This is a genomic window from Klebsiella sp. C283 (assembly GCF_048822555.1).
Lineage (GTDB): Bacteria > Pseudomonadota > Gammaproteobacteria > Enterobacterales > Enterobacteriaceae > Klebsiella > Klebsiella quasipneumoniae.
In genome coordinates this window covers 275,093-331,137 of the sequence record NZ_JBMEZS010000008.1, presented here as the reverse complement: position 1 = coordinate 331,137, position 56,045 = coordinate 275,093, and the positions used below count along the sequence as shown (strand labels likewise).

Sequence of the window (56,045 nt, the reverse complement as noted above, 5' to 3'; positions counted from 1 at the left end):
TTAGCGTGCTGATATGGCTCAGTTGGTAGAGCGCACCCTTGGTAAGGGTGAGGTCCCCAGTTCGACTCTGGGTATCAGCACCACTTTTTAGGTTAAAGTTCGGCACGTTGTAAAGAATTTGCCTGGCGACAATAGCGCGGCGGTCCCACCTGACCCCATGCCGAACTCAGAAGTGAAACGTCGTAGCGCCGATGGTAGTGTGGGGTCTCCCCATGTGAGAGTAGGGAATCGCCAGGCATCAAATAAAGCAGAAGGCCCAGTCGAAAGACTGGGCCTTCTGCTTTTGTGTTATCTGTTGATAAGCAGTCCTGCCGCCAGGGGGAAACCCGTCAAAGCCGATTTGCGCGTGATGCAGCAAGGGACAGTGAGTTTGTTTGTTCGGTTGTCATGTGGATGATGCGCAGAAGAGCAGATACAGGTTCGACGCTAGCCCCTGTATCTGCTGGTCGGGGGAGAATTAGCGGGTCAGCGCGACGATCCCTAACGTGAGGCCGGCTACCGCGGCGGCGCCCCCGGCGATCGCGCCTGCGGTGTCCCAGTTGTCTTCTGTTGTGCCTTTCATACAGGTATTGGTGTGGACTAAGCGGCCTTGCGAGTCATACACCGGTACGCAGGGAGAGTCATGGGCACAGCCTGCCAGCAGAGAGGCCAGCAGCGCCACGATTAAATACTTTTTCATGATATTACCTCTGGATAATCCGCAGGGTTGTACTGAGAGCCAGTGCAGAACGGAATGGCTTATTTTATCACCGCGGATTGTCCGGCCCGGATGCCGAAATCATCTCAATATATGAGCCACGTAAATATCGTGAAGATAAGCAGGGGAATATGCAGAAAAGATGGAGAGAACGATCGTATCCCATCGCTGCCGCGCGCGATAGCGGTTGTCAGATAGCGGTAAGCTGTAGTGGTTGCTCATATACCAGGCGAAAAAAAAGCGCCCGCAGGGGCGCCTTTAATACCAGGCCGGGTTATTCAGCGTGCCGGGTAAAACGTCGTCTGACGACCACAAAGAAGACCGGAACAAAGAAGATCGCCAGCAGTGTCGCGGTTAGCATCCCGCCCATGACGCCGGTACCCACCGCATTCTGCGCCCCGCTGCCGGCACCATGGCTAATCACCAGCGGCATGACCCCGAGAATAAAAGCCAGAGAGGTCATCAGAATGGGTCGCAGGCGCATCCGCGATGCCTCCAGGGTTGCTTCAATGATCCCTTTCCCTTCTTTCTCCATCAGATCCTTGGCGAATTCGACGATCAGGATCGCGTTCTTCGCCGACAAACCGATCGTGGTCAGAAGGCCTACCTGGAAGTAAACGTCATTATTCAGCCCACGCAGCGTGGCGGCTAACAGCGCGCCGATCACCCCCAGCGGAACCACTAGCATGACTGAGAACGGAATCGACCAGCTCTCATACAGCGCCGCCAGGCACAGGAAGACGACGATCAGCGAGATGGCATAGAGCGCGGGAGCCTGGTTGCCGGAAAGGCGTTCCTGGTAAGACATCCCGGTCCAGTCGTAACCAATACCGCTCGGCAGTTTACTGGCCAGCGCTTCCATCAGCGCCATGGCTTCCCCGGTACTCTTGCCCGGCGAAGCTTCACCGAGGATTTCCATGGAGGGTAAACCGTTGTAGCGTTCCAGACGCGGCGAGCCATAAATCCAGCGCGAAGTGACGAAGGCGGAGAACGGGACCATTTCGCCATTGGCGCTACGAACATACATATTGTTAATGTCGCTCGGCAGCATACGGAAATGGGCATCAGCCTGGACGTACACTTTCTTGACGCGACCACGGTCAATAAAGTCATTGACGTAGTACCCGCCCAGCGCAGCGGATATCGTTTCATTGATATCGGAGAGCGATACGCCCAGCGCCTGCGCTTTTTCCTGGTCGACATCCAGTTTGAACTGCGGCGTATCTTCCAGCCCATTAGGCCGTACCCGTACCAGCTGATCCGGATGCTGTTTCACCATGCCCAGCAGTTGATTGCGCGCCTGCGTCAGGGCAGTATGGCCTAGCCCGCCCTGGTCGATCAGCTCAAAGTCGAAGCCGGTGGCGGTACCCAGCTCAATAATGGCAGGCATGTTGAACGGGAAAACCATGGCGTCTTTGATCTGGCTGAAGGCCACGGTGGCTCGCTTGATGATGGACTCCACGCTGTTTTTATCACCGCTGCGTGCTTCCCATGGTTTCAGGCTGACAAACGCCATGCCGGAGTTTTGTCCCTGGCCGCTGAAGCTGAAGCCGTTAACGGTAAAGACGCTTTCGACGTTAGCCTTCTCGTTATGCAGATAGTAGTCGGTCACGGTATCCAGCACTTTCTGTGTCCGCTCCTGTGTAGCGCCGGAAGGCAGCTGGATCATGGTCAGGAAGACCCCCTGGTCTTCATCGGGTAGAAAGGATGTCGGAAGACGCATAAACAGCACGGCCATTCCCACGACGATCAGCAGATAGATCACCAGGTAACGGCCGGTTCCACGCAAAATACCGCTGACGCTGTTGGTGTAGTGGTTAACGCTCTGGTCAAAACGGGCGTTAAACCAGCCGAAAAATCCTTTTTTCTCATGGTGTTCAGCTGAGGCTGGCTTCAACAACGTGGCGCAGAGCGCTGGCGTCAGCACCAGGGCAACCAGCACGGAGAGCGCCATGGCGGAAACGATGGTGATCGAAAACTGGCGATAAATCGCGCCGGTGGAACCGCCGAAGAAGGCCATCGGCACGAAAACCGCAGAGAGCACCATGGCGATACCCACCAGCGCCCCCTGGATCTGCGACATCGACTTTTCCGTCGCTTCTTTTGGCGAGAGCTTCTCCTCAACCATCACACGTTCGACGTTTTCCACCACCACAATGGCGTCATCGACCAGCAGACCTATCGCCAGCACCATACCAAACATCGTCAGGGTGTTAATGGAGTAGCCAAACATCGACAGTACGGCGAAGGTGCCCAACAGCACGACGGGCACGGCAATGGTCGGAATGAGCGTTGCGCGCATGTTCTGCAGGAACAGATACATGACAAGGAAGACGAGAATAATCGCTTCAAAGAGCGTTTTGACCACTTCGTGAATAGAGATTTTAACGAAAGGGGTCGTATCGTACGGATAGACCACCTTCATTCCCTGGGGGAAGTAAGGCTGCAGTTCGGCTAGCTTCGCTTTAATCGCAGTGGCGGTATCCAGCGCGTTGGCGCCGGTCGCAAGCTTAATACCCAGACCAGAGGCGGGCTTACCGTTAATTCTGGCGACGACGTTGTAGTTCTCTCCGCCCAGCTCAATGCGGGCGACATCTTTCAGATGGACGACAGAGCCATCGGCATTGACCCGCAGCGTGACCTTGCCAAACTCCTGCGGATCTTTAAGCCGCGTCTGGGCAATGATCGACGCGTTCAACTGCTGGCCTTTTAGCGCTGGCGTACCGCCCAGCTGGCCGGCGGCGATCTGATCGTTCTGAACCTGCAGCGCATTAATGACATCCACTGGCGTCAGGTTGTATTTGTTCAGCAGGTTGCCATCCAGCCAGATACGCATGGCGTACTGTGCGCCAAACAGCTGGACATCGCCCACACCGTTGAGTCGGCTGATGGGATCTTTAACATTAGAGGCGACATAGTCGGAAATATCATCCTGGGTAGTGACCGGGTTATCAGAGATAAAGCCGGCCACCAGCAGGAAGCTGCTGCTGGACTTCTCTACGCTAATTCCCTGCTGCTGGACTTCCTGAGGCAGCAGCGGGGTGGCCAGCTGCAGTTTGTTTTGCACCTGCACCTGGGCGATATCCGGATCGGTGCCGGACTTAAAGGTAAGCGTGATGGTTACTGAGCCGGCGGAATCGCTGGTCGACGACATATACTTCAGGTTGTCGATACCGTTCATGTTCTGCTCAATAACCTGAGTGACCGTGTCCTGCACGGTCTGAGCATCCGCACCGGGATAGGTGGCGGAGATCGCCACCGCAGGGGGCGCAATCGTCGGATACTGCGCTATCGGCAGCTGGAGAATGGCCAGACCGCCGGCAATCATCATGATGATGGCCAGCACCCAGGCAAAGACCGGTCGATGGATAAAAAACTTAGACATGGCTGGGTATCCTTATTGCGCGACCGGTGCCGCACGCTCCACTTCTGCTTTAACGGTGACGCCCGGACGGACTTTCTGTAAGCCGCTGACAATCACCTTATCGCCCGGCTTCAGCCCGCTGGTGATAAGCCACTTATCGCCCACGGCCTGGGAAGCCACCACTGGACGGGTCTCAACCTGATTTTTGTCATTCACCAGCATGACGGAGGCATCGCCCCGCGGCGTTCGAGTCACCCCCTGCTGCGGCACCAGGATGGCCTGCGGATCGGTGCCTTCATCGATGCGGGCGCGGACGAACATCCCCGGCAGCAGGACATGCTGCGGGTTAGGGAAGATAGCGCGCAGGGTAATTGAACCTGTACTTTCATCGACTGTGACGTCGGAGAACTGCAGCGAACCCTTAAGCGGATAGGCCTGGCCGTTCTCCATCAGCAGTTCAACGCTTTTGGTGTCGCCGCCGCGTTGCAGGCTTTCCTGCTTAAGGCGCATGAAGTCATTGCTGGATTCCGTCACGTCGACGTAGATCGGATCGAGCTGCTGGACGGTGGCCAGGGCATCCGACTGACCGTTGGTAACCAATGCCCCCTCGGTGACGCTCGATTTACCGATGCGTCCGCTAATGGGAGAGGTCACTTTGGTGTAGGCCAGGTTGATGCGGGCGCTTTCCACGGAGGCTTTGGTTGCGATGACGTCGGCATCGGCCTGGCGGGCGGTGGCTACCGCCTGATCGTATTCCTGTTGACTGATATACTGGGTACCCAGCAGCGGAACGTAGCGTTTCACCGTCAAGTGGGCGATGGCGGCTGCGGCTTCGGCTTTTGCTTCATCGCCCTTGGCGCTGTTCCACGCCGCCTGGTAGGTTGCCGGATCGATCTGATAGAGCGACTGGCCTGCTTCGACATCGCTTCCTTCAACAAAGTTACGCTTCAGGATAATACCGCTTACCTGAGGGCGGACTTCCGCCACGCGAAAAGCTGAAGTTCGGCCTGGCAGTTCGGTGGTGACCGACAGCGGCGCGCTGTTCACGACATGGACCGTCACCTGCGGCGCCTGGGCATGGGGTTGCGGATTGTCCGAATTATCGCAGCCGGTAAGCAATAAGGCCGAGATAATTAAACCGGATAAAAGTGTCACTCTGGCGTGAGTAGTCATGGCGGTTCCTTATAGATTACGTGCCAAATTCGGCGGCGAATCTGTGAAAGAAAGAGGGAATTAAAAAGCAGTTTGCCATCCTACAAATAAACGCCGCTGGATGTAAGGGATAGTTATTTTGGGACAATCAGCAAGGCACGCAAAAACAAAAAAGCGCGCAGCCTTTTTATTCTGTTTACCTTAATTGTAAATCTTAATAAATAGACATCAATTCCGTGAATGAGTTATTTATTAATATTGATTTGGGTAATTTATTTGACGATGGCGTCAGAATTAACTTGTCTGCATTTTTGCTAAAAAATATTCCATGACAAATGTTAGGTTAAGCGATCTTCAGAAAATCCTAAATATCCTGTCCGGCGGGAAGGGGGCTTGTATGGCAAGAAAAACGAAAGAAGAGGCGCTACGCACGCGGCAGCTCCTGATTGAGTCCGCGATCCAGCAGTTCGCTCTGCGGGGGGTGACCAACACGACCCTGACGGATATTGCTGATGCGGCGGGAGTGACCCGCGGCGCCGTCTACTGGCATTTTGCCAGTAAGACCGAGCTGTTTAATGAAATGTGGCAGCAGCAGCCACCGCTCAGGGATTTGATTCAGCATAGCCTCGCAACAGAGAATGAACAGGAGCCTTTAAATGCATTGCGCGAGCGGTTTATTACCGGGCTCCGCTATATTGCTGCGAATCCTCGCCAGCGCGCGCTGATGCAAATTCTTTATCAGCGCTGCGAGTTTGCCAATGATATGCTTTCGGAAAATGAAATTCGCCAGCGCATTGGCTTTAATTATTCGCTCATCGGCGGCATGCTGCAGTGCTGTGTGCGTAACAATATATTGCCAGCCGAAACAAATATTGAAGTGATATTAATTGTTTTACACAGCGCCTTTTCCGGACTAATTAAAAACTGGCTGCTCGATCCGCAACGCGTCGATCTTTATCAGCAGGCGCCTGCGCTGGTGGATAATATTATGGCGGTAGTCTGTGCTGCTCGTGTATCGGAGACGCCGGTACTGCGGGCGGTGAATCAGTAATGTGTCCCGCTGCCGCAGGTAATAAAAAAGGCGCTTCCCCATGCCGAAGAGCGCCTTTTATATCAAGCAAGCAACTGACTAGTATCAGTTCATGCCGTATTTTTTCAGTTTTTTACGCAGCGTACCGCGGTTGATGCCCATCATCAGGGCAGCGCGGGTCTGGTTACCACGGGTGTATTGCATCACCATGTCCAACAGGGGCTGTTCAACTTCAGCCAGTACCAGCTCATACAGGTCATTCACATCCTGACCGTTCAGTTGAGCAAAATAGTTCTTCAGTGCCTGTTTAACCGAGTCACGCAGGGGCTTTTGAGTTACCTGATCCTGAGAGTTAACGGTAGAAACGGTCAGTACGTCAGAATTTACGCGTTGTTCGAACATAGTTCTGTCAGCTCTTTATTTCTATTACGCAAAATTTTCGAAGTATGCCTCCAACGCCTCCAGCTGTTCGCTGGCATCCTCAATGGCGTTGAATGTGCGCCGAAACTGGTCATCTGGAGCATGTTCCTGAAGATACCAGGAGACGTGTTTACGCGCGATTCGGTACCCTTTTGCCTGACCATAAAAGTCATGCAATTCCCGAACGTGCGCACAAAGCAAGCGCTTGACCTCTGCCAGCGGCAGCGGGGGCAGCAGCTCTCCAGTGTCCAGATAATGCTGGATTTCCCGAAAGATCCAGGGTCTTCCCTGAGCTGCACGGCCTATCATCAGGGCATCAGCCCCTGTATAGTCGAGCACAGCTCTGGCTTTAAGCGGGTCAGTAATGTCGCCATTCGCGATAATCGGAATGGAAACTTTCTGCTTAACTGCCCGAATACTGTCGTACTCAGCGTCTCCGTTAAACAAGCAGGCGCGGGTGCGTCCGTGAATAGTCAGAGCCTGAATGCCACACTCTTCGGCCAGTTGGGCAATCTCTACGCAGTTACGGTGTTCCGGTTCCCAACCGGTGCGAATCTTGAGAGTCACAGGAACGTCCACCGCATTCACGACCGCCGTCAGGATCGACTTCACCTGGTCGGGGTACTGCAAGAGGGCTGAACCTGCAAGCTTGCGATTCACCTTTTTCGCCGGGCATCCCATATTGATATCAATAATCTGGGCGCCGCTTTCCACGTTAATCCGCGCGGCGGCAGCCATCTCTTCCGGCACGCTACCGGCGATTTGCACGGTACGAATACCGGGCTCATCAATATGCACCATCCGTAAACGGGACTTGTCGCTCTCCCACACCTGTGGGTTAGAGGACATCATCTCGGAAACGGTTAAACCCGCTCCCATCTCGTAGCACAGCGTCCGGAATGGTCTGTCTGTAATGCCAGCCATGGGCGCTGCGATCAGGCGATTTCTGAGCTGGTGGTGTCCGATGCGCATGAGTTAAGAAATGACCATACTGTGACTGCAAGGCGGCGTATATTACGCATTTTTTGCACGAGATGAAAGGCCAAACTTTGAGCAATCCTCTGTTGCAGATCAATGAATCCGGGACTAACGTAAAAGGAATGAATAAATACTTATATTAATCATTGATTTAATGGCTGATGGATAATTTGTGTCCATTTATAAAATCATAAAACTTCTCGATTTTTCTTAGACAAACTCGCTACCAGGCGATATAAAACGCTGTTTTTATAGCCAAAAAAGTGCTCTGTAGTGCGATCTGCCTCTCATTTCCTGGCATTATTTGGTGGCTACTGGAAACAAAAATGCGGCCCACAGGCCGCATTGCGCTTAGTTTTTCCGGCCGGTGATCCGGCACCACTCCTCTTTCTCGACCACCGGGTCAAGGGTGAAGAGATCGGCGTAGGCTTCACAGACGCTCTCCGCCTGGCTGGCAAGGATGCCGGAAAGTCCCAGCAAACCGCCTGAAACGGGCAGGACGCTGATTAACGGCGCCAGCTCACGTAACGGGCCAGCCAGGATATTGGCGACCACGACGTCGGCTTTCATCGACTCCGGCTGGTCCTGAGGAAGATAGAGCTCCAGACGCTCAGAGACGCCGTTACGCTGCGCGTTATCGCGGCTGGCCTGAATAGCCTGCGGGTCGATATCAATGCCGATCGCTTTTGCGGCCCCCAGCTTCAGCGCGGCAATCGCCAGGATGCCGGAACCGCAGCCAAAATCAATGACCGTTTTTCCGTTGAGGTCGAGTCCATCGAGCCACTGCAGGCACAGGGATGTCGTCGGGTGCGTGCCGGTACCGAAGGCCAGACCCGGATCGAGCATCACGTTGACGGCATTTTCATCCGGAACGTCGCGCCAGCTCGGGCAGATCCACAGCCGCTCACCGAAACGCATCGGATGGAAGTTATCCATCCATTCCCGCTCCCAGTCTTTATCTTCCAGCTGCTCGATCTTATGCGCGAAGCCGGCGCCCAGCAGCGGGTGCTGCTCCAGTTGGGCAACGACCGCTTTCATATCGGTTTCGGCATCGAACAGGCCGATCACGTCGGTATCGCCCCACAGCCGGGTTTCCCCGGGCAACGGCTCAAATACCGGCGTATCGTGCGTATCCTGGAAGGTGATCGAGACCGATCCGGCCTCCATCAGCGCATCGCTAAGATCTTCAGCGTTCGCGCCGGTGGTATTTAGTTTCAGTTGGATCCATGGCATAGCAAAACTCTTTATTTATCAGTAGTCAAAATAGGTGGCTGTGGTGCGGGACGGCCGAAACGGTTCCCTGCCACAAACGCCAGTAAACTCAGCAGCAGCGCGGGAACGATCGGGTGGAAGCCGAGAAACTGCACTTTCAGCGTGGCAAGTACGGCATACAGCACGCCGCCCACGATCATCGCGCTCAGCGCGCCAGTCGCGTTAGCACGTTCCCAATACAGGCCCAGTACCAGCGGCCACAGGAAGACGGCTTCCAGGCCGCCGAAGGCCAGCAGATTCAGCCAGATAATCATCTCCGGCGGTCGCCAGGCCGCGAGCAGCAGCAGAACACCCAACAGGAGCGTGATGCCGGCGGACATGCGTTTTAGCCGCTTTTCGTTAGTCGCCTGATCCGGACGCCAGTTCAGATACAGATCTTTGATGATCGTAGCGGAACTTTGCAGAAGCTGGGCATTGATCGTCGACATAATCGCCGCCATCGGCGCGGCCAGAAAGATCCCTGCCGCAAAGGGCGGGAGCACTTTGACCATCAGCGTCGGGATCACCAGATCCGGTACGGTTAAGTCGGGGATCACCGCCCGCCCTAACGCGCCGGCCAGGTGCATGCCAAACATCAGGATCGCCACTACGATAGTGCCGATAATGATGCCGCGATGCACGGCTTTGCTGTCTTTGTAGGAGATACAGCGTACGGCGGTATGCGGCAGGCCAATGACGCCGAAGCAGACCAGCACCCAAAACGAGGCCATAAAGGTTGGCGAGAGGATATCTTCCGCCCCCTGCGGGGACACCAGCTTGACGTCGATCGACTGCAGGGTCTCTACCGCATGGCTAATCCCGCCGGCGGCGTGGATCACCCCCACCAGCAGCACGATCGTGCCGATCAGCATCACCATGCCCTGCATGGTGTCGTTGAGCACGCTGGCGCGAAAGCCGCCATAGGCGGTATACAGCGCGATGCTGATGCCGAAGATCAGCAGACCAGTATCGTAGGGAATACCCGCAGCCGTCTCCAGCAGGCGGGCGCCGCCAATAAACTGGACGGTCATGGCGCCAACGAAGGCTACCAGCAGGCTCAGGCTGGCCAGCCAGACCAGCAGACGGCTCTGGTAGCGCGCAAACAGCATGTCATTGAGGGTGACGGCATTGTAACGACGCGCAAGGATGGCGAATTTTTTTCCCAGTACGCCCAGCGACAGCCAGATGGCGGGGAGCTGGATCATCGCCAGCAGCACCCAGCCCAGGCCGTATTTATAGGCGGCGCCGGGTCCGCCTATAAATGAGCTGGCGCTGATATAGGTGGCGGTTAGCGTCATGGCCAGCACGAAGCCGCCCATCGAGCGGCTGCCGAGAAAGTACTCATTAAGAAAGCTTCCTGAGGCGCGTTTTCTCATGGCGTAAAGGGATAAGCCGAACACCACCACCAGATAGGCGATCAGGGGAATAATGACCTCAAACTGCATCATCGTCCTCCAGAGGAATGTCGCGGAAAACCAGTTTGACCATCGCCCAGCACAGCAGAATAAACAGCAGCGGAACCAGCAGGCAGGCCATTTCAAACCAGTGGGGCAGGCCGGTAAAACCGATAGCCACCCCCGGTAGATAGGCGGCGGCCAGCCAGGCGGCAAGATAGAGAAGGGTCAGCCACAGCGCCCAGCGCGCTTCTTTGTGGGCCTGAACAAAGCGTTTGTCCATTTTTTGTCCCTTGAGGATAAAGAAAGCGGGGATTGTACCGCATGGTATAGATGAGGAGAGAGAAAAAGAAAAAAGGCCGGAAAATCCGGCCTTTTGCTGAGAGAGCAGAATTATTTTTCCTGCAAGCCGAGTTTTTTCTCCAGATAGTGGATGTTGGTGCCACCATGCTGGAAGTTCTCGTCGCTCATAATGCGCATCTGCAGATCGACGTTGGTCTTGATGCCATCGATGATCAGCTCCTGCAGCGCATTCTTCATGCGGGCAATCGCCACGTCACGGCTTTCGCCGTAGCAGATCAGTTTGCCGATCATGGAGTCATAGTACGGCGGTACGGTGTAGCCGGCGTAAATATGGGACTCCCAGCGCACGCCAAAGCCGCCCGGCGCGTGGAAACGGGTAATTTTACCCGGGCTCGGCAGGAAGGTGTTCGGGTCTTCGGCGTTGATACGGCATTCCACCGCATGGCCGCGAACCACCACTTCATCCTGCTTGATGGACAGCGGCTGGCCGGCTGCGATACGCAGCTGCTCTTTGATCAGGTCAACGCCGGTGATCATTTCAGTTACCGGATGCTCTACCTGGATACGGGTGTTCATTTCAATGAAGTAGAACTCGCCGTTTTCGAACAGGAACTCAAAGGTACCCGCCCCGCGGTAGCCGATATCGACACAGGCTTTCGCGCAACGCTCGCCGATGTAGCGACGCAGTTCCGGAGTGATGCCCGGCGCCGGCGCTTCTTCGACCACTTTCTGGTGACGACGCTGCATGGAGCAGTCACGTTCAGCCAGATAGATAGCGTTGCCCTGACCGTCCGCCAGTACCTGAATTTCAATATGACGTGGGTTTTCCAGGTATTTCTCCATGTAGACCATATCGTTGTTGAAAGCCGCTTTGGCTTCCGCTTTGGTCATGGAGATGGACTGGGCCAGTTCAGCGTCGCTGCGCACAACGCGCATACCGCGACCGCCGCCGCCGCCGGAGGCCTTGATGATCACCGGATAGCCGATGCGTTTTGCATGGGCGCGGTTAGCGTCCATGTCGTCGGTCAGCGGGCCGTCAGAACCGGGTACGGTCGGGACGCCGGCTTTTTTCATGGCGGTGATCGCGGACACTTTGTCGCCCATCAGGCGGATAGTGTCGGCTTTCGGGCCGATGAAGATAAAGCCGGAGCGCTCAACCTGCTCAGCAAAGTTGGCGTTCTCGGAGAGGAAGCCATACCCCGGGTGAATCGCTACCGCGCCGGTGATCTCAGCGGCGCTGATGATAGCCGGGATGTTCAGATAGCTTTTTACGGACGGAGCCGGACCGATACAGACCGTCTCATCCGCTAACAATACGTGTTTTAGATCGCGATCCGCGGTGGAATGCACAGCAACGGTCTTGATGCCCAGTTCTTTACAGGCACGCAGGATGCGCAGTGCGATCTCGCCACGGTTAGCGATGACAATTTTATCCAGCATGTTCGCCTCGTTACTCGATAACTACCAGCGGCTCGTCGAATTCTACCGGTTGGCCGCTTTCGATCAGAATGGCTTTCACCACGCCGGCTTTGTCGGCTTCGATCTGGTTCATCATTTTCATCGCTTCGACGATGCACAGGGTGTCGCCCACGTTAACTTTCTGGCCAACTTCCACAAACGCTTTCGCGTCCGGGCTTGGCGTACGATAGAAAGTACCAACCATCGGGGAACGTACGATGTGACCACTGATTTCCGCTTTTGCCGGCGCTTCTGCTGCTGCAGCTGGCGCGGCAGCCGCGGCGGCAGGTGCCTGAGGCTGCATCATCGGCGCAGCATAAGCCTGCTGCATAACCGGATAGCTTGCGGCCGGTGCAGAGCGGCTGATGCGAACAGACTCTTCGCCTTCAGAAATTTCCAGTTCGGAGATACCTGATTCTTCAACCAGCTCGATCAGTTTTTTAATCTTACGAATATCCATGAGTGGGTTCCGTACTCTTTGTTTAGTGTGATTGTGACAGGCGTTTTACCGCCGTCTGTAAAGCGTATGAATAGCCGTCCGCCCCCAGTCCGCAGATGACGCCAGCGGCGACATCTGACAGATACGAATGCTGGCGGAAGGGTTCGCGTGCATGCACATTGCTCAGGTGAATCTCGATAAACGGGATGTTCACGGCAAGCAAAGCGTCACGGATTGCTACGCTGGTATGCGTGAACGCGGCCGGATTAATCAGGATATAGTCCACGTTGTCTTTAGCCTGATGAATTCGGTCGATTAACGCATGCTCCGCGTTGGACTGCAGGTGATCCAGGCTCACATTCAGCGCCGCCGCTTCAGATGTTAAATGGTTAACAATCTCCGCCAGCGTGAGCGGACCATACTTCTCAGGCTCGCGGGTACCGAGCATGTTAATGTTTGGACCATTCAAAAGCAAAATGTGAAACTTCTTTGCCATCGTGTGGCGATCTCCTGCCATTTTCGGGTAAAAAACAACATATACCTTCAATGCGCCCTTGTCACCTTTTCAGGGTCAGAAAACCCCGTCAGGAAAGCCAAAGTCGCACATTATAACGATTTCGTAGCAATTGGCAGCTAAATACTGGTCTTATCAGGGAAGATTATCAACCGCTATCTTAAAAAGAGTCGCGGTTGATAAAGGATCTGCGGGAAACTGCACATTACGGGATTCAGCGCCACCACTGGCGGAACTTCTTGTAACGCCATGCCAGCAGCGCCACTGCCAGCAGGGCATAAATGATGGGCTGCGGCGAGAGGATCTTCACTGACCACAGGTAGTGAATCGGCGCGAGGATCGCCACCAGATAGACGAAGTTGTGTAAAAGTTGCCAGCGGCGGCCCAGTTTTCGCTGCATCGCCTGCGTCGACGTCACCGCCAGCGCCAGCAGGATCGCCCAGCTGACCATGCCTAACGTCAGATAGGGGCGGTTGATAATCTCCGAGCCCAGCAGCGCCAGATTGTTAATGCCCAGCTCCAGCAGGGTATAGCTGGTCAGGTGCAGCGTCGCCCAGGCGAAACACCATAAACCTAACAGGCGACGAACGCGAATCAATAATGGTTGTTTCGCATAGCGCGCCAGCGGGGAGACCAGCAGCGTCGCCAGCAGAAACTTCAGCGCCATCCTGCCGGTAAAATGCTGGATATCCTTGGCCGGATCGGCGCTAAAGTAGCCCTGATGTCCGGCCCAGAATAGCCAGACCAGCGGCAAAAAACCCGCCAGATGAAGTAAAACCTTCAGCCAGGCGATCTGTTTGACGGTGAAACGCACTAGAAGTTCTCCCGCAGATTCATGCCGCGATACAACGACGCCACTTCGTCGGCATAGCCGTTAAACAGCAGGGTTGGCTGACGCTTGACATCGAGTACGCCGCCGGCGCCGATAAACCGCTCGCTGGCCTGCGACCAGCGGGGGTGATCGACGTGCGGATTGACGTTGGCGAAGAAGCCGTATTCGTCCGGTGCCGCCAGGTTCCAGGTGGTCGGCGGCCGCTCGCGGGTCAGTTCAATGCTGACGATGGATTTAATGCCTTTGAAACCGTACTTCCACGGCACAGTAAGGCGGACCGGCGCGCCATTTTGCGGCGGCAGCGCTTTGCCATACACCCCGACGGTGAGCAGCGTCAGCGGATGCATCGCTTCATCCAGCCGCAGCCCCTCCACGTAAGGGTAAGCCAGCCCCCCGCCGATAAACCGATCTTTCTGCCCGGGCATTTGATCCGGAGCATAGAGGGTTTTGAAGGCCACATAGCGCGCATTGCTGGTGGGCTCCACCAGCGCCAACAGCTTATGCAGCGGGAAGCCGACCCAGGGGACCACCATCGACCAGGCTTCCACGCAGCGCATACGATAAATACGCTCTTCCAGCGGGAAGCGTTTGGTCAGATCGTCATGGTCGAGAGTCAGCGGCTTCGCCACCTCACCGCCGATGGTCAATGTCCAGGGATCGGTGCGCAGGCTACCCGCGTTCGCCGCCGGATCGGCTTTATCGAGGCCGAATTCATAAAAGTTATTGTAGCCGGAGACTTTATCTTCCGGGGTAAGCGTCAGCTTAGCCTGCCATTCAGCGGGTTTAGCAAAGTCCAGGGCTTTGCCTGCCGGGGCTGGCGGACGGTCATGGCCTTTAAACCAGTCCAGCAGGTCGGCCTGCGCGGCGGCGGGAAGCGAAAGGGCGGTCGCGCTGATGCCCAGCATTTTCAGCACCTGGCGCCGCTGGAGCATAAAAACGGATTCGGCCGTGACGTCGGCTTCCGTCAATTTTTTTCTTTTCATGGTGTCCTCCGTCATGCGTTTCCTTAAGCATGACGGAGGCGGCGATGAATCGCGAATATGTCACGAAAAATTGCACATTAGGAGCATGAGCCGCCGCCGAAGCAGGGGCGCGGTCGTCCAGGAATCATCGGAAAGTGGCGCAAGACGTTTCCTTTACCGCGCCTGACCCGGCATCTTTAGCAGGGAAAAAAGCGGACGGGAGGCTGGCAGGACGGAAAATCGGCAATAATGTGCGCCGCTGGCGCGGGTTTGCCATCCAGCGTCTAAAATTAAAGCGCTTCTGGCGCAGGCCGCAGGCGGGCGGCGATTGGCAAATTTTTTCTGCCGACTATACTCGCTATCGGCATACTTTCGCCGATAATACGCATTCCATTGCCAGACTCGCCATCTTTGATAGTATGCGTCGCGCTTTAAAAGGTTAATGCTAGCGTCAAGGCGCGCGCCGGCACGGGAGCCTGATGGTTCATCGGGCAGTCATTCACTCGCGGAGTTAACACAGGGATGCGATTAACGACGAAGTTCTCAGCCTTTATCACGCTGCTAACTAGCCTGACCATCTTTGTCACGCTGATTGGCGCTTCGCTGAGTTTTTACAACGGCATTGAGAACAAGGTCGAAAACCGGGTTCAGGCGGTGGCGACCATGCTGGATAACCGGCTCATCACCACCTCTTTTGATAAGCTTGAGCCGCAGCTGGATGAGCTGATGACGCCGATAGAGATCGTGCATATCGATTTCATGCTTAACGGTAAACCGCTCTACAGCCACTCCCGAACCGACAGCTATCGCCCGCTTGGCAGTCATGAGCAATTCCGTGAGATCACGGTCCCATCGTTGAAACATCCCGGTATCTCTCTGCATCTGGTCTACGTTGACCCGATGGTGAACTATTTCCGTTCGCTGTCGATTACCGCCCCGCTGTCGATCTCCATCGGCTTCATGGTGGTGATTATTTTCTTCGCCGTCCGCTGGATCCGCCGCCAGCTGGCGGGTCAGGAGCTGCTTGAGCTTCGTTCCACGCGTATCCTGAGCGGCGAGCGCGGGCCGCAGGTGCGCGGCTCAGTCTATGAATGGCCTGCCAGCACCAGTAGCGCGCTGGATATGCTGCTGTCGGAGCTGCAGTTTGCCAGCGATCAGCGCAGCCGGATGGATACGCTGATTCGCTCCTATGCGGCACAGGATTCTAAAACCGGGCTGAATAATCGCCTGTTTTTTGACAATCAGCTGGCCACACTGCTGGAAGATCAGGAGAAGGTGGGGGCGTACGGCATCGTGATGATGATCCGTCTACCGGAGTTTGATCTGCTACGGGACAACTGGGGGCGGGCGGCGGCCGAAGAACATTACTTCACGCTTATCAACCTGCTCTCTACCTTTATTATGCGTTACCCTGGCGCGCTGCTGGCGCGCTATCACCGTAGCGACTTCGCCGTGCTGCTGCCGCACCGCACGTTAAAAGAGGCGGATAGTATCGCCGGGCTGCTGCTGAAAGCCATGGACGCGCTGCCTCCGACGCGGATCCTCGATCGTGACGATATGATGCATATCGGCATCTGTTCTTTCCGCAGCGGGCAATCGGCGGCGCAAGTGATGGAACATGCCGAAGCGGCAACGCGCAACGCGGTGCTGCAGGGCAGCAACAGCTGGTCGGTCTATGACGATACCCTTCCGGAGAAAGGCCGCGGCAACGTTCGCTGGCGGACGCTGATCGAACAGATGCTGAGCCGCGGCGGGCCGCGGTTGTACCAGAAGCCCGCCGTCACCCGCGACGGTCGGGTGCATCACCGTGAACTGATGTCGCGGATGTACGACGGTAAAGAAGAGGTGATTGCCGCCGAGTACATGCCGATGGTGCTGCAGTTTGGCCTGGCGGAGGAGTATGACCGCCTGCAGGTGACTCGCCTGCTGCCGTTTTTAGGCTTCTGGCCCGAGGAGAATCTGGCGCTGCAGCTGTCGGTGGAGTCGCTGATCCGTCCGCGTTTCCAGCGCTGGCTGCGCGATGCTCTGATGCAGTGTGAAAAATCGCAGCGTCAACGGATTATTTTTGAACTTGCTGAGGCAGATGTTTGTCAATATATCGGCCGTCTGCAGCCGGTTATGCGGTTGGTTAACGCGCTTGGCGTTCGGGTGGCGGTGGTTCAGGCAGGGTTAACCCTGGTGGGAACCAGCTGGATCAAGCAGCTGGATGCGGAGCTGATCAAACTGCATCCGGGCCTGGCGCGCAACATCGAAAAGCGCAGCGAGAACCAGCTGCTGGTGCAAAGCCTGGTGGAAGCCTGTAAAGGCATGCCTATGCAAGTTTTTGCGACGGGCGTACGCAGCCGCAGCGAGTGGCTGGTACTGTCCCAATGCGGTGTCACGGGCGGGCAGGGGGAATTTTTTGCCGCCTCACAGCCACTTGACACAAATGTGAAAAAATATTCGCAAAGATACTCGGTTTGATCTGCCGTTTAGCGTGATTTCACGTAGAATAACGCGCGCCATCGTGAAGGGGGTGTGCTTGTCTACCTGCCGGATCATCGCAATGTAAATGTCAGTGACCCTCCTTTGACAGGTTACAAATTCAGGCGTGGAGCGCTGCTGAAGATTTCAGCAATGAACGGAGTCGGAAAAATTTGTAACAAAGGAAATGAACTGCACTAATTTTCACCGCAGCAGGTGATTTTTGCGCCTTGTCGCTGCTGCGTGTGGTTGGTAAAGTAAGCGGATTTTGTTTTCCGCCCCAGCTTTCAGGATTATCCCTTAGTATGTTAAAAAAATTTCGTGGCATGTTTTCCAATGACCTGTCCATTGACCTGGGTACCGCGAATACCCTTATTTACGTAAAAGGACAAGGCATCGTATTGAATGAGCCTTCCGTGGTGGCCATTCGTCAGGATCGTGCCGGATCGCCGAAAAGCGTCGCCGCCGTGGGTCATGAAGCGAAGCAGATGCTCGGCCGTACCCCGGGTAATATCGCGGCGATTCGCCCGATGAAGGACGGCGTTATCGCTGACTTCTTCGTGACGGAAAAGATGCTGCAGCACTTTATCAAACAAGTGCACAGCAACAGCTTTATGCGCCCGAGCCCGCGCGTACTGGTCTGCGTGCCGGTTGGCGCCACCCAGGTTGAGCGTCGTGCTATCCGTGAATCCGCGCAGGGCGCTGGCGCTCGCGAAGTGTTCCTGATTGAAGAACCGATGGCGGCCGCGATCGGCGCTGGCCTGCCGGTTTCTGAAGCGACCGGTTCCATGGTGGTGGATATCGGCGGCGGTACCACCGAGGTAGCGGTTATCTCCCTGAACGGCGTGGTTTACTCTTCTTCCGTGCGTATCGGCGGCGACCGCTTCGACGAAGCCGTCATCAATTACGTGCGTCGTAACTACGGCTCCCTGATCGGTGAAGCGACCGCTGAGCGTATCAAACATGAAATCGGTTCGGCTTACCCGGGCGATGAAGTGCGTGAAATTGAAGTGCGCGGCCGTAACCTGGCGGAAGGCGTTCCACGCGGCTTCACCCTGAACTCAAACGAAATTCTTGAAGCGCTGCAGGAGCCGCTGACCGGCATCGTGAGCGCGGTCATGGTTGCCCTTGAGCAGTGCCCGCCGGAACTGGCGTCTGATATCTCCGAGCGCGGGATGGTTCTCACCGGCGGTGGTGCGCTGCTGCGCAACCTGGACCGTCTGTTAATGGAAGAAACCGGTATTCCAGTCGTGGTTGCTGAAGATCCGCTGACCTGCGTAGCGCGTGGCGGCGGCAAGGCGCTGGAAATGATCGACATGCACGGCGGCGACCTGTTTAGCGAAGAGTAGTCAGCCTGAAGGTCCGGGGTGGCTTCCGCGCTGCCCCAGGTCTTTACTGACACGAGAATACGCATAGCCTATGAAGCCAATTTTTAGCCGTGGCCCCTCGCTACAGATTCGCCTTATTCTGGCGGTGCTGGTGGCGCTTGGCGTGATTATCGCCGACAGCCGCCTGGGTACGTTCAGTCAAATCAGAACGTACATGGATACAGCCGTCAGCCCTTTCTACTTTGTCTCTAATGGTCCCCGGGAACTGCTCGACAGCGTATCGCAGACGCTGGCTACCCGTGACCAGCTCGAACTGGAAAACCGCGCGCTGCGTCAGGAGCTGTTGCTGAAAAACAGCGATCTGCTGATGCTGGGCCAGTACAAGCAGGAGAATGCGCGCCTGCGTGAACTGCTTGGCTCGCCGCTGCGCCAGGACGAGCAAAAAATGGTGACCCAGGTCATCTCAACGGTCAACGACCCCTACAGCGATCAGGTGGTTATCGATAAGGGCAGCGTCAACGGCGTCTACGAAGGCCAGCCGGTTATCAGTGATAAAGGCGTGGTGGGGCAGGTCGTAGCCGTGGCGAAAATGACCAGCCGGGTACTGCTGATCTGTGATGCCACCCATGCGTTGCCGATCCAGGTCCTGCGGAACGATATTCGCGTCATTGCCGCCGGTAACGGCTGCACCGACGACCTCCAGCTTGAGCATCTGCCGGCAAATACCGATATTCGCGTCGGCGATGTGCTGGTGACCTCCGGTCTGGGCGGTCGTTTCCCGGAAGGGTACCCGGTTGGGGTTGTCTCTTCAGTGAAACTGGACACCCAGCGCGCCTACACGGTGATCCAGGCGCGTCCGACGGCCGGTCTGCAGCGTTTGCGCTATCTGCTGCTGCTGTGGGGCGCCGATCGCAATGGCGCTAACCCGATGACCCCGGAAGAGGTCCATCGGGTGGCTAACGAACGCCTGATGCAGATGATGCCGCAGGTGTTGCCTGCGCCGGATGCGATGGGGCCGCAGATGCCGGCGCCCGCCACCGGGCTGACGCCGTCTCAGCCGTCGCAGCCTGCAGGGGGGCAATAGTGGCAAGTTACCGTAGCCAGGGACGCTGGGTTATCTGGCTCTCGTTTCTTATCGCGCTATTGCTGCAAATTATGCCCTGGCCGGCGGACATCAGCGTTTTCCGGCCCAACTGGGTATTATTGATCCTGCTGTACTGGATCCTCGCGCTGCCGCACCGGGTGAATGTGGGAACGGGCTTCGTGATGGGGGCTATTCTTGATCTCATCAGCGGCTCGACGCTGGGCGTTCGCGCGCTGTCCTTAAGCATCGTCGCCTATCTGGTGGCGCTGAAGTATCAGCTGTTCCGTAACCTGGCGCTGTGGCAACAGGCGCTGGTGGTCATGCTGTTATCCCTCGCCGTGGATATCATTGTTTTCTGGGCAGAGTTTTTAGTGATCAACGTCTCTTTCCGTCCGGAAGTATTCTGGAGTAGTGTAGTAAACGGTATCCTCTGGCCATGGCTCTTCCTGCTGATGCGTAAAGTGCGTCAGCAATTTGCAGTGCAATAAGGTTGATATGACAACTCTGTATCTTGCTTCTGGTTCCCCGCGTCGGCAGGAACTGCTGACTCAGCTTGGTCTCGCGTTCGAGCGTCTGGTTCCTGGTATCGAGGAGCAGCGCCAGCCGCAGGAGAGCGCGCAGCACTATGTCGTGCGCCTGGCGCGCGAAAAGGCGCAGGCCGGGGTGGCGCTGGCATCGCGGGATTTGCCGGTTTTGGGAGCGGATACGATTGTTATTTTGAACGGCGAAGTGCTGGAAAAACCGCGCGACGCCGAACACGCTGCAGCGATGCTGCGCCTGCTTTCCGGCCAAACCCATCAGGTCATGACCGCGGTGGCGCTGGCGGATAAGCAGCAGACGCTGGATTGTCTGGTGGTCACGGAAGTGACCTTCCGGCCGCTCAGCGAGCAGGATATCGCCGATTATGTGGCCAGCGGCGAGCCTTTAGATAAAGCAGGTGCATACGGTATTCAAGGGTTGGGTGGCTGTTTCGTCAGGAAGATTAATGGCAGCTATCACGCCGTAGTCGGCTTACCGCTGGTGGAAACGTATGAGTTGCTCAGTAACTTTAACTCACTGCGTAAAGAAAAGGGATAAAGATGACGGCTGAATTATTAGTGAACGTAACGCCATCCGAAACGCGCGTTGCGTATATTGATGGCGGTATTCTGCAGGAAATCCATATTGAGCGTGAAGCGCGACGCGGAATAGTAGGCAATATCTACAAAGGTCGTGTTAGCCGAGTGCTGCCGGGAATGCAGGCGGCTTTTGTAGATATTGGTCTGGATAAGGCGGCGTTCCTCCACGCCTCCGATATCATGCCGCATACCGAGTGCGTTGCCGGTGAGGAGCAAAAGCAGTTTACCGTGCGCGATATTTCGGAGCTGGTGCGCCAGGGCCAGGACCTGATGGTCCAGGTGGTTAAAGATCCGCTCGGTACCAAAGGCGCGCGTCTGACCACCGATATTACCCTGCCTTCCCGCTATCTGGTCTTTATGCCGGGCGCCTCCCACGTGGGGGTCTCTCAGCGCATTGAAAGCGAAGCCGAGCGTGAGCGGCTGAAAAAGGTCGTGGCAGAGTACTGCGACGAGCAGGGCGGATTTATCATTCGCACCGCCGCGGAAGGCGTTCACGAGCAAGAGATGGCCGCCGATGCCGCCTATCTTAAGCGCGTATGGACCAAGGTGATGGAGCGCAAAAAGCGCAACCAGACCCGCTATCAGCTGTACGGCGAGCTGGCCCTGGCTCAGCGCGTGCTGCGTGATTTTGCCGACGCGCATCTCGACCGGATTCGCGTCGATTCGCGGCTGACCTACGAGGCGCTGCTCGAATTTACCGCCGAATATATCCCGGAAATGACCAGCAAGCTGGAACACTACAGCGGCCGTCAGCCGATATTCGATCTCTTTGACGTTGAGAACGAAATTCAGCGCGCGCTGGAGCGTAAAGTCGAGCTCAAGTCCGGGGGGTATCTGATCATCGACCAGACCGAGGCGATGACCACCATCGATATCAACACCGGGGCGTTTGTTGGGCACCGCAATCTTGACGATACTATCTTCAATACCAATATCGAAGCCACCCAGGCGATAGCCCGCCAGCTGCGTTTGCGTAATCTCGGCGGCATTATCATCATTGATTTCATCGACATGAACAATGAAGACCATCGCCGGCGGGTGTTGCACTCCCTGGAGCAGGCCCTCAGTAAAGACCGGGTGAAGACCAGCATCAACGGTTTCTCCCAGTTGGGGCTGGTGGAGATGACCCGTAAACGCACCCGCGAAAGCGTGGAGCATGTGCTTTGCAACGAATGCCCGACCTGCCACGGACGCGGAACGGTAAAGTCCGTGGAAACGGTATGCTATGAGATTATGCGTGAGATCGTTCGCGTGCATCATGCTTATGATTCCGATCGCTTCCTGGTCTATGCTTCCCCTGCGGTGGCGGAAACCCTGAAAGGGGAAGAGTCGCATGCGCTGGCGGAAGTGGAGATCTTTGTCGGCAAGCAAGTGAAGGTACAAATTGAGCCGCTCTATAATCAAGAGCAGTTCGATGTGGTTATGATGTAAGACACTGCGTCATTGTGCGGCTGACAAGGAGAGAGGCGTGAGGCGACTGCCCGGGATTTTATTGCTCACCGTGGCAACACTGATTGTTATCGTCGCGCTGCTGGTGAGTGGCTTGCGTCTCGTGTTGCCGCAGCTCGATGCCTGGCGTCCGCAGCTGCTGGAGAAGATCTCCTCTCTCACCGGCACGCCGGTGGATGCCTCGCAGATCGCCGCCAGCTGGCAAACTTTCGGCCCAACATTAGATGTCCGCGATATTCATGTCGGGCTGAAAGATGGCGGGACAATGGCGGTCAAGCGCGTGACCCTGGCGCTGGACGTCTGGCAGAGTCTGTTGCATATGCGCTGGCAGTTTCGCGATCTCACCTTCTGGCAGCTGCAGATCCATACCAATACCCCTATTCAGACCAATGACGGCGGCGAAAGCCTGAAAACCGACCGCGTCAGCGATCTCTTTTTACGTCAGTTCGACCACTTTACTCTGCGCGACAGTCATCTGAGCTTCCTGACGATTTCCGGTCAGCGGGCGGAGCTGGCGGTCCCGCAGCTGACCTGGCTTAACGGCAGGAACCGTCACCGCGCCGAGGGGCAGCTCAGCCTTTCCAGTCTCACCGGCCAGCATGGCGTCATGCAGGTGCGGATGGATCTCCGCGACGAGGATGGCCTGCTGAACAAAGGCCGGGTCTGGCTGCAGGCTGACGATATTGACGTCAAGCCCTGGCTGGGCCGCTGGATGCAGGACAATATCGCCCTGAAAAGCGCCCGCTTCAGCCTCGAAGGCTGGATGACCATTGAAAAAGGCGATGTGGCCAGCGGCGACGTATGGCTGAAAAAAGGGGGCGCCAGCTGGCAGGGGGATAGCGAGGTTCATCACCTGTCAGTGGATAACCTGACGGCGCATCTCTTCCACGACAAGCAGAGCTGGGGCTTCTACATTCCCGATACGCGGATCGCGATCGACGATAAACCCTGGCCAAGCGGCGCGCTGGCGATGGCGTGGATCCCGGCGCAGGATGTCGGTGGCGACGGTCATCAGCGTAGCGATGAATTACGTATTCGCGCCAGCAACTTAGCCCTCAGCGGTCTGAGCGGACTGCAGCCGTTTGCCGATAAGCTGGCGCCTTCATTGGGCGAACTCTGGCGCACCACGCAGCCCAGCGGCAAAATCAACCTGCTGGCTCTCGATATTCCCCTGCAGGCGACGGAGAAAACGCGCTTTCAGGCGCAGTGGAGCGATCTGGCGTGGAAGCAGTGGAAACTCCTGCCGGGAGCGGAACACTTTTCCGGCAGCCTGAATGGCAGCGTTGAGCATGGGGAACTGCGCGCGCGCATGACGAAGGCGCTGATGCCGTATACCGGTGTTTTCCGGGCCCCGCTGGAGATCGCCGCTGGCGAAGCCACCCTCAGCTGGGTGAAAAATGACAAATGGTTTATGCTTGATGGCCGCGATATTGACGTGCAGGCGACGGGGGTACGCGCCCGCGGCGGCTTCCGCTATCTGCAACCGCAGGGGGACGATCCCTGGCTGGGCATTCTGGCGGGGATCAGCACCAACGATGGCGGCCAGGCGTGGCGTTACTTCCCGGAAAACCTGATGGGCAAAGCGCTGGTGGACTATCTCAGCGGCGCGATTAAAGCCGGACAGGCACGCGATGCGACGCTGGTGTATGGCGGCAACCCACATTTGTTCCCGTATCCGCACAACGAAGGCCAGTTCCAGGTTTACGTCCCGCTGAAGAATGCCACTTTCGCTTTTCAACCGGACTGGCCGGCGCTGACCGGGTTGAATATCGACCTTAATTTTATCAACAGCGGCCTGTGGATGCGGGCGGAGAAAGCGATGCTCGGCAACGTGACCGCCAGCAATCTCGATGCCGCGATCCCGGATTACGCGCAGGAAAAACTGCTGATTGATGCCGATATCAAAGGCCCGGGGAAAGAGGTGGGACCTTATTTCAACACCACGCCGCTGAAAGAGACCCTGGGAGCGGCGCTGGATTCCCTGCAGCTGGATGGTGATGTAAGCGCTCGCTTACATCTGAACATTCCCCTCGATGGCGAAATGACCACCGCGAAAGGCGATGTGCATCTGCAGAATAACGATCTGTTTATCAAGCCGTTAGATACCACGCTGCAGAACCTGAGCGGTAATTTCAGCTTTGTGAATGGCGATCTTAATAGTCAAACGTTGAGCGCGACCTGGTTTAATCAGCCGCTGAACCTCAATTTTTCCACCCGCGAAGGCGAAAAAGCGTTTCTGGTGGATGTCGGGATGAACGCCAGCTGGCAGCCGTCGCGCACCGGGCTGCTGCCGAAAGCGGTTAATGAGGCGCTGAGCGGTAGCGTTCCGTGGGAGGGTAAAGTCGCTATCGAACTGCCGTACCATGGCAATGCCAGCTATAAGGTTGATATCAATGGCGATCTGAAGAATGTGAGCAGTCACTTACCTTCACCGGTCAACAAGTCCGCTGGCGAACCCCTGCCGGTCAAAATTAACGTTGCCGGCGGTCTGAGCAGCTTCGACCTGACCGGATCCGTTGGCGCGAAGAATCATATCAACAGCCGCTGGTTGCTGAACCGTAAGCTGACGCTGGACAGAGCGATCCTCACGACGGACAGCAAAGGCCCCTCTCCGCTGCCCGACCAGCCCGGCGTTGAGCTCAATCTGCCGCCGATGGATGGCGCGCAGTGGCTGGCGCTGTTCCAGAAGGGCGCGGCGAATGAAGTCAGCAGCAGCGTCCTCTTTCCACCGCGCATTGTGCTGCGTACGCCGTCGCTGGCGCTGGCCGGCCAGCAATGGAACAACGTGAGTCTGATGTCGCAGCCGGTCACCGGCGGTTCACAGGTTGAGGCGCAGGGGCGCGAGATCAACGCCACCCTGACGATGCGCGACAATGCCCCGTGGCTGGCAAATGTGCGTTATCTCTATTTCAACCCGGCCAGCGCCAGCGGCAAGGGCGGAACGGAGAACGTGGCCCCGCAGGCGGAGACGCGGCTGGATTTCCACGGTTGGCCCGATCTGCAGCTGCGCTGCGCGGAATGCTGGCTGTGGGGGCAAAAATATGGCCGTATCGACGGCGATGTGGCGATCAAGGGCGATACCTTAACGCTCTCCAACGGCCTGGTGGATACCGGGTTTGGCCGGCTGACGACCGACGGCGTGTGGGTTAACGCCCCTTCCGGGGTGCGCACCTCGCTGAAAGGCAGACTGCATGGCAATAAAACGAATGAATTTGCGGATTTCTTTGGCGTTTCCACACCGGTGAAGGATTCGCCGTTTGATATCGACTACGATCTGCACTGGCGCGCGCCGCCCTGGTCACCCGATGTCGCGTCGCTCAATGGGATCATTAAAAGCCACCTCGGCAAGGGTCAGTTTACCGACCTGAGTACCGGACACGCAGGCCAGCTGCTGCGTTTGCTGAGCGTCGATGCCCTGCTGCGCAAACTGCGCTTCGACTTCAGCGATACCTTTAGCGAAGGATTTTACTTCGACTCGATTAACAGTACGGCCTGGATTAAGGATGGTGTACTGCATACCGATGATACGCTGGTGGATGGCCTGGAGGCGGACATTGCCATGAAAGGGTCGGTCGATCTGGTGCGTCGTCATCTGGACCTGCAGGCGGTGGTGGCGCCGGAGATCTCCGCGACCGTCGGCGTGGCGGCGGCCTTCGCCGTCAACCCGATTGTCGGCGCGGCGGTGTTTGCCGCCAGCAAGGTACTGGGGCCGCTGTGGAACAAAGTCTCGATACTGCGCTATCGCATCACCGGCCCGATTGACCAGCCGCAGATCAATGAAGTGCTGCGCCAGGCGCGCAGCAACAAAAAGCAATGATTTGACGATTGCCGGGAATTACCGCAATCTCAATAGATAGCCTTCTGTATTTCCGCCTGTCAGGCGGCAACAAACGAGTAGCATAACGATGAGTCTGAACCTGGTAAGTGAACAATTACTGTCGGCAAATGGCCTGAATCATCAGGACCTGTTTGCCATTCTTGGTCAACTGACCGAGCGCCGCCTCGATTACGGCGATCTCTATTTTCAGTCGAGCTATCACGAATCCTGGGTTCTGGAAGACAGCATCATTAAAGATGGGTCGTACAATATCGACCAGGGCGTAGGCGTGCGCGCCGTCAGCGGCGAAAAAACGGGCTTTGCCTACGCTGACCAGATCAGCAAGCTGGCGCTGGAGCAGAGCGCCCAGGCGGCGCGGACCATTGTGCGCGAGACTGGCAATGGCAAAGTACAGACCCTCGGCGCCGTAGAGCACAGCGCCCTCTATACCAGCATCGACCCGCTGCAGAGTATGAGCCGGGAAGAGAAGCTGGATATTCTCCGCCGGGTAGACAAAGTCGCCCGCGCGGCGGACCAGCGCGTGCAGGAGGTTTCGGCCAGCCTGAGCGGGGTCTATGAGCTGATTCTGGTGGCCGCCACCGACGGCACTCTGGCCGCCGACGTTCGTCCGCTGGTGCGCCTCTCGGTCAGCGTGCTGGTGGAAGAGGACGGCAAACGCGAGCGCGGCAGCAGCGGCGGCGGCGGGCGTTTTGGCTATGACTATTTCCTCGCCTCTCAGGAGGGCGAAGTACGGGCCGACGCCTGGGCGAAAGAAGCGGTGCGCATGGCGCTGGTTAACCTCTCGGCGGTCGCCGCCCCGGCGGGGATGCTGCCGGTGGTGCTCGGCGCCGGCTGGCCTGGCGTTCTGCTGCACGAAGCGGTCGGTCACGGCCTGGAAGGCGATTTCAACCGTCGCGGCACCTCGGTCTTTAGCGGCCATATGGGGGAATTAGTCGCCTCTGAGCTGTGCACCGTCGTGGACGACGGCACCATCGTCGACCGTCGTGGCTCGGTGGCCATCGATGACGAAGGCACGCCGGGTCAATACAATGTGCTGATCGAAAACGGCATCCTGAAAGGCTACATGCAGGATAAACTCAATGCGCGTCTGATGGGCGTTGCGCCGACCGGCAACGGCCGCCGTGAATCCTATGCCCATCTGCCGATGCCGCGTATGACCAACACCTATATGCTGGCGGGCCAGTCCACGCCGCAGGAGATTATCGAGTCGGTGGACTACGGTATCTTCGCGCCTAACTTCGGCGGCGGGCAGGTGGATATCACCTCCGGTAAGTTTGTCTTCTCCACCTCCGAGGCCTATCTGATCGAAAAAGGCAAGGTCACGAAGGCGGTGAAAGGCGCTACCCTGATCGGCTCCGGGATTGAGACTATGCAGCAGATTTCGATGGTGGGTAACGATCTGCGTCTGGATAACGGCGTCGGCGTCTGTGGCAAAGAGGGCCAGAGCGTGCCGGTGGGCGTTGGCCAGCCGACCCTGAAGGTCGATAACCTCACCGTCGGCGGCACTGCCTGATCCTGAGCGGGTTCCCGGCGTCGCCGGGAACCGCTTCAGCGGGCGATCCCTCTGCCGTGCATCCCCTGATAGATCTTCGCCACGTCGACAAAATACTCCGTCAGATAATTGATACAGACCTGCACTTTCAGCGGCAGTTTATCCTTTTCGGTGTACAGGGCGTAGACCGGACGCGGATCGGACTGGTAGCTCGGCAGCAGGATCTCAAGCTCACCGCGATTGATCTCTTCGATCGCCCACATCAACGGCACATAGGCGATACCCACCCCGGCGGTCAGCCAGCGCACCAGCGTCATGGGGTCATTGGTCACAAAGCGCCCCTGCGGGGTCAGGCGGGTTGAGATCCCTTCCGGCGCGATAATGACAAACTCATTGTCCGGCCGCACGCTATATTCCAGCCAGGCATGCCCGGCAAGATCGGCCGGTTTCTCCGGATTGCCAGCCTGCGCCAGATAGCTTTTCGCGGCGCATAACACCATCGGCATTGAGCCCAGACGGCGGGAAAAAAGACTGGAATCCTGCAGGGCGCCCACGCGGATCACCACGTCAAGACCGTCGGCGATCAGGTCCGGCGCAGGTATGCCGGTGACCAGATTGACGGAGAGCCCGGGGTATTCTTTCAGCATTTTCGCCGTTATGCGCGCCAGAACATTCTGTGCCATAGTTGAAGAGCAGCCGATACGCAGCGTTCCGATAGGGGTGTTGTTAAATGCGTATAATTGCTCATGGACATCCTGTGCTTCAAACAGCATCCTACGGCAGCCCTGATAGTAAATTTTACCCGCTTCCGTTAAGCCAAGGCTGCGGGTGCTGCGGTTGAGCAGCTTCACCTGCAGTTCATCTTCCAGTTTGGCGACGGTCTGACTGATCGAGGAAACGCTCATCTGAAGCTGGCGGGCCGCTGCGGTGAAGGAACCTAATTCGACCACTTTGGCGAAAACGGACATGCGCTTTAATCGTTCCATTATTCACTCTGGCTTAAAAGTGATTTAGATCACACATTGTAGATAATGCGGCAATCGTTACGTTAATATATTGTTAGCTACATAATAAACGCATCTGCTCACTACCTGTACGCTTCTTATTCAAGGTCATCATGAGTCTGTTTCCTGTCATCGTGATTTTCGGCTTATCGTTTCCGCCGATCTTCTTCGAGTTGCTTTTGTCGCTGGCCATCTTCTGGCTGGTGCACCGATTGCTGGTTCCGACCGGCATTTACGATTTTGTCTGGCACCCTGCACTGTTTAATACGGCGCTATATTGCTGCCTTTTTTATTTGATATCGCGCTTGTTCGTTTGAGGTTGATGTGAAAACACTAACAAGAAATATCCTCCGTACCGCTATTACCGTGATACTGGTCATTTTGGCCTTCGTGGCGATTTTCCGCGCCTGGGTTTACTACACCGCCTCGCCGTGGACGCGGGATGCGCGCTTTAGCGCCGACATTGTGGCCATTGCTCCCGATGTCTCCGGGCTGATTTCCCAGGTAAACGTCAAGGATAACCAACTGGTTAAGAAAGACCAGGTATTGTTCGTTATTGACCAACCTCGTTACCAAAAAGCGCTGGCGCAGGCGGAAGCCGATGTCGCCTACTATCAGACCTTAGCCCAGGAAAAACGTGTCGAAGCCGGTCGGCGTAATAAGCTTGGCGTCCAGGCGATGTCGCGGGAAGAGATTGACCAGGCGAACAACGTGCTGCAGACCGTTGAGCATCAGCTGGCGAAAGCGGTGGCCAGCCGCGACCTGGCCAGACTGGACCTGCAGCGCACGGAGATTCGCGCCCCCGCGGATGGCTGGGTGACCAACCTTAACGTCTATACCGGGGAATTTATCACCCGCGGCTCCACGGCGGTGGCGCTGGTCAAAGAGAATACATTTTACGTCATGGCCTATCTGGAAGAGACCAAACTGGAAGGCGTCCGCCCTGGATACCGGGCGGAAATTACCCCGCTTGGCAGCAGCAAAACCATTAAAGGCACGGTGGACAGTATCGCTGCGGGGGTAACCAACGCCAGCAGCAGCAGCGACTCGAAAGGGATGGCTTCGGTGGATTCCAACCTTGAATGGGTGCGTCTGGCGCAGCGTGTGCCGGTTCGTATTCGCCTTGACCACCAGCAGGGGAATCTGTGGCCATCGGGCACGACGGCGACGGTGGTGATCACCGGTAAAGAAGACCGTGATACTAGCCAGGCCAACTTCTTCCAGAAACTGGCTATGCGCCTGCGCGAATTCGGTTAATCGCTATGGGGACATATACTATTGCTCCCCAGCATCTCCGCTTTGCTATTAAGCTTGCATGCGCGGTGGTGTTGGCGCTGTTCGTCGGCTTCCATTTTCAGCTCGAAACGCCGCGCTGGGCGGTGCTGACCGCGGCGATTGTCGCCGCTGGCCCGGCCTTTGCCGCCGGGGGAGAGCCGTACTCCGGCGCGATCCGCTATCGCGGCATGTTGCGTATTGCCGGGACCTTTATTGGCTGTATTGCGGCGCTGGTCATCATCATCCTGATGATCCGCGCCCCTCTGCTGATGATGCTGGTCTGCTGCCTGTGGGCCGGGTTTTGTACCTGGGTTTCGTCGCTGGTCAAGGTCGAAAACTCCTATGCCTGGGGGCTGGCCGGATACACCGCGCTGATTATCATTATTACCATCCACACCGATCCGATGCTGGCGCCGCAGTTTGCCGTTGAGCGCTGCAGCGAAATCGTCATCGGGATTGTCAGCGCCATCGTCGCCGATCTGCTGTTCTCCCCGCGTTCGATTAAAAAAGAGATCGACCTGGAACTGGATAACCTGCTGATTGCACAGTATAAGCTGATGCAGTTATGCGTTGCGCACGGCGAAAAAGATGAAGTGGATCAGGCCTGGGGAGCGCTGGTGCGTCGCACCACGGCGCTGGAAGGAATGCGCAGTAACCTGATTATGGAATCCTCTCGCTGGGCTAAGGCGAATCAACGCCTGAAGGCGATCAATACCCTCTCGCTAACGCTTATCACCCAGGCTTGCGAAACCTACCTGATTCAGAACTCGCGCCCGGAAATGGTGACGGACGACTACCGCGAGCTGTTCGCTGAGCCGGTTGAGACGGTGCAGGATGTTCACCAGCAGCTGAAGCGTATGCGTCGCTTCCTGACCTGGAAAGGCGAGCATAATACGCCGGTCACCATCTACAGCTGGGTAGGCGCAGCCACCCGTTACCTGCTGCTTAAGCGTGGCGTGGTGGGCAACACCAAAATCAGCCGCATTGAAGAGGGTGTATTGCGCGGCGAAACGGTGGTTAAAGTGGAGTCCGCCGAGCGTCACCACGCGATGGTGAACTTCTGGCGTACCTCTGTCTCCTGTATCCTTGGGACGCTGTTCTGGCTGTGGACGGGCTGGACCTCAGGCAGCGGCGCGATGGTGATGATTGCCGTGGTTACCGCGCTGGCGATGCGCTTGCCTAACCCGCGAATGGTGGCGATAGACTTCCTCTACGGTACTCTGGCGGCGTTACCGCTGGGTACCCTGTACTTTCTGGTGATCATGCCGGCGACGCAGCAGAGTATGCTGTTGCTTTGTATCAGCCTGGCGGCGATGGCGTTTTTTATCGGTATCGAAGTGCAGAAAAGGCGCCTCGGATCGCTGGGGGCGCTGGCGAGCACCATCAACATTCTGGTGCTGGATAACCCGATGCAGTTCCAGTTCAGTCAGTTCCTCGATAGCGCGCTGGGGCAGATCGTCGGTTGTTTCCTCGCCCTGATGGTTATTCTCATTGTCAGGGATAACTCCCGGGCAAGAACCGGTCGGGTGCTGCTGAACCAGTTTGTCTCCGCGGCGGTCTCTTCGCTGACCACCAACTCGGCGCGTCGCAAAGAGAATCATCTGCCCGCGCTCTATCAGCAGCTGTTTTTATTGCTCAACAAATTCCCTGGCGATGTCGCCCGTTTCCGTCTGGCGTTGACGTTAATCATTGCCCACCAGCGCCTGCGCGATGCGCCCGTGCCGGTGAATGAGGATCTGTCGGCGTTCCATCGCCAGCTGCGACGTACCGCGGATCATGTGATCTCCGCCGGGAGCGATGATAAGCGTCGGCGCTACTTTACCCGGCTGCTGGCGGAGCTTGATGTTTATCAGGAGAAGCTGCGGGTCTGGGAGGCTTCGCCGCAGGTGACCGAGCCGGTACGGCGACTGGTTGAGATGTTGCACAAGTACCAGCATGTGCTGACCAGCAGTTAACCCATAAACCGACGCCCAGGCGTCGGTTTTTTTATCGCTATACTTAACGGCGACAGGAAGAGAAGCGGGAGGGGCTGCCATGACCACCTATACGTTTGATTTTGACGAAATCGCCGAGCAACAGGATTTCTACCGGGAGTTTTCCCGCACCTTCGAGCTGGCACAGGATAAGGTCAACAACCTTGATTCGCTATGGGACGCGGTGACCGGTGGGCTGCTGCCGCTGCCGCTGGACATTGAGTTCATCCATTTAAATGACAAGCAGCGTCGGCGCTTTGGGGCGTTAATTTTATTATTTGATGAAGCAGAGGAAGAGCTGGAGGGGGAGTTACGTTTTAACGCCCGGCAGGCATAAAAAAGCCCCCGGCAGGCGGGGGCAAGTCGTCGAAATAAGACGACGAGGGTTTATTTGTACAGCTCAGCGGTGGCGTGCCAGCTATCGCCGGTACGTGCTTCAATAATACGGTAGCTGCTGGCGCCTTCTTTCTCGGCTTTAGCGGCCAGTTCCTGACGCATGTCCATTGGCGCACTACCTACCTGGGAAACCGAGATGGTGCCCATGGACTGCAGGTTCTGGGCTTGCTCAGCGTTCACTTGCTGAACGGCCGCGCTAGCGCCGAAAGAGAGAAGAGAAGCCAGGCCAAGGGATGCGATGATCATTGCGCGTTTCATAATCTTTACTCCAGTCTTTGTTTTGCCGCGGCGGGGCGATGAATGAGGCCGGGCCGCGGTAGAGAATTTTTGTCGGGTTAATCGTTGACGATCTAAAACTTATTTATACAGCTCAGCAGTGGCATGCCAGTGGTCGCCAGTGCGGGCTTCGATAATGCGGTAAGAAGAAGCCCCTTCTTCCTGCGCTTTTTTGTTCAGCATTTCATGCATATCCATCGGGGAAGAGGCTACCGCGCCGACGGAAACTGTACCGATGGCCTCGCGGCCCTGGGCTTGCTCGCTGTTGATAACATCAGCGGCGAAAGCGCCAAACGACATGACGGACAGGATGCTGAGAGCTGCTACAGTGGTTTTGATTTTCATGATGTTCACCTCGTCGAATCTTTTTGTTGAGGGTCTTTGTTTCGTGACCCTCATCACAAAAACAAGTATACACTAATCACCAAAAATATTAATACCATGCTAATTGTTTTGTGCGTTAATAGTTACAATAAATTGCGCTTTTTATAACCGATAAGAATTAAAAATGACGAGTCACAGACGGAGATAAGTTTTATTTCTAATAAAATCATAAAGGTATACGATTTTGATCTTTCGTGCGTTTTAGGCGTTTCCCTTACGTAAAAGAACGTATAGACAGGCTAAATCACACGAAATGTTAAATTTTTGTTGAGTTGAAAGGGGGGAGGGAGAGAAGAGGGGGAATCACCCTCTGACGGTTGCCAGAGGGGAATGCTCAGAGTTCCTGTTCGAACAGCACCAGGATAGCGTCGTGCAAATCTTTCACTGTGAAACCGCGCGCTGGCGTGGTGAAGATGGTGTCATCCCCGGCGATGCTGCCAAGAATACCTTCCGCCTTGCCCAGCGAGTCGAGAAGACGGGCGATCAGCTGCGCTGCCCCGGGGCTGGTGTGAATCACCACGACGGCATCGTTATAATCGATATCCAGCACCAGATTTTTCAGAGGGCTGGAGGTGGTCGGCACGCCAAGCTCGGCAGGCAGGCAATAGACCATTTCCATTTTGGCGTTACGGGTACGAACCGCGCCAAATTTGGTGAGCATGCGGGAAACCTTCGATTGGTTGATATTCTCGAAGCCTTCTTCCTGCAGCGCCTGGACGATCTCTCCTTGCGAGCTGAATTTCTCTTCTTTAAGCAGCGCTTTAAACGCTTTAACCAGTTCTTCTTGTTTTGCCGAACTTCGCATAAGTCACCCAGATTATGGTGGTAAAATCAACATCATTATGCATAACCGTGAATTTTTATGCAAATAATCCGCGAGGGGATAGGTCAATAATGTTATGAAGGGGGCATATTTTAGCAAAAAAACCGTATAAGGAACATGTTCTCATCACAACGCTTAAAGGCATGTAAAAGTAAATGAAATGTTATTGAGTTGGTGTTGTTTTGCGCAACTGGCTGGGTGTATTGTAACCAATAGTCGATCCGGTACTTCGCTTTGCTGGATGGTCAGTCAGGAAGCATAAAGTGCGCCGCTGTTCTATTGCTACGCACAATAATGCATTCTTCAGCCATAATCATTGTAATTGTTCATCTTGTGAATTAAGGTCCAGGCGACGGAATAACGAAAGACTAAATTAACCATAATAAGGAGTTTAGGATGAAAGTTGCAGTCCTTGGCGCTGCCGGTGGTATCGGCCAGGCGCTTGCCCTACTACTTAAGACCCAACTGCCTTCAGGTTCAGAGCTCTCGTTGTACGACATCGCTCCGGTTACGCCGGGCGTGGCGGTAGATCTAAGTCATATCCCCACAGATGTAAAAATTAAAGGATTTTCCGGTGAAGATGCTACCCCGGCGCTGGAAGGCGCTGATGTGGTGCTGATCTCCGCGGGCGTAGCGCGTAAGCCCGGCATGGATCGTTCCGACCTGTTTAATGTGAATGCGGGTATCGTTAAGAACCTCGTGCAGCAGATAGCCAAAACCTGCCCGCAGGCCTGTATCGGCATTATTACCAACCCGGTGAACACCACCGTGGCCATCGCCGCCGAAGTGCTGAAAAAAGCCGGCGTGTACGATAAAAACAAACTGTTCGGCGTGACTACGCTGGACATCATCCGCTCCAATACCTTTGTGGCGGAGCTGAAAGGTCAATCGGCAACCGAGGTGGAAGTCCCGGTTATTGGCGGTCACTCCGGGGTCACCATTCTGCCTTTACTGTCGCAGATCCCGGGCGTCAGCTTTAGCGATCAGGAAGTGGCCGATCTGACTAAACGCATTCAAAACGCCGGTACCGAGGTCGTGGAAGCGAAAGCGGGCGGCGGGTCGGCGACCTTGTCGATGGGTCAGGCGGCTGCGCGCTTTGGCCTTTCTCTGGTTCGCGCCATGCAGGGAGAAAAAGGCGTAGTGGAGTGCGCCTACGTGGAAGGCGACGGCCAGTATGCGCGTTTCTTCTCTCAGCCGCTGCTGCTGGGGAAGAATGGCGTAGAAGAGCGTCAGTCTATCGGCAAACTCAGCGCCTTTGAGCAGCAGGCGCTGGAAGGCATGCTGGACACCCTGAAGAAAGATATCGCGCTCGGCGAAGACTTCGTCAACAAGTAACCTCGCACGCTCAAAAAAGCCGGAACCGTTGTTCCGGCTTTTTATTGTCTTGCATTCATGATGACCGGGTTTTTGGTCAGATTCCCGGCCGGTCCGGTATTTAGCGATTAACGTGGCTCCTCAAACGGGGAGCCGCTTAGTTGGTGGCCGGGTATTCCTGGACGGCGATATGGAGCGTGATTTTCTTATCATCACGCATGATGACCACCGGAATTTCCGAACCCGGGCGGATCTCGGCCACCTGATCCATCGTCTCCAGCGCGGAGACCGCGGGTTTGTCATTCACGGAGATGATCACGTCGTTGGCGCGGATCCCCGCCTGCGCGGCCGGTCCGTCCGGCGCGACATCGTTAACGACGATCCCCTGGATCTGATCGATCCCGCCGCCCTGCGCGTGCAGCGGGGCGATCTCCCGGCCGCTAATGCCGATATAGCCGCGGATCACACGGCCATCCCGGATCAGTTTATCCATAATTTTGGTCGCTAACTGGAACGGGATCGCAAAGCCAATGCCTTCAGGCGTTTCGCCGTCGTTGCTCTTGTCAAAGGAGAGGGTGTTAATCCCCATCAGCTCGCCGAGGGAGTTCACCAGCGCCCCGCCGGAGTTACCGTGGTTGATCGAGGCGTCAGTCTGCAGGAAATTCTGGCGGCCGGTGGGGTTGAGGCCAATGCGCCCTGTGGCGCTGATGATCCCCTGGGTGATGGTCTGTCCCAGGTTATAGGGGTTGCCAATCGCCAGCACCACATCGCCGATGTGCGGCGTGCGTTTCGGGTTGATCGGGATCACCGGCAGCCCGCCGGTAGCGTTGATCTTCAGCACCGCGAGGTCGGTCAGGGAATCGGAGCCTACCAGCAGCGCTTCGAAGACCCGGCCGTCCTGCAGAGCGACGATAATCTGGTCGGCATCGTTAATCACATGCTTGTTGGTCAGGATATAGCCGCGCTGGTCCATGATCACCCCGGAGCCAAGCGTCAGCTGATTATGGCTGGTGCTGTTCAGGGCGCGGTTATAGACGTTCACTACGGCGGGCGCGGCGCGGCGTACGGCGGCGTTATAGCTCGCCGGGGAGTCGTCTGCCGTATCGTTCTGGGTGGTCGGCGCTAGCTGCCACTGGCGCAGCGAGGGCATCAGGGCCAACAGCAGGCCCCCGACAAGCAAACCGATGAGTACTGAACGTAATAACTTTCCAGGCATGATGCAGATATCGTTAATGAATGGTCAGGCGCAGCATAGCATGAGTTGTCCGGACATCGCACATGGCGGCGATGTCCGGGGAGACAATCAGCGCAGCAGCAGATAGATGCTTTCGTTGCCGCGGATCACGTTCAGGGCGATGACCGGCGGTTTGCCTTCGAGCACTTTGCGTAATTCGGCAATCGAATGAATACGCTCGCGGTTAAGGCCAATGATAATGTCATCCTTATGCAGGCCGACCTGGGCGGCGGCGCTGCCTTTATCGACATTATCGATCACCACCCCTTTGGTGCCATCTTTCATCTGACCGTCGCTGAACGAGGCACCCTGCAGAGCCGGGATAATCAGCTCAGCGCTGGCGGTGGAGGAGGTGCTCTTATCCAGCGTCACTTCGACATCGACCGGTTTTCCATCGCGCAGCAGGCCCAGTTTGACTTTGGTCCCCGGCTCGGTGGTGGCGATCCGCGAGCGCAGTTCGGCAAAACTATTCAGCGGTTTGCCGTTCAGACTAACGATGACGTCGCCGGATTTGATCCCCGCTTTGGCGGACCCGGAGTTTGGCAGCACTTCACTGACGAAGGCGCCGCGCTGAACGTTGAGGTTCATCGCCTTGGCGATATCGGCGCTCATTTCCATGCCTTTAATGCCCAGCAGGCCGCGCTTGATTTCGCCAAACTGAATGAGCTGGTCGGCGAGGGTTTTCGCCATGTTGCTCGGGATGGCGAAGCCGATGCCGATGCTGCCGCCGCCCGGCGCCAGGATCGCGGTGTTGATCCCGATAAGCTCGCCGTTGAGGTTCAACAGCGCGCCGCCGGAGTTGCCGCGGTTGATGGAGGCATCGGTCTGGATGAAATTCTCCAGCCCTTCAAGGTTCAGGCCGCTGCGGCCAAGGGCAGAGATAATGCCGGAGGTGGCGGTCTGACCAAGGCCGAACGGGTTGCCGACGGCGACGGCGAAGTCGCCGACGCGGAGTTTATCGGAGTCAGCAATGGCGATTTGCGTCAGGTTCGACGGCTTAATCAGCTGCAGCAGAGCAATGTCGCTCTGTTCATCGCTACCGACCAGTTTGGCATCAAATTCACGACCATCGTTCAGCTGGACGCTGATCTTCTGCGCCTGATTGATGACGTGGTTATTGGTCAGCACGTAGCCTTTCGCTGCGTCGATAATGACGCCGGAGCCAAGCCCTTCGAACGGCTGCGCCTGTTCTTGCGGGGCGTTATCGCCAAAATATTTCTTCAGCTCTTCCGGCATATTGAGCGTCGGCGAGGCAGTGCCTTCCACCTGGACGCTGACTACCGCCGGCAGGACCTTTTCCAGCATCGGCGCCAGGCTTGGTAACGCACCCTGGCCGGGCACCTGAGTCGGTAAGGATGCTGCTGCCGGAGGCAGAACCGACAACGATAACCCAATGCTTAACGCTAACGCACTCAACAGCAAAGTCTGTTTCTTCATTAGATGCTGGCTCTCGTAACCTGAGGTGTATGGAAAAATGTCCTGAATAACCTGATGTTATTGAATTTTTGCGCAGGTAACAATGTGGGGACTGGTTTAAATTGTAGCCGGGAAGTGGGGGAAGGAGCGGGCGCGATGGGCGCGCCCGGAGAATATTTTATCAGAGGCGATTGTTTAATCGCGTTTTGCGCCACCGCGTAGTAATCCGGATGCGCCTTCGGAGTAGTCGCGCGGCATCTGGACCGGCGCCTGATCGTTGCTGGCTTCAGACTCTTCCAGGCGGTTGCGGAACGGGTTGGCGTCTGCCATGGAATCCGGCAGCAGGTTGTTAGAGCTTTTCGCCATATGCTGATACAGCTGACGGTAGTCGTGCGCCATGTTATCCAGCAGCTCGGCGCTGCGCGCAAAATGGCTGACCAGCTCTTCACGGTACTCTTCAAGCTCGGCTTTATTCTTTTCCAGTTCGAACTGCAGCGCCTGCTGCTGGCGCAGTTTGCGGTTGCCGAAACGCATGGCGACGGCACCAATGATGATACCGACGACTAACCCAATTAGCGCGTATTCCCAGGTCATGAACATCTCCCGTTGTATTGTGGTTCCGTAGGGTGGCTCTTAGGCTCTCCGCCTGCGCCCGATAGTGCCACTATAACCGCTAATTCCACAGAAGTGGAATCCTGGCGTATCATCGCGTAGTGTAGAACGGCCTTTTTTTCGTCAATCGTGAGCTTCGACATCACGGTTTTCAAGGAATAACAATTAGATCATGCAAAGCCTGTCTCCAACATCGCGTTACCTTTCAGCCCTGAAAGAGGGCAGCCATCAACCCGACGACGTCCAGCAAGAAGCGGTGAGCCGCCTCGATACCATTTACCAGGAACTGCAGACTCAGCCCGCGCCCGTCGCGTCAGGCGGCGGTTTGCGCGCGAAATTCGGCAAACTGCTGGGTAAGCGCGAACCAGCAGCCGAGGCGGCGCCCGTCCGCGGCCTGTATATGTGGGGCGGCGTGGGGCGGGGGAAAACCTGGCTGATGGACCTGTTTTACCAGAGCCTGCCGGGCGAGCGTAAGCAGCGCCTGCATTTCCATCGCTTTATGCTGCGGGTGCACGAAGAGCTGACCACCCTGCAGGGCCATAGCGACCCGCTGGACATTGTCGCCGACCGCTTTAAAGCGGAAACCGACGTGCTCTGTTTCGACGAGTTTTTTGTCTCCGATATAACCGACGCCATGCTGTTGGGCGGGCTGATGAAGGCCCTGTTCGCCCGCGGCATCACGCTGGTGGCGACCTCCAATATTCCGCCGGATGAGCTCTATCGCAATGGCCTGCAGCGCGCCCGTTTTCTGCCCGCTATCGACGCCATCAAGCAGCATTGCGATATTATGAACGTCGATGCCGGCATCGATTATCGCTTGCGTACCCTGACCCAGGCGCACCTGTGGCTGTCGCCGCTGAATAACGACACCCGCGAACAGATGGATAAACTGTGGCTGGCGCTGGCCGGCGCGCCGCGCGCTGCCGGGCCGACGCTGGAGATCAACCATCGCGAGCTGCCGACCCTCGGCGTGGAAAACCAGACGCTGGCGGCGTCGTTCGCCACGCTGTGCGTGGATGCCCGTAGCCAGCATGACTATATCGCGCTCTCCCGCCTGTTCCACACCGTGATGCTGTTCGATGTGCCGGTGATGACCGCGCAGCTGGAGAGCGAAGCCCGGCGCTTTATCGCTCTGGTGGATGAGTTCTATGAGCGCCACGTGAAGCTGGTGGTCAGCGCGGCGGTGCCGCTGTACGACATTTATCAGGGAGAGCGGCTGAAGTTTGAGTTTCAGCGCTGTCTGTCGCGTCTGCAGGAGATGCAGAGCGAAGAGTACCTCAAGCGCCCGCATATGCCCTGACAGGATACTTTTTCCCGGTGAATTCAGGGCCGCAGGGCCGCCCCGGGAGCTGCCTGAAAAATCTCATAAAGGGGTCGATCTTTGACCCCGACTTCTCTATAATCTTGCGACCCCACGTTACGAGAAGGTTTTTTTCCCGAAACTTTCTATGTGCCGGCATAGGCTATTCGAAGGGGTAGGTTTGCTGGACAATGTCGTGTGAACCTCAACTGACTAAACGTTTGGGTGTTCACCAACGTGTAACTTATTATTTGGGTAAGCTTTTAATGAAAACTTTTACAGCTAAACCAGAAACCGTAAAACGCGACTGGTATGTTGTTGACGCGACCGGTAAAACTCTGGGCCGTCTGGCTACTGAACTGGCTCGTCGCCTGCGCGGTAAGCACAAAGCGGAATACACTCCGCACGTTGATACCGGTGATTACATCATCGTTCTGAACGCAGAAAAAGTTGCTGTTACCGGCAACAAGCGCGAAGACAAAATGTACTACCACCACACCGGCCACATCGGTGGTATCAAAGAAGCGACCTTTGAAGAGATGATTGCCCGCCGTCCTGAGCGTGTGATTGAAATCGCGGTTAAAGGCATGCTGCCAAAAGGCCCGCTGGGTCGTGCTATGTACCGTAAACTGAAAGTTTACGCGGGTAACGAGCACAACCACGCGGCACAGCAACCGCAAGTTCTTGACATCTAATCGGGATTATAGGCAATGGCTGAAAATCAATACTACGGCACTGGTCGCCGCAAAAGTTCCGCAGCTCGCGTTTTCATCAAACCGGGCAACGGCAAAATCGTTATCAACCAGCGTTCTCTGGAACAGTACTTCGGTCGTGAAACTGCCCGCATGGTAGTTCGTCAGCCGCTGGAACTGGTCGACATGGTTGAGAAACTGGATCTGTACATCACTGTTAAAGGTGGTGGTATCTCTGGTCAGGCTGGTGCGATCCGTCACGGTATCACCCGCGCTCTGATGGAGTACGACGAGTCCCTGCGTTCTGAACTGCGTAAAGCTGGCTTCGTCACTCGTGACGCTCGTCAGGTTGAACGTAAGAAAGTCGGTCTGCGTAAAGCACGTCGTCGTCCGCAGTTCTCCAAACGTTAATTGTTTTCTGCTCACGCAGAACAATTTGCGAAAAAACCCGCTCCGGCGGGTTTTTTTATGGATAAAACGGCTGTTATCCACAAGCTTACCGCCGGTTCTTGTCACTTTTTCAGCATTTCCAGAATCCCCTCACCACAACGTCTTCAAAATCTGGTAAACTATCATCCAATTTTCTGCCCAAATGCTGGTGATTGTTCATTTTTTGTTTTATTCGTGAACGAAGGTGACATCGCGCTACTGGGGTTTTTACATCTGGCCGGCCATGAGTGGCTGGCAGCAGTACAAAATTCTGAATATACCTGGAGGTTTTCATGGCTGTCGCTGCCAACAAACGTTCGGTAATGACGCTGTTTTCTGGTCCTACTGACATCTATAGCCATCAGGTCCGCATTGTGCTGGCCGAGAAGGGTGTCAGTTTTGAGATAGAGCACGTGGAGAAGGACAACCCGCCTCAGGATCTGATTGACCTCAACCCGAATCAAAGCGTACCGACGCTGGTGGATCGTGAGCTCACTCTGTGGGAATCCCGCATCATTATGGAATACCTGGATGAGCGTTTCCCGCACCCGCCGTTAATGCCGGTTTATCCGGTGGCGCGTGGCGAAAGCCGTCTGTATATGCAACGTATCGAGAAGGACTGGTATTCGCTGATGAACACCATCCAGAGCGGTACCGCAGCGCAAGCTGATGCTGCGCGTAAGCAACTGCGTGAAGAACTGCTGGCCATCGCGCCGGTGTTCACCCAGAAACCTTACTTCCTGAGCGATGAGTTCAGCCTGGTGGATTGCTACCTGGCGCCGCTGCTGTGGCGTCTCCCGGTTCTCGGTGTGGAGCTGGTTGGCGCAGGCGCGAAAGAGCTCAAAGGCTATATGACTCGCGTATTTGAGCGTGATTCCTTCCTCGCCTCTTTAACTGAAGCCGAGCGTGAAATGCGCCTCGGTCGGGGCTAAATAATGGATGTATCACAGCTGACGCCGCGTCGCCCGTATCTGCTGCGGGCGTTTTATGACTGGCTGCTGGATAACCAGCTGACGCCGCATCTGGTAGTGGATGTCACGCTGCCGGGCGTGCTCGTGCCGATGGAGTATGCGCGCGACGGGCAAATCGTTCTCAATATTGCCCCGCGTGCGGTAGGTAATCTTGAGCTGGCGAACGACGAAGTGCGCTTCAACGCGCGCTTTGGCGGCGTGCCGCGCAACGTATCTGTCCCGCTGGCTGCGGTACTCGCCATCTATGCCCGTGAGAACGGCGCCGGCACAATGTTTGAACCGGAAGCGGCCTATGACGAAGACGTCAGCAGCCTCAACGATGATGACGTCGCGCCTGAGAGTGAAAGCGAAACGGTGATGTCGGTGATTGATGGCGATAAGCCCGATAATCACGACGACGATCCTGACGACACGCCGCCGCCGCGCGGCGGTCGCCCGGCGCTGCGCGTGGTGAAGTAAATCCCTTCTCTGACAGGCCCTGCGGGGCCTGTTTTTTTGTCTGTCCGCTTTGTTAACTCTGCCACAAACGAGGCGCCCCATGGCTGGTACTGTCATCGCCACAGGTAGCTTTCAGGGAGCCGACATGTCTTTACTCGCACAACTGGACCAGCATATCCGTCATCATGGCGGATTAATTGTCTCCTGCCAGCCGGTGCCGGGCAGCCCGCTGGATAACCCCGCCATCGTCGCGGCGATGGGGCTGGCGGCGGAGCAGGCGGGGGCGGTGGCGCTGCGCATCGAAGGTCTGGCCAACCTGCAGGCCGTTCGTCCGTTAGTGACGGTGCCTGTTATCGCGCTGATTAAGCGCGATCTGCATGATAGCCCGGTGCGTATTACGCCGTGGCTTGAGGATGTGAATGCCCTGGCGCAGGCAGGGGCCGATATCATTGCGGTTGACGGCACGCGGCGTCAGCGTCCGGCCTCTGTCGCATCGTTGTTGGCGGCAATTCACCGCCAGGGGAAAAATGCGATGGCAGATTGTTCCTCTCTCGACGATGCCCTTGAATGCTGGCAATTGGGCTTCGATATGGTTGGCACCACCCTCTCGGGCTATACCGCAGAGGAGACACCGGTCGAGCCGGATCTGGCGCTGGTGAAAAGCCTGAGCGCCGCGGGCTGCAGAGTGGTCGCTGAGGGACGCTACAATACGCCTGCGCAGGCGGCTGAGGCAATGCGCTGCGGCGCGTGGGCGGTGACCGTCGGCTCGGCGATCACCCGCTTAGAACATATCTGTGGCTGGTATAATACGGCGCTGAAAGCGGCGGTCTGCCCGGCGAATGGGCAATAAAAAAGCCCGATGGCGTTAACCATCGGGCTTTTATGCGCTGAGACTCCGGGCCTAATTAGACTTCAAGGTAGTTGAGGATCCCGTCAGCCGCTTTACGTCCTTCCGCAATCGCGGTGACCACCAGGTCGGAACCGCGAACGATATCGCCACCGGCGAAGATTTTCGGGTTGCTGGTCTGGAAGGCGTTCTCGCTGCCTTCCGGCGCAATGATGCGGCCCTGGGAGTCCAGCTCGACGCTGTGCTTCGCCAGCCACTCCATGCTGTGGGGACGGAAGCCAAACGCCATGACGACGGCGTCTGCCGGCACCACGTGCTCAGAGCCGGCGACGATCTCCGCGCGACGGCGGCCTTTCGCATCCGGCTGGCCCATCTCGGTGCGCGCCATCTTCACGCCGCACACTTTGCCGTTGGCATTCACTTCCACGCCCAGCGGCTGGACGTTGAACTGGAACTCAACGCCTTCCTCACGCGCGTTTTTCACTTCGCGTTTTGAACCCGGCATGTTCTCTTCGTCACGACGATAGGCGCAGATCACGTGCGCCGCATTCTGGCGGACGGAGGTACGTACGCAGTCCATCGCGGTATCGCCACCGCCGAGCACGACCACGCGTTTGCCTTCCATGCTGACGTAGGGCTCATCGGCGGTTTCGCCAAAGCCCATGATCTGCTTGGTGTTGGCGATCAGGAACGGCAGCGCGTCGTAGACGCCCGGGGCGTCTTCATTGTCCAGCCCGCCGCGCATCGACTGATAGGTGCCGACGCCGAGGAACACGGCATCGTACTCTTTCAGCAGGTCGTCGAGCTGCACGTCGCGGCCCACTTCGGTATTGAGTTTGAACTCAATGCCCATGCCGGTGAAGATCTCCCGGCGGCGGGTCATCACCTCTTTTTCCAGCTTGAACGCCGGGATACCGAAGGTCAGCAGGCCGCCGATTTCCGGATGGCGGTCAAACACCACCGCCTTGACGCCGTTGCGGGTCAACACGTCGGCACAGGCGAGGCCCGCCGGGCCAGCGCCGATGATCGCGACGGTTTTACCGGTCGGTTTCACACCGGAGAGATCCGGACGCCAGCCCATCTCGAATGCCTTATCATTGATATAGCGTTCGATGTTGCCGATGGTCACCGCGCCGAACTCATCGTTCAGCGTACAGGAGCCTTCACACAGGCGGTCCTGCGGGCAGACGCGCCCGCAGACTTCCGGCAGGGTGTTGGTCTGGTGCGACAGCTCAGCCGCCTCAAAAATACGCCCCTCGTTGGCCAGCTTCAGCCAGTTCGGGATGTAGTTATGCACCGGGCACTTCCACTCGCAGTACGGGTTGCCGCAGGAGAGGCAGCGATCCGCCTGCGCCTTGGCCTGGCCTTCTGAAAACGGCTCGTAAATTTCCACAAATTCAATTTTACGGATCTTCAGCGGTTTCTTTGGCGGATCAACGCGCTGCAGGTCGATAAATTGATAAACGTTCTGACTCATCTTAACCCCTTACTGCGCCTGCACCCGCAGCTCAGCTGCGGAACGACTACGGTGACCCAACAGTGCTTTAACATCGCTGGACTTCGGTTTAACCAGCGCAAACTTCGCGGAGAAGGCCGGCCAGTTGGCGAGGATCTCTTCGCCGCGTTGCGAACCGGTAAGCTGCACGTGCTCGGTGATTAAACCGCGCAGGTGCTCTTCATGGATGGCCAGAGAGTCAACGTCCAGCACTTCCACCAGCTCCGGGTTCACGCGTTTACGGAAGTCGCCATCTTCATCCAGGACATAGGCAAAGCCGCCGGTCATCCCTGCGCCAAAGTTGACGCCGGTTTTACCGAGCACGCAGACGATACCGCCGGTCATGTATTCACAGCCGTTGTCGCCGATGCCTTCCACCACGGTGATGGCGCCGGAGTTACGCACCGCGAAACGCTCACCTGCGCGGCCTGCGGCGTACAGACGACCACCGGTCGCGCCGTACAGGCAGGTGTTGCCGATAATGCTGGCTTCGTGGCTGCGGAAAGCGGAGCCCACCGGCGGACGAATGGCCAGCAGACCGCCCGCCATGCCTTTGCCGACATAGTCGTTGGCGTCGCCCGTCAGATGCAGTTCCACGCCGCCGGCGTTCCACACGCCGAAGCTCTGGCCCGCGGTGCCGCTAAAGTGAGCGACGATCGGGTCGCCCGCCAGTCCCTGGTCGCCATGGGTCTGGGCGATATACCCGGACAGCGAGGCTCCCACGGAGCGGTCGGTATTGCGGATATCGAACCAGAACGTTTTGCTCTGCTTTTCATCCACGTACGGTTTCGCCTGCTGCAGCAGCTGGGCGTTGAGCACGCCGTTATCGAACGGCGGGTTATTTTCGGTGCAGTACAGCGCTTTGCCAGGATGCGGCTCTGCGGTCTCCAGCAGTTTACCCAGATCCAGTTTCTGCTGCTTGGCGGTGAACCCATCCAGCTCTTTGAGCAGATCGGTGCGGCCAATCAGATCCACCAGGCGCTTGACGCCCAGCTGGGCCATCAGCTCGCGGGTTTCACGGGCGATAAATTCAAAGTAGTTGGTCACTTTGAACGGCAGACCGTGATAGTGGTTCTTACGCAGTTTGTCATCCTGGGTCGCCACGCCGGTCGCGCAGTTGTTCAGGTGGCAAATACGCAGGTATTTACAGCCCAGCGCCACCATCGGGCCGGTACCGAAACCGAAGCTTTCCGCGCCGAGGATCGCCGCTTTGATGATATCGAGGCCGGTTTTCAGGCCGCCATCCACCTGCAGACGGATCTTATGACGCAGGCCGTTAGCGACCAGCGCCTGCTGGGTTTCCACCAGACCAAGCTCCCACGGACAGCCGGCATATTTCACGGAAGAGAGCGGGCTCGCCCCGGTGCCGCCGTCGTAGCCGGCGATGGTGATCAGGTCGGCATAAGCTTTGGCTACGCCGGTGGCGATGGTGCCCACGCCCGGTTCAGAAACCAGTTTGACCGAAATCATCGCTTTCGGGTTGACCTGCTTGAGGTCGAAAATCAGCTGCGCCAAATCCTCGATAGAGTAGATATCGTGGTGCGGCGGCGGGGAGATCAGCGTCACGCCCGGTACCGAATAGCGCAGTTTGGCGATGTACGGAGTGACTTTATCACCCGGCAGCTGGCCGCCTTCACCCGGCTTCGCGCCCTGGGCGACTTTGATCTGGATAACGTCGGCATTGACCAGATAGGCTGGGGTGACGCCGAAGCGGCCGGACGCCACCTGCTTGATGCGCGACACTTTATTGGTGCCGTAGCGCGCCGGGTCTTCACCGCCTTCACCAGAGTTAGAGAAGCCGCCGATGCTGTTCATCGCTTCCGCCAGCGATTCGTGCGCTTCCGGACTCAGGGCGCCGATCGACATCGCTGCGGTATCGAAGCGTTTGAACAGCTCCTTCGCCGGCTCCACGTCGTCGATGCTGATGGCGTCTTCGCCCGGATTGAGCGCCAGCAGATCGCGCAGCGTGGCCGCCGGACGTTCGTTAACCAGCTTCGCGTATTGTTGATAATCGCTGTACTCGCCGCTCTGCACAGCCTGCTGCAGGGTACGCACCACGTCCGGGTTGTAGGCGTGATATTCGCCGCCGTGAACGTACTTCAGCAGACCGCCCTGAGCCAGCGGCTTGCGCGCCAGCCAGGCGCGTTTCGACAGATTCAGCAGGTCCTGCTGGAAATCGTCGAAGCCGGCGCCGCCGATGCGGCTGACCACGCCCTGGAAGCAGAGCTCGGAGACATCGCGATGCAGACCGACCGCTTCGAACAGCTTCGAGCAGCGGTAGGAGGCGATGGTCGAGATCCCCATCTTGGACATGATCTTATACAGACCTTTATTGATACCGTTGCGATAGTTCAGCATCACCGCACGGTACGGTTTATCGATAGCTTTGCTGTCGACCAGCTTCGCCAGCGTTTCATAGGCGAGGTACGGATAGATAGCTGTCGCGCCGAAGCCCAGCAGCACGGCGAAGTGATGCGGATCGCGGGCGCTGGCGGTTTCAACGATGATGTTGGCATCGCAGCGCAGACTTTTATCGACCAGACGGGTCTGGATCGCGCCAACGGCCATCGGCGCCGGCACCGGCAGGCGGTCTTTGGCGATGTTGCGGTCAGAAAGAACCAGCAGCACGGTACCATCGCGTACCATTTGCTCCGCTTTGTCGCACAGGGCCTTCACCGTCTCGCTGAGGGAAGCCTCTGCCGGGTTGTAGGTGATGTCGAGGACGTCGGCACGATAGTGCTCTTCTTCCATCGTCGTCAGCTGTTTGAAATCGGAGTACAGCAGGATCGGCGATTTGAAGCTCAGACGATGCGCCTGGCCTTCCGCTTCGCAGAAGACGTTCATTTCGCGACCGATGCTGGTGGCCAGCGACATGACGTGCGCTTCACGCAGCGGATCGATAGGCGGGTTCGTCACCTGGGCGAACTGCTGACGGAAATAATCGTAGATAATGCGCGGCTGGCTGGAAAGGACGGCGAAAGGCGTGTCATCGCCCATTGAGCCGACCGCTTCCTGGCCATTTTCGCCGAGCACGCGCAGCACCGAGTCCAGCTCTTCCGCGCTGTAGTTAAACTGTTTCTGGTAGCTGGCCAGCAGATCGTCGTCCAGCTGGCGGCTGCCAACCTCTTCGTCCGGCAGATCTTCAAATGGCACCAGGCGACGAACGTTTTTCTCCATCCACTCTTTATACGGATGGCGGCTCTTCAGATCGTCATCGGTTTCCGCTGAGTGCAGAATGCGTCCGGCACGGGTATCGATAACCATCAGCTCACCCGGACCCACGCGGCCTTTCTCAACCACTTCGTCCGGCTGGTAGTCCCAGATGCCGACTTCAGAGGCGCAGGTGATGAGCTTATCTTTGGTAATGACGTAGCGCGCCGGGCGCAGGCCATTACGGTCGAGGTTACAGGCCGCGTAGCGACCATCGGACATAACGATGCCCGCCGGGCCGTCCCATGGCTCCATATGCATGGAGTTAAAGTCGAAGAACGAACGCAGCTCCGGATCCATATCCGGGTTGTTCTGCCAGGCTGGCGGCACCAGCAGACGCATGGCGCGCACGATGTCCATCCCGCCGGCCAGCAGCAGCTCCAGCATGTTGTCCATTGAACTGGAGTCGGAGCCGGTTTCGTTAACGAACGGCGCGGCGTCGTGCAGGTCCGGGATCAGCGGGGTCTGGAATTTATAGGTACGGGCGCGAGCCCACTGGCGGTTGCCGGTGATGGTGTTGATTTCACCGTTGTGCGCCAGGTAGCGGAACGGCTGCGCCAGCGGCCAGCGTGGTACGGTGTTGGTGGAGAAGCGCTGGTGGAACAGGCAGATAGCCGACTCCAGGCGCAGGTCCGCGAGGTCCAGGTAGAAGCGCGGCAAATCCGCCGGCATACACAGACCTTTATAGATGTTGACCAGGTTGGACAAGCTACAAACGTAGAAATCTTTGTCTTCCTGCAGGCGTTTTTCAATGCGACGACGCGCAATAAACAGACGACGCTCCATATCGCGCGGGCGCCAGCCAGCCGGGGCGTTAACAAAGATTTGCTCAATACGGGGCAGCGAGGAGAGGGCGATTTCACCGAGCACGCCTTCGTTGGTCGGCACATCGCGCCAGCCAACAATCGACAGGGTCTCAAGCTGAAGTTCTTCTTCAACGATGCGGCGTGCCGCTTTCGCCAGTTCAGGATCTTTATTCAGGAACAGCATCCCAACGGCGTAGTTTTTGGCTAAACGCCAGCCGCGCTCTTCGGCAACGATGCGGAAGAAACGATCGGGTTTTTGCAGCAGCAGACCGCAACCGTCGCCGGTTTTACCATCGGCAAGGATTGCGCCACGGTGCTGCATGCGGGCCAGTGCGTGTATCGCGGTTCGCACTACCTTGTGGCTAGGTTCGCCTTCTATGTGGGCGATCAGGCCGAAACCACAGTTATCCCTCTCAAGGGATTTGTCGTACAACATATCAGTGAACCTCCCCAGGCTCTACGGACCCCCTCCGATACCGATTGCGCACAGGCACAGAAAGAGCATGGCGACGGGGTTTGCACCTCGCATTCGCCCTCTTTAAATCCTTTTTGCATCGGTACACAAGTTTGAGGACTTGCTGTTAAGAGGGAATCTCAATTACTGCATAAATATGATGAGCAGAGTGCTCATCCAGAAAGCTTCCAGCGGATTCCCAACTTATCGGGAATCCACACTTACGTCAAATGGCAATCTTATTAATACAAAAATGTGCTATACAGGTGTTAACTTTTTGTTTTTAAAATAAATAATGCCATTTTTTATGCTTTGGATACGTCTGCAGAGGGTAAGACTAGTGTGATCTGTCTCACTGTGCGCGCGGCTTTGCATTACCGATCTGCGCTGAAATATATTTCATTATTAGCATATTTGACTGCTATAAATTTATGTGGTGGATATTAATACTGTTTTTTACCATAAAGTAGATTAGGGCCGCGCGATGATGAAATATAAGGAAAACTCATTACCCTGTGGGTGAATGAAATTGCAGTAATCATGATTGTTTATGCAATGAAGCGGGGCGCCGCGCTGACGATTGATCCAGGTCATCGCCGTCGGTGACGAAAAGTGGCAGGCTTGGCCCCCTTTGTTGAGGCCGGTCTATCAGATTATGCAGTTACAGAAATTAGTCAATATGTTTGGTGGGGATCTTCTGCGCCGCTATGGCGAAAAGGTCCATAAGCTAACGCTGCACGGCGGTTTTAGCTGCCCGAACCGCGACGGTACGCTGGGCCGTGGCGGCTGCACTTTCTGTAACGTGGCCTCGTTTGCGGATGAAGCCCAGCAGCATCGATCCATCGCCGAACAGCTCGCCCATCAGGCGCAGCTCGTTAACCGGGCAAAGCGCTATCTGGCCTATTTTCAGGCCTATACCAGCACCTTTGCTGAAGTGCAGGTGCTCCGCTCGATGTATCGCCAGGCCGTCAGCGAGGCGAATATCGTTGGCCTCTGCGTCGGCACCCGCCCGGACTGCGTGCCGGAGGCGGTTCTCGACCTGCTCAGTGAATACCACCAGCAGGGGTATGAGGTATGGCTGGAGCTGGGGCTGCAGACCGCGCATGATAAGACCCTGCATCGCATTAACCGCGGGCATGATTTCGCCTGTTACCAGCGCACCGCGCGTCTGGCGCGTGAGCGCGGACTGAAGGTTTGCGCGCATCTCATTGTCGGCCTGCCCGGGGAGACCCAGGAGCACGGCCTCGAGACACTGGAGCGGGTCGTGACCACCGGCGTGGATGGCATCAAGCTGCACCCGCTGCATATCGTTAAAGGCAGCATTATGGCAAAAGCATGGCAGGCCGGTCGTCTCGATGGCATCGAACTGGAGGCGTATACCGTCACCGCCGGGGAGATGATCCGCCACACCCCGCCGGAGGTGATCTACCATCGCATATCGGCCAGCGCCCGTCGGCCCACGCTGCTCGCGCCGCTGTGGTGCGAAAATCGCTGGACCGGAATGGTTGAACTGGATCGCTATCTGAATGAGCAGGGCGCTCAGGGTTCGGCGCTGGGCCGCAGCTGGGTCGCGCCCCAGGCGGTGAAATAGTCTCAGAGGATGCCCGGCGTGATGACTGCGCCGGGCATGGTATTGCTGTCGACTATGCCTGACTGGCTTTCATTGTCACGCGTGGCGTTTTGATCACGAACAGTACCAGCAGGGCGCCGAGCGCGGCGATAGTGCCGGCGAGGACAAAGGCGCTGTCGAATTTACCGGTAGACTGCACGATATAGCCGGTGACAATCGGCCCCACGATGCCGGAGACGCTGCCGATAAGGTGGATAAAGCCGCTGGTGCCGCCGACGCGGGATTTATGCACCACGTCCTGGATAATCGCCCAGTAGATCGCGCCGGTGACATAGAGGAAAAAGATGGAGACCGACATCAGCAGAACGGCAGGAACGACGCTGCTGACGGTACCGGCAAGCCCCACACAGATGGCGGCCATCAGCAGACATACCACCAGCACAATTTTGCGCGACAGCAGCAGGCGTCCGGTGAGTTTAAAAATTTTATCAGAAATATAGCCTCCCAGCGCCAGGCCGACAAAGCCGACTATCCATGGGATCATGGTGGTGAGGCTCATCTGTTTAATATCCAGATGGTGCTGCTGAACCAGATAGGACGGGAACCAGCTGAGGAAGAAAAACAAAATATAGTTGTAGCAGAAGAACGCAAAGGCCGTTACCAGAATAATAGGCTGCTTGAGATAATAACCCAGTGAGTGAGCGGTTTGATTTTCTACGGTTTCCAGGGCGTCCTCCTCTTGCTTCATTTTATTAATGAGCATGAGCTCTTCCTGACTGACATGCTTATGTTTGTCAGGCGAGTTGGCGGCAATAAAAAACCAGACGACCATCCACACAATACCGATGGCGAAAATAATCATAAACGCCGGGCGCCAGCCGAATGCGAGGGCCAGATAACCGACGATGGGGCCGGCAACCGCGCCGCCCAGCGGAGAGCCGGCGCTGAGCAGCCCTACGGCGGTAGCCGCTTGCTTCTTAGGAAACCAGCCGTTGATCATCTTGTTCGCCGACGCGCAAATCGGGCCTTCAGCCATCCCGAAGAGGACGCGCAGCATCAGCATGGAATAAAAGCCGGTGGCAAAGGCGGTTAAGCCGCAAAATAGCGACCACATCCCCACCGCCAGCCCCAGGACCAGCGTTGCGCCAAACTTATCCACGGCCAGACCGCCAATAAAATTAAATACCGCGTAGCCGAAGAAAAAACTGCCGAAAATAATACCAAACTGTTCGGCGTTTAGCGCCAGATCCTTTTCAATCATCGGTACCGTAATGGATAACGCCACCCGGTCCAGATAATTAATCATATATACTAAAAATAATAACAGGACGATAATCCAGCGGATATTTTTTCCCATGATGACACCGTGATGAGTATGTTATTGAGCTCTGGCGCGACGGATATCAATATTCACGTCGCCCGTTATTTAGCATTTACCCCAGCTGCAGCAATACCTTGCAGCAGGTTTTCCGATCGTTGGCAAAAATCTCCATAGCCTCTTTTACCTGCTCCAGCGGCATGCAGTGGGTGATTAACGCCTCAGGCTGGATAAGGCCTTTCTCCATCCAGTCGATGACCAGCGGAAAACGTCCGCTGTTCAGCCGGGAGGAGAAAATGGAGATCTCTTTACTGGTGATGCTTTGCTGGGTGAGGGTGGACGCCTCGCCGGAGAAGCCGAGTATGCCGATGCGTGCGGCGGGAGAGGCGAGGAGAATGGCCTCCTGAAGGATCGCCGGGTGGCAGGCGGCATCGATGACCAGCGTGGGGGCTATCTGCCGCTGCGCCAGCTGTTCCGCCAGCGGCTGGTGAGTGTTATCCAGCGTCAGATCGGCGCCATTGTCCCGCGCCATCTGCAGACGTTCGGCAATGCGGTCCACAACGATCACCTGCTTAACGCCATACACCCCCTTCAGCGCCTGGATCACCGTCAGACCCATCGGACCTGCGCCGTAGATCAGGGCGATATCCTGCGCCATGGGCTGCAGCTGGGCGGTAATGTTTGCCGCAATGGTAAAAGGCTCAACCATCGTCGCCTGACGATCGCTGATGGCTTCCGGAATGCGCCAGGCGTTTTTCGCCGGCACGCAGGCGTAGTCGCTGAATCCGCCGTCGCGGTGAACCCCGATGACCTGGAGCTGCGCGCAGACATTCGGCCGCCCCACCGAGCAGGGATAACACTGGCCGCAGCTGACGACAGGGTCGACTGCGACGCGCTCGCCGATGCGTGCCGGAGAGACCTGTTCGCCGACGGCATCGATGATGCCGAAGAATTCATGGCCGATCACGCGGGGATATTTCGCGAAGGGGTTGTGGCCCTGATAGATATGCACATCGGAACCGCAGATCCCGGCAAAGGCGATTTTCACCCGGACTTCGTGGGCGCCCGGAGCGGGAACCGGACGTGATTCGATGTTCAGTTGGCCTGGCTCTTTGACAACGACGCTTCTCATTTCTGTTCCTTCCCTTGTCTGTTTTCTGAACAAATATCGTGAATTTTATTACCATACAAGTATGCAATTGATCATAACTAGCTCTGGATCACATTTGGCGAAGGTCGTCAGAAAAAGCCCGGCAATGATTAATCTATTGAAATAAATTGAGAAAAATTATGAATGTAGCGAAAGCGACCTCACCGGCGAGCCGGTCAGCAGGAATGTGATCGCCATCACGACAGTTAAGGCTCAATCAATTATGATTACTGGTATGGTAGTAGGGTGAAATTAAACTATGTTGAGCAGGTGATGACGATGCAGATGACAATGCGCTGGTTTGGACCAGAGGAAGATAAGGTTTCATTAGAGCATATACGCCAGGTCCCCGGCGTGGAGGGGGTGGTCGGCGCGCTCTATGACGTCGCGGTGGGCGAGGTATGGCCGGAGGATAAAATTGAGCGTCTGGTCAGCCAGGCCCATGCCGCAGGCCTGAAAATGGAGGTAATAGAGAGCGTCAACATCCATGACGATATCAAAATCGGCCTCCCTTCTCGTGACCGCTATATTGCCAACTATCAGCAGACCATTCGCCACCTTGCCCGCTTCGGCGTCAAAGTCATCTGCTATAACTTCATGCCGGTGTTCGACTGGATGAAGACGGATATGAACTACGTCCTGCCGGATGGCTCGTTGACGATGGCTTTTGAAAAGAAAGATATCGATAAGCGGCTGGAAGACGTGGTGAAGGAGGTGCTTGAGAATTCAAACGGCTTCGCGTTGCCGGGCTGGGAGCCGGAACGGCTGGCGGAAGTGCAGACCCTGTTTGCCAAATATAGCGCGGTGGATGACCATAAGCTGCGGGAGAACCTGGTCTATTTTCTGCAGGCGGTGATCCCGGTTTGCGAAGAGGTGGGCGTGAAAATGGCGATCCACCCTGACGATCCGCCGTACTCGATATTTGGCCTGCCGCGGGTGGTCAAAAACCGCGACGATCTGGACTGGATCTGCCGGGCTGTCGATTCACCCGCCAACGGCATCACCCTCTGCACCGGCTCGATTGCCGAAGATCCGGATAACGACGTATACGCTATTCTGGCTGAGTTTACCCGCCGCAAGCGGATCCATTTTGCCCACGTCCGCAATATTAAACTGATGCAGGATAAAGACTTTTACGAGTGCGCCCATCCGTCAGAATACGGCTCCCTGGATATGTACAAGGTGATGCAAGCGTTGCACGACAACGGCTTCGACGGCTATATACGTCCGGATCATGGCCGCTTTATCTGGGGAGAGACCGGACGCCCGGGCTATGGTTTATACGATCGCGCACTCGGGGTGACCTACCTCAAAGGTCTCTGGGAGGCGCTAAGCAAGCGCTAACCCCTTCCTGACCATGCCTCTTTTTCGCGGCTGGTTCGCCTCGGCGGCCAGCCGTCATATCGGCTCCTTCCCGCATTTTTTGCACAACTTACAGCGCATTGCTCAGAATTGAGTATTATTGTGCGGAGTTGTCGTGAAGGAATCCCCTATGAAGCAAATTCGTATGCTGGCGCAGTATTATGTCGACCTGATGATGAAGCTGGGTCTGGTCCGCTTTTCAATGCTGTTGGCACTTGCGCTGGTGGTGCTGGCCATCGTGGTACAGATGGCGGTCACCATGGTGCTGCATGGCCAGGTTGAAAGCATCGACGTTATCCGCTCGATCTTCTTCGGTCTGCTGATCACCCCGTGGGCGGTCTATTTTCTCTCGGTGGTGGTGGAGCAGCTTGAAGAGTCCCGCCAGCGTCTTTCGCGGCTGGTGGAGAAACTGGAGGAGATGCGTGAGCGCGATCTGAAGCTGAACGTGCAGCTGAAAGACAATATCGCGCAGTTGAATCAGGAGATTGGCGAACGTGAAAAGGCGGAAGCCGAGCGTGAGACCACCCTCGAGCAGCTGAAGATCGAGATGAAAGAGCGTGAAGAGACACAGATCCAGCTCGAACAGCAATCCTCCTTTCTGCGCTCTTTCCTCGATGCCTCCCCGGACCTGGTCTTCTACCGCAATGAGGATAAAGAGTTTTCCGGCTGTAACCGGGCGATGGAGCTGCTGACCGGCAAAAGTGAGAAACAGCTGATCCACCTCAAACCGCAGGATGTCTATAGCGAAGAGGCGGCGGAAAAGGTGTTGGAAACCGATGAGAAGGTGTTCCGCCACAATGTATCGCTGACCTATGAGCAGTGGCTGGACTATCCCGATGGTCGTAAAGCGTGCTTCGAAATCCGCAAGGTCCCGTACTACGATCGCGTCGGTAAGCGTCGTGGTCTGATGGGCTTCGGACGCGATATCACCGAACGAAAACGCTATCAGGACGCCCTCGAACGCGCCAGCCGGGATAAAACCACCTTCATCTCCACCATCAGCCATGAGCTGCGTACCCCGCTGAACGGGATTGTCGGGCTGAGCCGAATTTTGCTGGATACCGAACTGACCAGCGAGCAGGAAAAATACCTGAAAACCATCCATGTCTCAGCGGTGACGCTGGGGAATATCTTCAATGATATTATCGACATGGATAAAATGGAGCGCCGTAAGGTGCAGCTCGATAACCAGCCGGTGGACTTCACCAGCTTCCTTGCCGACCTGGAAAACCTTTCCGGTCTGCAGGCGCAGCAGAAGGGACTGCGCTTTGTGCTGGAGCCGAGCCTGCCGCTTCCGCACAAGGTGATCACCGATGGCACCCGCCTGCGGCAGATCCTGTGGAATCTTATCAGCAACGCCGTGAAGTTTACCCCACAGGGCGGAGGGGTGAACGTCCGCGTGCGCTATGACGAAGGCGATATCCTGCACTTCGAAGTGGAAGACTCCGGGATTGGTATTCCTGAAGCGGAGCAGGACAAAATATTCGCCATGTATTACCAGGTCAAAGACAGCCACGGCGGCAAACCCGCCACCGGCACCGGGATTGGCCTCGCCGTATCGCGTCGCCTGGCGCGCAATATGGGCGGCGATATCAGCGTCACCAGCCAGCCGGGTAAAGGGGCGACCTTTACGCTCACCGTCCATGCGCCTGCCATTGCGGAAGAAGTGGAAGATACGCTGGCGGAAGACGACATGCCATTACCGGCGCTCAACGTGCTGCTGGTGGAAG

General features: G+C 56.7%; 49 protein-coding genes, 1 tRNA gene and 1 rRNA gene (1 of these 51 cut by a window edge). 27 read left to right on the top strand and 24 right to left on the bottom strand.

The features are described from left to right. The first annotated feature begins 7 nt into the window (after window positions 1-7). A tRNA-Thr gene (locus tag ACOI7Z_RS18030) sits at window positions 8-83 on the top strand. A 38-nt stretch (window positions 84-121) separates the two neighbouring features. After that, a 5S ribosomal RNA gene (rrf, locus tag ACOI7Z_RS18025) occupies window positions 122-237 on the top strand. Between the two features lie 220 nt (window positions 238-457). Here the strand turns inward: rrf and ACOI7Z_RS18020 are convergent. From ACOI7Z_RS18020 to ACOI7Z_RS18010, 3 genes are all read right to left on the bottom strand, one after another. Then, complete coding sequence (locus ACOI7Z_RS18020) at window positions 458-679, bottom strand: membrane protein (protein WP_004206262.1); 222 nt, start codon at window positions 677-679, stop codon at window positions 458-460. A 292-nt stretch (window positions 680-971) separates the two neighbouring features. Beyond that, entirely contained in the window at window positions 972-4,082 is a 3,111-nt protein-coding gene (locus ACOI7Z_RS18015) for an efflux RND transporter permease subunit (RefSeq protein WP_087848548.1), read from the bottom strand. Between the two features lie 12 nt (window positions 4,083-4,094). Next, window positions 4,095-5,234 carry an efflux RND transporter periplasmic adaptor subunit gene (locus ACOI7Z_RS18010; protein ID WP_087848549.1) on the bottom strand — a complete coding sequence of 380 codons (1,140 nt, stop codon included), beginning with the start codon at window positions 5,232-5,234 and terminating at the stop codon, window positions 4,095-4,097. A gap of 376 nt (window positions 5,235-5,610) precedes the next feature. On the opposite strand from ACOI7Z_RS18010, the gene envR reads away from it, so the two are divergent. Further along, window positions 5,611-6,264: an acrEF/envCD operon transcriptional regulator gene (gene envR, locus ACOI7Z_RS18005; protein WP_023291162.1), complete on the top strand. Its 654-nt coding sequence runs from the start codon at window positions 5,611-5,613 to the stop codon at window positions 6,262-6,264. Between the two features lie 84 nt (window positions 6,265-6,348). Here the strand turns inward: envR and fis are convergent, their stop codons facing one another. The 10 genes from fis to msrP form a co-directional block, all read right to left on the bottom strand. Beyond that, window positions 6,349-6,645: a DNA-binding transcriptional regulator Fis gene (fis, locus tag ACOI7Z_RS18000; RefSeq protein ID WP_000462905.1), complete on the bottom strand. Its 297-nt coding sequence runs from the start codon at window positions 6,643-6,645 to the stop codon at window positions 6,349-6,351. 24 nt (window positions 6,646-6,669) lie between these two features. Continuing rightward, complete coding sequence (gene dusB, locus ACOI7Z_RS17995) at window positions 6,670-7,635, bottom strand: tRNA dihydrouridine synthase DusB (RefSeq protein WP_004144972.1); 966 nt, start codon at window positions 7,633-7,635, stop codon at window positions 6,670-6,672. A 357-nt stretch (window positions 7,636-7,992) separates the two neighbouring features. Next, on the bottom strand, window positions 7,993-8,874 hold the full coding sequence (gene prmA, locus ACOI7Z_RS17990) for a 50S ribosomal protein L11 methyltransferase (RefSeq protein WP_004144971.1): 882 nt from the start codon (window positions 8,872-8,874) through the stop codon (window positions 7,993-7,995). 11 nt (window positions 8,875-8,885) lie between these two features. After that, window positions 8,886-10,337 (bottom strand): sodium/pantothenate symporter, encoded by a 1,452-nt coding sequence (gene panF, locus ACOI7Z_RS17985; protein ID WP_065882600.1) that lies wholly within the window; start codon window positions 10,335-10,337, stop codon window positions 8,886-8,888. Then, window positions 10,327-10,569, bottom strand: a complete 243-nt coding sequence (locus ACOI7Z_RS17980) for a DUF997 family protein (RefSeq protein WP_004206253.1) — start codon at window positions 10,567-10,569, stop codon at window positions 10,327-10,329. The genes panF and ACOI7Z_RS17980 overlap by 11 nt, the downstream gene beginning before the upstream one ends. A gap of 110 nt (window positions 10,570-10,679) precedes the next feature. Next, the gene (gene accC, locus ACOI7Z_RS17975) at window positions 10,680-12,029 is read right to left on the bottom strand and encodes an acetyl-CoA carboxylase biotin carboxylase subunit (protein WP_004174096.1); all 1,350 of its coding nucleotides are present in this window, start codon (window positions 12,027-12,029) and stop codon (window positions 10,680-10,682) included. 10 nt (window positions 12,030-12,039) lie between these two features. Continuing rightward, window positions 12,040-12,507: an acetyl-CoA carboxylase biotin carboxyl carrier protein gene (gene accB / locus ACOI7Z_RS17970; RefSeq protein ID WP_004206250.1), complete on the bottom strand. Its 468-nt coding sequence runs from the start codon at window positions 12,505-12,507 to the stop codon at window positions 12,040-12,042. A 22-nt stretch (window positions 12,508-12,529) separates the two neighbouring features. Next, the gene (gene aroQ, locus ACOI7Z_RS17965) at window positions 12,530-12,982 is read right to left on the bottom strand and encodes a type II 3-dehydroquinate dehydratase (protein ID WP_023291159.1); all 453 of its coding nucleotides are present in this window, start codon (window positions 12,980-12,982) and stop codon (window positions 12,530-12,532) included. 232 nt (window positions 12,983-13,214) lie between these two features. Continuing rightward, window positions 13,215-13,814: a protein-methionine-sulfoxide reductase heme-binding subunit MsrQ gene (gene msrQ / locus ACOI7Z_RS17960; protein ID WP_023291158.1), complete on the bottom strand. Its 600-nt coding sequence runs from the start codon at window positions 13,812-13,814 to the stop codon at window positions 13,215-13,217. Next, window positions 13,814-14,815 (bottom strand): protein-methionine-sulfoxide reductase catalytic subunit MsrP, encoded by a 1,002-nt coding sequence (gene msrP, locus ACOI7Z_RS17955; protein WP_032454192.1) that lies wholly within the window; start codon window positions 14,813-14,815, stop codon window positions 13,814-13,816. Before msrP ends, msrQ begins: the two co-directional genes overlap by 1 nt. A gap of 230 nt (window positions 14,816-15,045) precedes the next feature. Between msrP and ACOI7Z_RS17950 the strand changes: the two genes are divergently transcribed. From ACOI7Z_RS17950 to tldD, 9 genes are all read left to right on the top strand, one after another. Continuing rightward, window positions 15,046-15,237 carry a hypothetical protein gene (locus ACOI7Z_RS17950; RefSeq protein WP_032429221.1) on the top strand — a complete coding sequence of 64 codons (192 nt, stop codon included), beginning with the start codon at window positions 15,046-15,048 and terminating at the stop codon, window positions 15,235-15,237. Between the two features lie 79 nt (window positions 15,238-15,316). Then, window positions 15,317-17,257, top strand: a complete 1,941-nt coding sequence (gene csrD / locus ACOI7Z_RS17945) for an RNase E specificity factor CsrD (protein ID WP_044524921.1) — start codon at window positions 15,317-15,319, stop codon at window positions 17,255-17,257. A gap of 305 nt (window positions 17,258-17,562) precedes the next feature. Further along, window positions 17,563-18,606: a rod shape-determining protein MreB gene (mreB, locus tag ACOI7Z_RS17940; protein ID WP_002918653.1), complete on the top strand. Its 1,044-nt coding sequence runs from the start codon at window positions 17,563-17,565 to the stop codon at window positions 18,604-18,606. A 70-nt stretch (window positions 18,607-18,676) separates the two neighbouring features. Then, entirely contained in the window at window positions 18,677-19,669 is a 993-nt protein-coding gene (gene mreC / locus ACOI7Z_RS17935) for a rod shape-determining protein MreC (RefSeq protein WP_004206242.1), read from the top strand. Next, the gene (gene mreD / locus ACOI7Z_RS17930; RefSeq protein ID WP_002918648.1) at window positions 19,669-20,157 is read left to right on the top strand and encodes a rod shape-determining protein MreD; all 489 of its coding nucleotides are present in this window, start codon (window positions 19,669-19,671) and stop codon (window positions 20,155-20,157) included. The genes mreC and mreD overlap by 1 nt, the downstream gene beginning before the upstream one ends. Before the next feature lie 7 nt (window positions 20,158-20,164). Beyond that, window positions 20,165-20,746 carry a Maf family protein gene (locus ACOI7Z_RS17925; RefSeq protein WP_023291155.1) on the top strand — a complete coding sequence of 194 codons (582 nt, stop codon included), beginning with the start codon at window positions 20,165-20,167 and terminating at the stop codon, window positions 20,744-20,746. A gap of 2 nt (window positions 20,747-20,748) precedes the next feature. Then, window positions 20,749-22,218, top strand: a complete 1,470-nt coding sequence (gene rng / locus ACOI7Z_RS17920; protein ID WP_004206239.1) for a ribonuclease G — start codon at window positions 20,749-20,751, stop codon at window positions 22,216-22,218. Window positions 22,219-22,255: 37 nt separating this feature from the next. Further along, the gene (gene yhdP / locus ACOI7Z_RS17915; protein ID WP_087848550.1) at window positions 22,256-26,053 is read left to right on the top strand and encodes an AsmA2 domain-containing protein YhdP; all 3,798 of its coding nucleotides are present in this window, start codon (window positions 22,256-22,258) and stop codon (window positions 26,051-26,053) included. Window positions 26,054-26,141: 88 nt separating this feature from the next. Further along, window positions 26,142-27,587 carry a metalloprotease TldD gene (gene tldD / locus ACOI7Z_RS17910; RefSeq protein WP_004206236.1) on the top strand — a complete coding sequence of 482 codons (1,446 nt, stop codon included), beginning with the start codon at window positions 26,142-26,144 and terminating at the stop codon, window positions 27,585-27,587. A gap of 35 nt (window positions 27,588-27,622) precedes the next feature. Here tldD and aaeR read toward each other — a convergent pair whose 3' ends face one another. Continuing rightward, window positions 27,623-28,552, bottom strand: a complete 930-nt coding sequence (gene aaeR / locus ACOI7Z_RS17905; RefSeq protein WP_002918641.1) for an HTH-type transcriptional activator AaeR — start codon at window positions 28,550-28,552, stop codon at window positions 27,623-27,625. Window positions 28,553-28,683: 131 nt separating this feature from the next. Between aaeR and aaeX the strand changes: the two genes are divergently transcribed. The 4 genes from aaeX (at window position 28,684) to ACOI7Z_RS17885 (ending at window position 32,155) form a co-directional block, all read left to right on the top strand. Next, entirely contained in the window at window positions 28,684-28,887 is a 204-nt protein-coding gene (gene aaeX / locus ACOI7Z_RS17900; protein ID WP_002918640.1) for a p-hydroxybenzoic acid efflux pump operon protein AaeX, read from the top strand. A gap of 7 nt (window positions 28,888-28,894) precedes the next feature. After that, window positions 28,895-29,827 (top strand): p-hydroxybenzoic acid efflux pump subunit AaeA, encoded by a 933-nt coding sequence (gene aaeA / locus ACOI7Z_RS17895; protein ID WP_023291152.1) that lies wholly within the window; start codon window positions 28,895-28,897, stop codon window positions 29,825-29,827. Between the two features lie 5 nt (window positions 29,828-29,832). Continuing rightward, complete coding sequence (aaeB, locus tag ACOI7Z_RS17890; RefSeq protein WP_087848551.1) at window positions 29,833-31,800, top strand: p-hydroxybenzoic acid efflux pump subunit AaeB; 1,968 nt, start codon at window positions 29,833-29,835, stop codon at window positions 31,798-31,800. Window positions 31,801-31,879: 79 nt separating this feature from the next. After that, window positions 31,880-32,155, top strand: a complete 276-nt coding sequence (locus tag ACOI7Z_RS17885) for a barstar family protein (protein WP_002918629.1) — start codon at window positions 31,880-31,882, stop codon at window positions 32,153-32,155. Between the two features lie 50 nt (window positions 32,156-32,205). Here the strand turns inward: ACOI7Z_RS17885 and yhcN-B are convergent, their stop codons facing one another. From yhcN-B to argR, 3 genes are all read right to left on the bottom strand, one after another. Beyond that, on the bottom strand, window positions 32,206-32,472 hold the full coding sequence (yhcN-B, locus tag ACOI7Z_RS17880; protein WP_002918627.1) for a DUF1471 family stress response protein YhcN-B: 267 nt from the start codon (window positions 32,470-32,472) through the stop codon (window positions 32,206-32,208). A 99-nt stretch (window positions 32,473-32,571) separates the two neighbouring features. Further along, the gene (gene yhcN / locus ACOI7Z_RS17875) at window positions 32,572-32,835 is read right to left on the bottom strand and encodes a peroxide/acid stress response protein YhcN (protein ID WP_017899932.1); all 264 of its coding nucleotides are present in this window, start codon (window positions 32,833-32,835) and stop codon (window positions 32,572-32,574) included. Between the two features lie 373 nt (window positions 32,836-33,208). Beyond that, window positions 33,209-33,679, bottom strand: coding sequence for a transcriptional regulator ArgR (gene argR / locus ACOI7Z_RS17870; RefSeq protein WP_002918625.1), 471 nt, complete (start codon window positions 33,677-33,679; stop codon window positions 33,209-33,211). Between the two features lie 414 nt (window positions 33,680-34,093). Between argR and mdh the strand changes: the two genes are divergently transcribed. Continuing rightward, window positions 34,094-35,032 carry a malate dehydrogenase gene (gene mdh / locus ACOI7Z_RS17865; protein WP_023291150.1) on the top strand — a complete coding sequence of 313 codons (939 nt, stop codon included), beginning with the start codon at window positions 34,094-34,096 and terminating at the stop codon, window positions 35,030-35,032. Window positions 35,033-35,168: 136 nt separating this feature from the next. Here the strand turns inward: mdh and degS are convergent, their stop codons facing one another. The 3 genes from degS to zapG all read right to left on the bottom strand — a co-directional run bounded on the left by degS (window position 35,169) and on the right by zapG (window position 38,255). Continuing rightward, complete coding sequence (gene degS / locus ACOI7Z_RS17860) at window positions 35,169-36,227, bottom strand: outer membrane-stress sensor serine endopeptidase DegS (protein WP_002918568.1); 1,059 nt, start codon at window positions 36,225-36,227, stop codon at window positions 35,169-35,171. Window positions 36,228-36,314: 87 nt separating this feature from the next. Continuing rightward, window positions 36,315-37,682 (bottom strand): serine endoprotease DegQ, encoded by a 1,368-nt coding sequence (degQ, locus tag ACOI7Z_RS17855; protein WP_017899931.1) that lies wholly within the window; start codon window positions 37,680-37,682, stop codon window positions 36,315-36,317. Window positions 37,683-37,856: 174 nt separating this feature from the next. After that, entirely contained in the window at window positions 37,857-38,255 is a 399-nt protein-coding gene (zapG, locus tag ACOI7Z_RS17850) for a Z-ring associated protein ZapG (protein ID WP_012540461.1), read from the bottom strand. A gap of 190 nt (window positions 38,256-38,445) precedes the next feature. On the opposite strand from zapG, the gene zapE reads away from it, so the two are divergent. The 7 genes from zapE to ACOI7Z_RS17815 all read left to right on the top strand — a co-directional run bounded on the left by zapE (window position 38,446) and on the right by ACOI7Z_RS17815 (window position 42,953). Continuing rightward, the gene (gene zapE / locus ACOI7Z_RS17845) at window positions 38,446-39,573 is read left to right on the top strand and encodes a cell division protein ZapE (RefSeq protein WP_023291141.1); all 1,128 of its coding nucleotides are present in this window, start codon (window positions 38,446-38,448) and stop codon (window positions 39,571-39,573) included. A gap of 266 nt (window positions 39,574-39,839) precedes the next feature. Next, window positions 39,840-40,268 carry a 50S ribosomal protein L13 gene (gene rplM, locus ACOI7Z_RS17840; protein ID WP_002918559.1) on the top strand — a complete coding sequence of 143 codons (429 nt, stop codon included), beginning with the start codon at window positions 39,840-39,842 and terminating at the stop codon, window positions 40,266-40,268. 15 nt (window positions 40,269-40,283) lie between these two features. After that, on the top strand, window positions 40,284-40,676 hold the full coding sequence (gene rpsI, locus ACOI7Z_RS17835) for a 30S ribosomal protein S9 (protein WP_000829818.1): 393 nt from the start codon (window positions 40,284-40,286) through the stop codon (window positions 40,674-40,676). Window positions 40,677-40,733: 57 nt separating this feature from the next. After that, a complete protein-coding gene (locus ACOI7Z_RS17830; protein ID WP_136070768.1) occupies window positions 40,734-41,018 on the top strand; it encodes a hypothetical protein in 285 nt (94 codons plus the stop codon). Then, window positions 40,988-41,626, top strand: coding sequence for a stringent starvation protein SspA (sspA, locus tag ACOI7Z_RS17825; protein WP_002918467.1), 639 nt, complete (start codon window positions 40,988-40,990; stop codon window positions 41,624-41,626). Before ACOI7Z_RS17830 ends, sspA begins: the two co-directional genes overlap by 31 nt. A 3-nt stretch (window positions 41,627-41,629) precedes the next feature. Beyond that, a complete protein-coding gene (sspB, locus tag ACOI7Z_RS17820) occupies window positions 41,630-42,124 on the top strand; it encodes a ClpXP protease specificity-enhancing factor (protein ID WP_002918465.1) in 495 nt (164 codons plus the stop codon). 124 nt (window positions 42,125-42,248) lie between these two features. Continuing rightward, window positions 42,249-42,953: an N-acetylmannosamine-6-phosphate 2-epimerase gene (locus ACOI7Z_RS17815; protein WP_050534396.1), complete on the top strand. Its 705-nt coding sequence runs from the start codon at window positions 42,249-42,251 to the stop codon at window positions 42,951-42,953. A gap of 55 nt (window positions 42,954-43,008) precedes the next feature. On the opposite strand, the gene gltD is transcribed toward ACOI7Z_RS17815, so the two are convergent. Both gltD and gltB read right to left on the bottom strand, forming a co-directional pair. Next, complete coding sequence (gene gltD, locus ACOI7Z_RS17810) at window positions 43,009-44,427, bottom strand: glutamate synthase subunit GltD (protein WP_032454181.1); 1,419 nt, start codon at window positions 44,425-44,427, stop codon at window positions 43,009-43,011. A 9-nt stretch (window positions 44,428-44,436) separates the two neighbouring features. Further along, window positions 44,437-48,897 (bottom strand): glutamate synthase large subunit, encoded by a 4,461-nt coding sequence (gltB, locus tag ACOI7Z_RS17805; protein ID WP_065882602.1) that lies wholly within the window; start codon window positions 48,895-48,897, stop codon window positions 44,437-44,439. 673 nt (window positions 48,898-49,570) lie between these two features. Between gltB and ACOI7Z_RS17800 the strand changes: the two genes are divergently transcribed. Then, the gene (locus tag ACOI7Z_RS17800; RefSeq protein ID WP_023291137.1) at window positions 49,571-50,506 is read left to right on the top strand and encodes a TIGR01212 family radical SAM protein; all 936 of its coding nucleotides are present in this window, start codon (window positions 49,571-49,573) and stop codon (window positions 50,504-50,506) included. A 52-nt stretch (window positions 50,507-50,558) separates the two neighbouring features. Here the strand turns inward: ACOI7Z_RS17800 and ACOI7Z_RS17795 are convergent, their stop codons facing one another. Both ACOI7Z_RS17795 and ACOI7Z_RS17790 read right to left on the bottom strand, forming a co-directional pair. After that, the gene (locus ACOI7Z_RS17795) at window positions 50,559-51,842 is read right to left on the bottom strand and encodes an MFS transporter (protein WP_023291136.1); all 1,284 of its coding nucleotides are present in this window, start codon (window positions 51,840-51,842) and stop codon (window positions 50,559-50,561) included. A 76-nt stretch (window positions 51,843-51,918) separates the two neighbouring features. Continuing rightward, on the bottom strand, window positions 51,919-52,935 hold the full coding sequence (locus ACOI7Z_RS17790; protein WP_023291135.1) for a Zn-dependent oxidoreductase: 1,017 nt from the start codon (window positions 52,933-52,935) through the stop codon (window positions 51,919-51,921). A 297-nt stretch (window positions 52,936-53,232) separates the two neighbouring features. On the opposite strand from ACOI7Z_RS17790, the gene uxuA reads away from it, so the two are divergent. Both uxuA and arcB read left to right on the top strand, forming a co-directional pair. Next, window positions 53,233-54,297: a mannonate dehydratase gene (gene uxuA, locus ACOI7Z_RS17785; protein ID WP_025999212.1), complete on the top strand. Its 1,065-nt coding sequence runs from the start codon at window positions 53,233-53,235 to the stop codon at window positions 54,295-54,297. 148 nt (window positions 54,298-54,445) lie between these two features. Continuing rightward, window positions 54,446-56,045 carry the 5' portion of an aerobic respiration two-component sensor histidine kinase ArcB gene (gene arcB / locus ACOI7Z_RS17780; protein WP_032454177.1) on the top strand. Its footprint extends 740 nt past the window's final position, so only the first 1,600 of its 2,340 coding nucleotides appear in the window; it begins with the start codon at window positions 54,446-54,448; the stop codon falls past the right edge of the window.

Coding starts and splice junctions, on each gene's coding strand:
- ACOI7Z_RS18020 (WP_004206262.1), bottom strand. CDS start 679: ATGAAAAAGTATTTAATCGTGGCGCTGCTGGCCTCTCTGCTGGCAGGC.
- ACOI7Z_RS18015 (WP_087848548.1), bottom strand. CDS start 4,082: ATGTCTAAGTTTTTTATCCATCGACCGGTCTTTGCCTGGGTGCTGGCC.
- ACOI7Z_RS18010 (WP_087848549.1), bottom strand. CDS start 5,234: ATGACTACTCACGCCAGAGTGACACTTTTATCCGGTTTAATTATCTCG.
- envR (WP_023291162.1), top strand. CDS start 5,611: ATGGCAAGAAAAACGAAAGAAGAGGCGCTACGCACGCGGCAGCTCCTG.
- fis (WP_000462905.1), bottom strand. CDS start 6,645: ATGTTCGAACAACGCGTAAATTCTGACGTACTGACCGTTTCTACCGTT.
- dusB (WP_004144972.1), bottom strand. CDS start 7,635: ATGCGCATCGGACACCACCAGCTCAGAAATCGCCTGATCGCAGCGCCC.
- prmA (WP_004144971.1), bottom strand. CDS start 8,874: ATGCCATGGATCCAACTGAAACTAAATACCACCGGCGCGAACGCTGAA.
- panF (WP_065882600.1), bottom strand. CDS start 10,337: ATGCAGTTTGAGGTCATTATTCCCCTGATCGCCTATCTGGTGGTGGTG.
- ACOI7Z_RS17980 (WP_004206253.1), bottom strand. CDS start 10,569: ATGGACAAACGCTTTGTTCAGGCCCACAAAGAAGCGCGCTGGGCGCTG.
- accC (WP_004174096.1), bottom strand. CDS start 12,029: ATGCTGGATAAAATTGTCATCGCTAACCGTGGCGAGATCGCACTGCGC.
- accB (WP_004206250.1), bottom strand. CDS start 12,507: ATGGATATTCGTAAGATTAAAAAACTGATCGAGCTGGTTGAAGAATCA.
- aroQ (WP_023291159.1), bottom strand. CDS start 12,982: ATGGCAAAGAAGTTTCACATTTTGCTTTTGAATGGTCCAAACATTAAC.
- msrP (WP_032454192.1), bottom strand. CDS start 14,815: ATGAAAAGAAAAAAATTGACGGAAGCCGACGTCACGGCCGAATCCGTT.
- csrD (WP_044524921.1), top strand. CDS start 15,317: ATGCGATTAACGACGAAGTTCTCAGCCTTTATCACGCTGCTAACTAGC.
- mreB (WP_002918653.1), top strand. CDS start 17,563: ATGTTAAAAAAATTTCGTGGCATGTTTTCCAATGACCTGTCCATTGAC.
- mreC (WP_004206242.1), top strand. CDS start 18,677: ATGAAGCCAATTTTTAGCCGTGGCCCCTCGCTACAGATTCGCCTTATT.
- ACOI7Z_RS17925 (WP_023291155.1), top strand. CDS start 20,165: ATGACAACTCTGTATCTTGCTTCTGGTTCCCCGCGTCGGCAGGAACTG.
- rng (WP_004206239.1), top strand. CDS start 20,749: ATGACGGCTGAATTATTAGTGAACGTAACGCCATCCGAAACGCGCGTT.
- tldD (WP_004206236.1), top strand. CDS start 26,142: ATGAGTCTGAACCTGGTAAGTGAACAATTACTGTCGGCAAATGGCCTG.
- aaeR (WP_002918641.1), bottom strand. CDS start 28,552: ATGGAACGATTAAAGCGCATGTCCGTTTTCGCCAAAGTGGTCGAATTA.
- aaeX (WP_002918640.1), top strand. CDS start 28,684: ATGAGTCTGTTTCCTGTCATCGTGATTTTCGGCTTATCGTTTCCGCCG.
- aaeB (WP_087848551.1), top strand. CDS start 29,833: ATGGGGACATATACTATTGCTCCCCAGCATCTCCGCTTTGCTATTAAG.
- ACOI7Z_RS17885 (WP_002918629.1), top strand. CDS start 31,880: ATGACCACCTATACGTTTGATTTTGACGAAATCGCCGAGCAACAGGAT.
- yhcN-B (WP_002918627.1), bottom strand. CDS start 32,472: ATGAAACGCGCAATGATCATCGCATCCCTTGGCCTGGCTTCTCTTCTC.
- yhcN (WP_017899932.1), bottom strand. CDS start 32,835: ATGAAAATCAAAACCACTGTAGCAGCTCTCAGCATCCTGTCCGTCATG.
- argR (WP_002918625.1), bottom strand. CDS start 33,679: ATGCGAAGTTCGGCAAAACAAGAAGAACTGGTTAAAGCGTTTAAAGCG.
- mdh (WP_023291150.1), top strand. CDS start 34,094: ATGAAAGTTGCAGTCCTTGGCGCTGCCGGTGGTATCGGCCAGGCGCTT.
- degS (WP_002918568.1), bottom strand. CDS start 36,227: ATGCCTGGAAAGTTATTACGTTCAGTACTCATCGGTTTGCTTGTCGGG.
- degQ (WP_017899931.1), bottom strand. CDS start 37,682: ATGAAGAAACAGACTTTGCTGTTGAGTGCGTTAGCGTTAAGCATTGGG.
- zapG (WP_012540461.1), bottom strand. CDS start 38,255: ATGACCTGGGAATACGCGCTAATTGGGTTAGTCGTCGGTATCATCATT.
- zapE (WP_023291141.1), top strand. CDS start 38,446: ATGCAAAGCCTGTCTCCAACATCGCGTTACCTTTCAGCCCTGAAAGAG.
- rplM (WP_002918559.1), top strand. CDS start 39,840: ATGAAAACTTTTACAGCTAAACCAGAAACCGTAAAACGCGACTGGTAT.
- rpsI (WP_000829818.1), top strand. CDS start 40,284: ATGGCTGAAAATCAATACTACGGCACTGGTCGCCGCAAAAGTTCCGCA.
- ACOI7Z_RS17830 (WP_136070768.1), top strand. CDS start 40,734: ATGGATAAAACGGCTGTTATCCACAAGCTTACCGCCGGTTCTTGTCAC.
- sspA (WP_002918467.1), top strand. CDS start 40,988: ATGGCTGTCGCTGCCAACAAACGTTCGGTAATGACGCTGTTTTCTGGT.
- sspB (WP_002918465.1), top strand. CDS start 41,630: ATGGATGTATCACAGCTGACGCCGCGTCGCCCGTATCTGCTGCGGGCG.
- ACOI7Z_RS17815 (WP_050534396.1), top strand. CDS start 42,249: ATGTCTTTACTCGCACAACTGGACCAGCATATCCGTCATCATGGCGGA.
- gltD (WP_032454181.1), bottom strand. CDS start 44,427: ATGAGTCAGAACGTTTATCAATTTATCGACCTGCAGCGCGTTGATCCG.
- gltB (WP_065882602.1), bottom strand. CDS start 48,897: ATGTTGTACGACAAATCCCTTGAGAGGGATAACTGTGGTTTCGGCCTG.
- ACOI7Z_RS17800 (WP_023291137.1), top strand. CDS start 49,571: ATGCAGTTACAGAAATTAGTCAATATGTTTGGTGGGGATCTTCTGCGC.
- ACOI7Z_RS17795 (WP_023291136.1), bottom strand. CDS start 51,842: ATGGGAAAAAATATCCGCTGGATTATCGTCCTGTTATTATTTTTAGTA.
- ACOI7Z_RS17790 (WP_023291135.1), bottom strand. CDS start 52,935: ATGAGAAGCGTCGTTGTCAAAGAGCCAGGCCAACTGAACATCGAATCA.
- uxuA (WP_025999212.1), top strand. CDS start 53,233: ATGCAGATGACAATGCGCTGGTTTGGACCAGAGGAAGATAAGGTTTCA.